Here is a 55,067-nt window from a genome sequence, read left to right on the forward strand (position 1 = left end):
GCTCGGGCATGCTTAACGGCTCTCCAGAGCGGATGAGTATGCCGCAAAGCCGATGCATTCCGAATCGTCCAGGCGCCGAATGGTCGTTGCGCAGATTAGAAGGCCGCCTTGCGGCGGCCTGTGTTGGCAGATTGTGTTGGTTTTTTGAGCGACGTCAGTTGGTGTAAACGGGGCCGACGCCAAGACCCCAGACGATCACGGTGAACGCCATGATCGCGACCAGCACCACCAGCCCAACGGCCAGTACGGAGCTTGAGAACAGGAAACCTTCGTCCGAGGGAATGTTCATGAAGGTCGGCAACCCGACATACAGCAGGTAGACGGTGTAGCAGATGGCGGCCGTGCCGACGATCATGCCGAGCCACATGTGCGGATACAGCGCCGCCAGGCCGCCGATGAACAGGGGCGTCGCGGTATAGGTGGCGAACGCGATGCAGCGCGCCAGGCTCGGGCTGGCGTCGTAGGTGCGGGCCATCCAGTGGACGAAGGCGCCCATGACCGCGACCCCGCCCAGCATCGCCAGGTACGACATGATGGTCATCCACAGCGCGCTTTCCATGGTCAGCATGACCGGTGCTCGATTGCCGATGACCCAACCGACCTGGGTGGTGCCGATAAACGCCGAAATCGCCGGAATCGCCGCGAGAATCAGCGTGTGGGTGAGGTACATGTGGCTGATGCTTTCCTCTTCGTCGCCACGTATTTCTCGCCATTCCTGATCGGGGTGGGTGAAGAGTCCCACGACATGATGAATCATAGTCAGTCACTCCTTTGTTATTGCCATCGCCCCCCAACGGAGCGCCTACGGGCCAGCGGCCAAGTAAGTAAAGGTCTGAATACGTGTGCGACCTTATGTCGCAGTATAGAAAGGACTGACTTGCAAAGGTCATGGGCGTTAGAGCAAATCGCGCTGTCGGCGCGGCTGGTAATCGCATTCGGCGATTTGATCGGTCGGCTGGCGCCCAGCGCTTCGCCCGCGCGCGGTTTTTGCGTAAAATGACCGGCTTTTCGTCACACACTGCGGATTTCAAGCGCCATGGGCACTCTTACGGTCAACCAGAACAAACTGCAGAAACGCTTGCGCCGCCAGGCCGGGGAAGCGGTCGCCGACTTCAACATGATCGAAGACGGCGACAAGGTCATGGTCTGCCTGTCCGGCGGCAAGGACAGCTACACCATGCTCGACGTGCTGATGCACCTGCAGAAGGTTGCACCGATCAAGTTCGACATCGTCGCCGTGAACATGGACCAGAAGCAGCCCGGGTTCCCCGAGCACGTATTGCCGGCCTACCTCGAGACACTGGGTGTGGAATACCACATCGTCGAGAAGGACACCTATTCGGTGGTCAAGGAACTGATACCGGAAGGCAAGACCACCTGTTCGCTGTGCTCGCGCCTGCGTCGCGGCACCCTGTACACCTTCGCCGACGAGATCGGCGCGACCAAGATGGCCCTGGGTCACCACCGGGACGACATCGTCGAGACCTTCTTCCTCAACATGTTCTACAACGGCTCGCTCAAGGCCATGCCGCCCAAGCTGCGGGCCGACGACGGGCGTAATGTGGTGATCCGTCCCCTGGCCTATTGCAGCGAGAAGGACATCCAGGCCTATTCCGACCTCAAGCAGTTCCCGATCATCCCGTGCAACCTCTGCGGCTCCCAGGAAAACCTGCAGCGCCAGGTGGTCAAGGAAATGCTCCAGGAATGGGAACGCAAGACCCCGGGCCGTACCGAAAGCATTTTCCGCGGCCTGCAGAACGTGGTGCCGTCGCAGCTGGCGGACCGCAACCTGTTCGACTTCACCAGCCTGAAGATCGATGAAACCGCGGCTTCGCGTTTCGTCAATGTGGTGAACCTCTGAGTCGTCTCGCGGCTCTGTATCGTGGAATCACGGCGCTCCTTCGAGCGCCGTTTCTTTATCGTCATTAGGAGAGGGCATGCGCGATTACAAGTGGCTGCACGAATACTGTCTGAACCGCTTCGGTTCGGCGGCCGAACTGGAAGCCCATTTGCCGGTGCCGAAAACCCCGGCGCAATTGCGCAAGATCAGCGATGACCGTTACCTCTCGACCCTGGCCCTGCGGGTATTCCGCGCCGGTTTGAAGCACAGCCTGGTGGACGCCAAATGGCCGGCCTTCGAAGAGGTGTTCTTTGGCTTCGACCCGGAAAAAGTGGTGCTGATGGGCGCCGAGCACCTTGAGCGACTGATGCAGGACACGCGGATCATTCGCCACCTGGGCAAGCTCAAGAGCGTGCCGCGCAACGCGCAGATGGTGCTCGACGTGGAAAAGGAGAAGGGCAGTTTCGGCGCCTTGATCGCCGACTGGCCGGTGACCGACATCGTCGGCCTGTGGAAGTACCTGGCCAAGCACGGTCACCAGTTGGGCGGCCTCTCGGCTCCGCGCTTTCTGCGGATGGTCGGCAAGGACACCTTCGTGCCGACCTATGACGTGGTGGCGGCGCTGAATGCGCAGCAGATCATCGACAAGGTGCCCCGCAGCCTCAAGGACCTGGCCACCGTGCAGGGCGCCTTCAACCAGTGGCACGCCGAAAGTGGCCGGCCGCTGTGCCAGATCTCGATGATGCTGGCGTATACGGTCAATCACTGATCGGGGCATGTTCCCTGGAGTACCGCGTCATCGTTCATCGCGAGCAAGCTTCGCTCCTACAGAAGTACTGGGTGCTCTGTAGGAGCGAGGCCTGCCCGCGATAGCGCGCCGTCAGGCGGCGCTGACCTGGCCTTCGCCCGCCAGCTTGCGGTTGAGCTGGAAGCGCCAGCGCACGTAGAGCAGGGCCGAGCAGAACACTGCCAGGCTGGCCAGCATCTCCAGGATGCCGAACAGCTGACGGTTCGGGTCGTAGGCAGCCAGCGCGCCCTTGATGAAATACAGGTTCACCACAAAGCACATCCAGGAATGCCCGCGGGCGCTGCCCACCAGCATGCCCGGCGCCATCAACAGCAGCGGCACCAGTTCGATCAGCAGGATCACCCAGGGCCGGGCGCCGTGCAGGTCGGCGACGAACAGGTAGTAGCCGCAGAGCAGGCCGACCAGGCCGAAAAAGCAGATCAGGCTCAGCACCCGGGTGATGCGTACGCGCGGCTCCAGCCATTCGATGGCCGGCAGGATCTTCGGCTTTTTAGCCACGGCTGCTCTCCAGTTGCAGGGCAGTCTTGGCCAGGCGCAGGCCCAGGGCGCGGCAGAGGGCGACCTCGTGCTCGTTCAGCGGGCTCTTGCCATCGGCGCCGGCATGGTGGCTGGCACCGTAAGGCGTGCCGCCGCCACGGGTTTCCAGCAGGGCCGACTCGCTGTAGGGCAGGCCGGTGATCAGCATGCCGTGGTGCAGCAGCGGCAGCATCATCGACAGCAGGGTGGTTTCCTGGCCGCCGTGCAGGCTGGCGGTGGAGGTGAACACCCCGGCCGGCTTGCCCACCAAGGCGCCGGTCAGCCACAGGTTGCTGGTGCCGTCGAGGAAGTACTTCAGCGGCGCGGCCATGTTGCCGAAACGGGTCGGGCTGCCCAGAGCCAGGCCGGAGCAGTGCTTCAGGTCGTCGAGGCTGGCGTACAGCGCGCCGTCTTCCGGGATGCTCGGGGCCACGGCCTCGCAGTCGGCGGATATCGCCGGCACGGTGCGCAGGCGCGCCTCCATGCCACCTTGTTCGATACCCCGGGCGATCTGCCGGGCCATCTCGTTGGTCGAGCCGTTGCGGCTGTAGTAGAGAACCAGGATGTACGGCGTACTCAAGGCAGGATCTCCAGCACGTTCTCCGGCGGCCGGCCGATGATGGCCTTGTCGCCGACTTCGAGAATCGGCCGTTCCATGAGTTTCGGGTGCGCGGCAATGGCGGCGATCAGCTGTGCTTCGCTCAGGCTGGCGTCGGCCAGGTTGAGGGTCTTGTACTCGTCTTCGCCGGTGCGCAGCAGCTGGCGGGCGCCGATCCCGAGCTTGCCCAGCAGGTTTTGCAGCTGGGCGGCATCGAGCGGGGTTTCCAGGTAGCGGACCACGGTTGGGGTCAGGCCGCGGGCTTCCAGCAGTTCCAGCGCACCGCGGGATTTCGAGCAGCGCGGGTTGTGATAAAGCGTCAGATCGGTCATGGGCGGGTCGCATCTTGCGTAAGGTGGCGGCTATTCTACCTGCGCGACGGGCAGTCCTGAACCTTGCGAGGCGATGGGTCGCACGAGAAAGCGGGTTTGACGGGTTTTTTTCAATACAAGGATCAAGGCATGGCAAGGCAACTGGCAGCGGCATTGGCGATCATCGGCACCTTGTTGCTGAGCGGCTGCGGTAACGATTACGGGGTCGATCAATATGGCCGGAAAGTCGCCGCCGAGCGCGTGGACAAGCAGTGGCTGGTGCTCAATTACTGGGCCGAATGGTGTGGGCCGTGCCGCACCGAGATTCCCGAGCTCAATGCATTGGCCGAAGGACTCAAGGGCCAGCCGGTGAGTGTGCTGGGGGTCAATTTCGATAACGTCCAGGGCGAAGAACTGAAGAGCGCCAGTGAAAAACTGGGGATCAAGTTCACCGTGCTGGCGCAGAACCCCGCGGAGATTTTCGACTTGCCACGCAGCGAAGGCTTGCCGGTGACCTACATCATCGATGACCAGGGCAAGGTGCGTGAGCAACTGATGGGCGAACAGACCGCGGCGGGCGTGATGGCGAAGCTGGAAGCCCTGCGCGGGCATTGATCTGTAGCCGCTGCCGCGGGCTGCGATCGGCCTGCAAGGCCGTTGCGATCTCGGGATCGCTGAAGGTCCTGCGGACCTTATCGCAGCCTGCGGCAGCGGCTACAAGAGGGGCGGTCAACCTTCCTCGAGCCACCAGCGCAACGGCTTGCCTTCGGCCGGCCAGAAGCGCACTTGCTCGATTGGGGAAATGTCCCAGCGCTGGACGGTTTCCAACGCTTGCAGGAAGCGTCGTTCCTGCTCCATCAGGGCTGGCGCGCACAGCTTGCGGGTGCTGCCGACCTTGCCGAAGCTGAGCTTGTCGCCGTCCAGGGTGTAGGGTGCGAACCAATGGTTGCAGCCACCGTTGCCGTAGGCGCGACCGTCTTCACCGAGGGTGATGGTCAGGTGGCTGTAGTCGATCAGCGGACGCTCGCCGATCCACTCCAGGATGTAGCTGCGATCCTGCTGCAGTTTCACCGGCTCCGCCGCGCAACCCAGCAGGCCGGCGCCGAACGCGGCGGTCAACGCCAGGCGTTTCATTGGGCGGCTCGCTGGCATTTCGGGCAGAGGTGTTTTTCCCCTTCGCTGATCCAGCCCAGCTCGGCGATCCGCGCGCTGGCCGCGGGCTTTTGCGCCTTGTTGCCCAGCTTGGCATCCACCGCGAACTCGAAGCTCAGCTCGGCCGCGCAGCTGTCGCAGTTGACCTGCCACTGATGGATCGCCAGCTCGCCGAATACCGGACCACGGGCCACGGCGACCCACTGGCCGACTGGGTTGATCAGGTGCCGCACGGTTTCCACCGTCAGGCGCATCGACAGGTCCTTGCTGCCCTTGAGGGTGACGATCAGCACGTCGTCGTTGCGGATGGAACCACCGTTGCCGGTGACCTGATAGCGGCCGGGCACCAGGGCGCGGCATTCGATCAGGGTGTGTTGCGGGTTCATCAGGCTGTAGCGGAAATCGTGTTCGACCATGGGTCCTCCAAATCTGGCGCGTATGCTAGCACGCACCCCGATATCTCAGGTTGCAGGCAGATGACCTTCGCTTACCGCCGGTCCGTCGGCTCAGCCTTCCACCTGGTTGCAGGGCGCGCCGGCGGCCCAGGCGGCGATGTTGTGCAAGGTGGTGTCGGCGATCGCCGCCAGGGCCTCGCGGGTGAGGAACGCCTGGTGGGCGGTGACAATCACGTTGGGGAAGGTCAGCAGCCGCGCCAGCACGTCGTCCTGTAGCGGCAGGTCGGAGCGGTCCTCGAAGAACAGCTGCGCCTCCTCTTCGTAGACATCCAGCCCCAGGTAGCCCAGCTGGCCGTTCTTCAGGGCCTCGATCAGCGCCGGGGTATCCACCAGGCCGCCGCGGCCGGTGTTGATCAGCATTGCGCCCGGTTGCATCCGGGCCAGGCTCTGGCGGTTGATCAGGTGTTTGCTGTCGGCGGTGAGCGGGCAGTGCAGGCTGACGATCTGCGCCTGGGCCAGCAGCTCCGGCAGGCTCAGGTAACGCGCGCCCAGGGCCTCGACTTGCGGGTTGGGGAAGGGATCGTGGGCCAGCAACTGGCAGCCGAAGCCGGCCATGATCCGGGCAAAGGTGGCGCCGATCTGCCCGGTGCCGACGATGCCGACGGTTTTTCCCACCAGGTCGAAGCCGGTCAGGCCGTGCAGGCTGAAGTCGCCTTCGCGGGTGCGGTTGTAGGCGCGGTGCAGGCGGCGGTTCAGCGCCAGGATCAGGGCCACGGCGTGCTCGGCCACGGCATGGGGAGAATAGGCCGGGACCCGGACCACGCTCAGGCCCAGGCGTTTGGCCGCGGCCAGGTCGACATGGTTGTAGCCGGCCGAGCGCAGCGCGATCAGGCGCGTGCCGCCGGCGGCCAGTTGCTCCAGCACCGGGGCGCTCAGGTCGTCGTTGATAAAAGCGCAGACCACCTCGTGGTGCTCCGCCAGGGCCGCGGTGTCCAGGCTCAGGCGCGCGGCCTGGAACTGTAGCTCGATGCCCGGCGGCTCGGCGCCGAGGAAGCTGTCGCGGTCATAGTTCTGGCTGCTGAAGAGAATCGTGCGCATGGCGTCGTCCTTGTGGGAGGTTGCCCCGAGCATGAACCTTCGGGGCAAACCTGTCGTTGCCCTGGGTCAGGCGTTGATGCGGGCCTCCGTGGCCAGGCGGTTGATGGCCCGTTCGAGTTCGTCGAGGGCGGCGAAGGCCTTGACGTCTTCCTGCTTGAGCAGGGTTTCGCTGCGCTGGCAGGCGGCGCGCAACTGCGGCACGCCACAGTAGCGGGTGGCCCCGTGCAGACGGTGGACCCGTTCGATCAGCGCATTGTGGTCGTTGGCGGCACGGGCGGCGCGAATCGCTTCACGATCGGCCTCCAGCGAGGCCAGGAGCATCGCCAGCATGTCGGCGGCCAGGTCCGCCTTGCCGGCGGCCAGGCGCAAACCTTCGTCGTGATCCAGCACTTGCAGCTCGAGGCCATTGCCGGACGGTTCGCCAGTGCGTTCCGGTCCCTGGTTGCGCAGGGCCAGACCGGTCCACTTCAGCACCACCTGAGCCAGTTGCCGCTCACTGATGGGCTTGGTCAGGTAGTCGTCCATGCCGCTTTGCAGCAGCGCGCGTTTTTCGTTGGCCATGGCGTGGGCGGTGAGGGCGATCACCGGCAGCGGCGTGCAGTTGCGTTCGCTCTCCCACTGGCGAATCGCCTCGGTGCTCTGGCGGCCGTCCATGCCGGGCATCTGCACGTCCATCATCACCAGGTCGAACGATTCGTTCTGCACCGCCTTGACCGCCGCATAGCCGCTGTCGACCGCGAGCACCTTGGCGCCCATGTCTTCGAGCAGGGTCTGCACCAGCAGCAGGTTGGCCGGGTTGTCATCGACACACAGCACCCGTGGCGGGCGACTGGCGATCGGTTCGCTCGGCTCGTTACGCACGACCTTGGGGTTGACCAGGTCGGCCAGGGCGCGCCGCAGTTTGCGGGTGCAGGCCGGTTTGGCCTGCAACTGGCTGTGAGGGTTGGGCACCGACAGATGGAAGAGCGTCTGTTCGGTGGTCGGGCACAGCACCAGTACTTTGCAGCCCAGGTGTTCGAGGTCCCAGATGTGCTGGTTGAGGCGTTCCGGCGGCATGTCATTGCTGGTGATGCCGAGCACCGCCAGATCGATCGCCTGTTCGGTCTGGTGCACTCCGGTCACGCCGTTGGTCAGGGCTTCCAGGGTATTGAACGGCGTCACTTCCAGGCCGCAGTCCTCGAGTTGATGCTGCAGGGCCTGGCGCGCCAGTTCATGGTTCTCCAGGACCGCGATCCGCCTGCCGAGCAGCGGCGGGGCGGGCAGGTCTTCGGCGTCGTCGCGGGTTTTCGGCAGGCGCAGGCTGATCCAGAACTCCGAACCTTCGCCGGGCGTGCTGTCGACGCCGATCTCGCCACCCATCTGTTCGATCAGGCGCTTGGAGATCACCAGCCCCAGGCCGGTACCGCCAGGCTGGCGCGACAACGAGTTGTCGGCCTGGCTGAAGGCCTGGAACAGGGCGCGCACGTCCTGGTTCGACAGGCCGATGCCGGTGTCCTGAATGCTGATGCGCAGTTGCACGCTGTCTTCGTGTTCTTCTTCGAGCATGGCGCGGGCGACGATGGTGCCTTCGCGGGTGAACTTGATGGCGTTGCTCACCAGGTTGGTGAGGATCTGCTTGAGGCGCAGCGGGTCGCCCACCAGCGACAGCGGGGTATCGCGATACACCAGGCTGACCAGTTCCAGCTGCTTGGCGTGGGCGGCCGGGGCGAGGATGGTCAGGGTGTCCTGCAACAGGTCGCGCAGGTTGAACGGAATACTGTCGAGCACCAGCTTGCCGGCTTCGATTTTCGAGAAGTCGAGAATTTCGTTGATGATTCCCAGCAGGCTGTCGGCGGACTTTTCGATGGTGCCCAGGTAATCCAGCTGGCGCGGGGTCAGTTCGCTTTTCTGCAACAGGTGGGTGAAACCGAGAATACCGTTGAGCGGCGTGCGGATTTCGTGACTCATGTTGGCCAGGAATTCCGACTTGATGCGGCTGGCCTCCAGGGCCTCCTTGCGCGCCAGATCCAGTTCGATGTTCTGGATCTCGATGGTTTCCAGGTTTTGCCGGACGTCCTCGGTGGCCTGGTCGATGCTGTGTTGCAATTCTTCCTGGGCGTTCTGCAGGGTGCCGGCCATGCGGTTGATGCCCGAGGCCAATTCGTCCAGCTCCTGGCTGCCGAGCAAGGGCAGGCGGGTTTCCAGGTTGCCGTCCTTGAGTTGGGTAACGGCATGTTTGATCTGGCTCAGCGGGTTGTTGATGGTGCGCCCCATGCGCAGCGCCAGCAGGCCGGTGCAGATCAGCCCGGCGATAATCAGCAGCAGGCTGGCGAACAGGCTGCGGTAGCCGCGCAACAGCATGCTGTTATGGGACAGCTCCAGCTCGACCCAGCCGAGCAGGCGGTCGGACTCGTCGGGAATCAGGTCGCCGGCCAGGTTGCGGTGGCGGCCGAACACCGGCAGCAGATAGCGGGTGGCGTCGCTGCCGGTGCGTTGCAGCATCTGGCTGCCGTTACCGGTCGGCGCCTGGTTGAGCATGCTCGGGCCGGCATGAGCCAGGGGCGTGCGGTCGGGCGCGAGGAAGGTCACCGCGCGCACGTCCTGCTGTTCCAGGGACTGGGTGGCGATGCGTTCCAGCAGGGCGGTGTTCTTGTGGGCCAGGGCCGGTGCCACCAGGGGCGCCAGTTGCTCGGCGATCATTTCGCCGCGTTGCAGAAGCTGGGTTTGCAGGTCCGACTGCTGCATCCAGGTGAAATAACCGCCCAGCACCAACGCCATCAGGCTGGTTGGCAGCAAGGTCAGTAACAGCACGCGGCCTTTGATCCCCAGTTTCTTAAGCACGCAACTCTCCTGCTACCACGCCGTTTTGAATGAACCCTGCGCACATCCGGTGCGCACCACCTGCGCAGTGTAGCCATTTGCTTTGCCGCAATCTTCGCAAAATTAACCGTCGAACCGCTCAGATGCCGCGGGTTAGCGAGCGCTTTGTCGACCGGTGTCGGTTGCCCGGCCGCGGACAATCTTGAATAATCGCCCAACTGAGAATTACTTGCAGAAGCTAATGAATCCCGTATCTGTCGGCCATCCCCGGATCCTGAGTATCGAAGACGACCTGGTGCTCGGTGCCTATGTGCACGAGCAATTGGGCCGTTGTGGGTTTGATGTCACCTGGTGCCAGAACGGCCAGGAAGGCCTGACGATGGCTCGCCAGCAACCTTTCGATGTGGTGCTGATGGACATCCTGCTGCCGGGGATGGACGGGCTGACGGTGCTCACCCATTTTCGCCAGAGCCATTCCACGCCGGTGCTGCTGATGTCGGCGCTGGGAGCCGAGGCCGATCGCATCAGCGGTTTTCGCTTGGGGGCCGACGATTATCTGCCCAAGCCCTTCAGCATGGCCGAGCTGCGGGTACGGATCGAAGCCATCCTGCGGCGCGTGGCCCTGGATCGCCGGCCGGCCCCGGCGCCGCTCAGGCAGGAAGCCCAGGGCCTGCGTTTCGACGACGAGCTGTGCGACGTGCATTACGGACAACAGTGGGCCGGGCTGACCCGCAGCGAATACCGCCTGCTGGAGACGCTCAACCGCAACGGCGACGAGGTCCTGAGCAAACCTTTCCTTTATCAGCATGTGCTGCAGCGCGGCTACGCGCCCCATGATCGCAGCCTGGACATGCACATCAGCCAGATCCGCCGCAAACTCAAGGCCGTCGGTTATGTCGCGCGGGAAGTGCGCACGGTCTGGGGCAAGGGCTATGTGCTGAGTGCCGTCGATGAAATGGCCTGAGCTGCCCGGCAGGTATTCGCTGTTCTGGAAGCTGGCCTGCCTATTGGTCGCGTTCTGCTTGCTGATGATCTGGCTGAGCTGGTCCTGGGGCCGCTACATGGAACAGAAGAACCTGTTCCTTTCCGACGAGGCCCGCGGCACGCTGACTGGCTACGCCGCCGAAGCCGAACGGGCCTGGAACCAGGGGCAGAGCGCCGGGGTCGATGCCTGGCTGCAGGGCATGGCCGAACGCGAGCGCCATTGGGTCGGGGTCATCGGCCGCGACCTGCAATCGCTGAGCAGCTATCCGCTGAGCGAAGCCGAGAGCCAGCACCTGACGTTCCTGCGCGGCCTGGATTGGCCGGTCAGCCGGCATACCCGTGGCTTGCCCTGGCTGAAGATTGCGTTTCCCAACGACCCGTCCGCCGGCAGCCTGGTGATCGAGTTGCCCCAGCGCTTCATGCCCGGGCGCTACCGGGTGTTCTGGCGGGTGCTGACCAATGGGGTGATTCCCGGCCTGTTCACCCTGCTGCTGTGTGTCGGGCTGTATCGACTGCTGGTGGTGCCGCTGAACCAGCTGCGCGAACAGGCCAACGCCTGGCGCGCCGATCAACTGAATGCACGGCTGTCGAGCCAGACCACCAGTCGCCAGGACGAGTTGGGCGAGCTGGGTCGGGCGTTCGACCAGATGTCCGAGCGCCTGCAGGGCACCGTGGCCTTGCAGCAACAATTGCTGCGCGATCTTTCCCATGAATTGCGCACGCCTTTGAGTCGCCTGCGGGTGGCCTGTGACGGCGAGCAGAGCCTGCCGGCACTGCGCGAGCGGCTGGCACGGGAGGTCGATGGCATGCAGCGGCTGGTGGACGACACCCTGCAACTGGCCTGGCTCGACACCGAGCGGGCGCCGCTGGCCGAGGAAGACATCCAGATCCAGGCCCTGTGGGAAATGCTCACGGAAAACGCCTGCTTCGAAAGCGCCTGGTCCGCCACGCAACTGCATTGTGCGCTGGACGCCTCGTGCTGGGTCCGGGGTAACCTCAATACCCTGGCCCAGGCCCTGGAAAATATCCTGCGCAATGCCATTCGTCATTCGCCCGCGGGCGGTCGTGTGCTGCTGGACGGCCAGCGCCAGGGCGAGCATTGGTTGCTGTGGCTGGAGGATGAAGGGCCTGGCGTGGCCGAAGCCGATCTGCAGCGGATCTTCGACCCCTTTACCCGCCTCGACGGCTCGCGCCCGGGCCATGGCGGTTTTGGCCTGGGGTTGAGTATTGCGCGCAACGCCGTGCAGCGTCAGGGCGGCCAGCTGTGGGCGGAAAATACCGGGCGTGGGCTGCGTTTGAACATGCGCCTGCGGGCTGCCGTTGTAATGGAAGCGCCTTCGCCCGAGGCTGAGTCGCTGCCTTATATCGTTAAGCCATAAGACCCTCACTTTGCGTGATATGGCCTGCGAACGTTTGCCGGTATGATAGTCGCCCCCGCAGTCCGGATTGCGAATACGCCATGACCTTGCAGTACCCCACCATCGCCGATTGCGTCGGCAACACCCCGCTGGTCCGTTTGCAGCGCCTGCCTGGCGTCACCAGCAACACCCTGCTGCTCAAGCTCGAGGGCAATAACCCGGCGGGTTCGGTCAAGGACCGCCCGGCGCTGTCGATGATCACTCGCGCCGAGCTGCGTGGGCAGATTCACCCCGGCGATACGCTGATCGAAGCGACCTCGGGCAACACCGGGATTGCCCTGGCCATGGCCGCGGCGATCAAGGGCTACAAGATGATCCTGATCATGCCCGACAACTCCAGTGCCGAGCGCAAGGCGGCGATGACCGCCTATGGCGCCGAACTGATCCTGGTCAGCCAGGAAGAGGGCATGGAAGGCGCGCGCGACCTGGCCGAAAAGATGCAGGCGGAAGGTCGTGGCAAGGTGCTCGACCAGTTCGCCAACGGTGACAACCCCGAGGCGCACTACACCGGCACCGGCCCGGAAATCTGGCGCCAGACCGAGGGCACCATCACCCATTTCGTCAGCTCCATGGGCACCACCGGCACCATCATGGGCACCTCGCGTTATCTGAAGGAGCAGAACCCGAACGTGCAGATCATCGGCCTGCAACCGATGGAAGGCTCGGCCATTCCCGGCATTCGCCGCTGGCCGCAGGAATACCTGCCGAAGATCTACCAGGCCAGTCGCGTGGATCGCATCGTCGACATGGCGCAAAGCGAAGCCGAGGACGTGACCCGGCGCCTGGCCCGCGAAGAAGGCATCTTCTGCGGCGTGTCCTCGGGCGGTGCGGTGGCGGCGATGTTGCGCCTGTCCCGCGAAGTCGAAAATGCGGTGATTGTTGCGATCATCTGTGACCGTGGCGACCGTTACCTGTCGACCGGCATCTTCGATGCGCCCAACTGATGGCTAAGCCAGTCAGAGGCCTGCGCTTCCAGCCTTCGGGCGGCAGCCGGGCTGTGCAGATACCCGTCGGGAAAAAACAGCGCCTGACCATCGAGCGCCTGGCCAACGATGGTCGCGGCATTGCCTTCCTGGAAGGACGTACCTGGTTCGTCGCTGGTGCATTGGCGGGCGAAGAGGTCGAGGCGCGGGTGTTGGGCGCCCACGGCAAAGTGGTGGAAGCCCGTACCGAGCGGGTGTTCAGCGCCAGCGATTTGCGGCGCCCGGCCCCATGCGCCCATGCCGGCCGTTGCGGTGGCTGCAGCGTGCAGCATCTGCCCCATGACGAACAGCTTGCCCTGAAACAGCGCATGCTCGCCGAGCAGCTGTCGCGGGTCGCCGGTGTCGAGCCAGAGGCATGGGCGGCGCCCTTGAGCGGTCCGGAGTTCGGCTACCGGCGCCGGGCGCGGGTCGCGGTGCGCTGGGACGCCAAGGCGAAAAAGCTCGAAGTGGGTTTTCGCGCCGCCGGCAGCCAGGACATCGTCGCCATCGACGAATGCCCGGTGCTGGTACAGCCCTTGCGACCGATCATGAGCCGCTTGCCGGCCATGCTGCAGCGCCTGAGCAAACCGCAGGCACTGGGGCATGTGGAGTTGTTCAGCGGTTCGGCGATTGCCGTGCTGCTGCGCCATATGGCGCCGTTGTCCGCGGCCGACCTGGAGATTCTCCAGGCGTTCTGCGCATTCCATGAGGCCCAGTTGTGGCTGCATGGCGAAGGCGAGCCGCAACCGGTGGACCCGGACCAGGCCCTGGGCTATCGCCTGGACCCCTGGAATCTGCAGCTGGCTTATCGGCCGGGAGACTTTGTCCAGGTCAACGCCGGGGTCAACGAGGCGATGGTGGCCCAGGCCCTGGAGTGGCTGGCGCCACAGGCCGACGAGCGCGTGCTGGACCTGTTTTGCGGCTTGGGCAACTTTGCCTTGCCGCTGGCGCAGAACGTTCGGGAAGTGGTGGCGGTCGAAGGGGTGGCGACCATGGTCGCGCGTGCCGCGCAGAATGCCGCTAGCAACAATTTGCATAACACCCGATTTTTTCAGGCCGATTTATCGCAGCCCCTGAGCGACGCCGAGTGGGCCCGCGAAGGCTTTTCTGCGGTACTCTTGGACCCACCTCGGGACGGGGCTTTCGAGGTGGTCCGCAAGCTGGCGAGCCTGGGCGCCAAGCGCCTGGTTTATGTGTCATGCAACCCGGCCACTCTGGCGCGTGACACAGTCGAACTGGTCAGGCAGGGCTACCGGTTAAAACGTGCCGGGATCCTCGATATGTTTCCTCAGACGGCACATGTCGAGGCCATGGCGTTATTTGAAGCGAGCTAGGATGGCTCGTCTAATCCGTTGGCCCGTCAGGCAGCACTCGCCGGCCCAGCGAGGAAATACTGGCAGTGAAGGTCAGCGATTTGACGCATTGAATGTGCGTCGTAGGGAAGGTAAAGCAAGATGGTACAGGTGAGAGCGCACCAGCCGATCAACACCGACGGCAGTATCAATCTCGAGGCGTGGCTCGATCATGCGGTCAGCGTCGACATGGCACTGGACCGTGAAGCCTTGAAAGAAGCCTGCGAGTTCGCTCGTGAGGCAGAGCAACAACACATCGCAGCGAAGAATCTCAGCGGCGAGGACATGTCGAGTTTCAGCACTGGCCTGGAGATCGCGGAGATCCTTGCCGACCTCAAGCTGGATCAGGATTCGCTGGTGGCCGCGGTGCTTTACCGTGGCGTCCGGGAAGGTCAGATCCCGCTGCCGGCCGTCAGCCAGCGCTTCGGCCCGGTGGTGGCCAAACTGATCGACGGCGTGCTACGCATGGCGGCGATCAGCGCCAGCCTCAGCCCCCGCCAATCCCTCGTGCTTGGCACCCAGGCCCAGGTGGAAAACCTGCGCAAGATGCTGGTGGCGATGGTCGATGACGTGCGCGTGGCACTGATCAAGCTGGCCGAGCGGACCTGCGCGATTCGCGCGGTGAAAAACGCCGACGACGAGAAGCGCAACCGGGTCGCCCGGGAAGTCTTCGACATCTATGCGCCGCTGGCGCATCGCCTCGGTATCGGCCATATCAAATGGGAGCTGGAGGACCTGTCCTTCCGCTACCTGGAGCCTGAGCAGTACAAGCAGATCGCCAAGTTGCTGCACGAGCGGCGCCTTGATCGCGAGCGTTTCATCTCCGACGTGATGAACCAGCTGCAGAACGAACTGCGGGCCACCGGCGTCGACGCCGACATCAGCGGCCGGGCCAAACACATCTATTCGATCTGGCGCAAAATGCAGCGCAAGGGCCTGGAGTTCAGCCAGATCTACGACGTGCGCGCGGTGCGCGTGCTGGTCCCGGAAATGCGCGACTGCTACACCGCGCTGGGGATCGTCCACACCCTGTGGCGGCACATTCCGAAAGAGTTCGACGACTACATCGCCAACCCCAAGGAGAACGGTTACCGCTCGCTGCATACGGCGGTCATCGGCCCTGAGGGCAAGGTGCTGGAAGTGCAGATCCGCACCCACGCGATGCACGAAGAGGCTGAGCTGGGGGTCTGCGCCCACTGGCGCTACAAGGGCACCGACGTCAAGTCCGGTTCCAACCACTACGAAGAGAAAATCTCCTGGTTGCGTCAGGTGCTCGAGTGGCATGAGGAACTGGGGGATATCGGCGGCCTGGCCGAGCAACTGCGGGTGGATATCGAGCCGGACCGGGTCTACATCTTCACCCCCGACGGCCACGCCATCGACTTGCCGAAAGGCGCGACCCCGCTGGACTTCGCCTACCGCGTGCACACCGAGATCGGTCACAACTGCCGGGGCGCGAAGATCAACGGGCGCATCGTGCCGCTCAACTACAGCCTGCAGACCGGCGAGCAGGTCGAGATCATCACCAGCAAGCACGGCACGCCGAGCCGCGACTGGCTGAACCCGAACCTGGGCTATGTCACCACCTCGCGGGCGCGGGCGAAGATTGTCCACTGGTTCAAGCTGCAGGCGCGGGATCAGAACGTGGCGGCGGGCAAGACCCTGCTCGAGCGCGAACTCAATCGCCTCGACCTGCCGCAGGTGGATTTCGACAAGCTGGCCGACAAGGCCAACATGAAAACCGCCGAGGACATGTTCGCGGCACTGGGCGCGGGCGACCTGCGCCTGGCGCAACTGGTCAACCTGGCTCAGCAGTTGGTGGAGCCGGAGCGCGGCAACGAACAGCTGGAACTGATCCCGCGCAAGGCCACCGGCTACAAGCCCGGCAAGCGCGGCGACATCCAGATCCAGGGCGTCGGCAACCTGCTGACCCAGATGGCCGGCTGCTGCCAGCCGCTGCCGGGGGATGCGATCGTCGGTTACATCACCCAGGGCCGCGGGGTGAGCATTCACCGTCAGGACTGTGCCTCGGTGCTGCAACTGGCCGGCCGCGAGCCGGAGCGGATCATCCAGGTCAGCTGGGGCCCGGTGCCGGTGCAGACCTACCCGGTGGACATCATCATTCGCGCCTACGACCGCTCCGGCCTGCTGCGTGATGTGTCCCAGGTGCTGCTCAACGAGCGGATCAACGTGCTGGCGGTCAACACCCGCTCGAACAAGGAGGACAACACCGCGCTGATGTCCCTGACCATCGAGATTCCGGGGCTGGACGCGTTGGGGCGGTTGCTGGGGCGTATTTCCCAGTTGCCGAACATCATCGAGACCCGCCGTAACCGTACCCCTTGAAGATGGCCCGATACTGCGGGAGCAAGCTGGCTTGCTTCTGCAGGGGGCGCTAACGAGAGTGACCGATGTACAGCCTTGAAGACCTGTTGCACCTGATGGCGCGGCTGCGGGACCCGCAGTACGGCTGCCCTTGGGATATCAAGCAGAGCTACGCCACCATCGTCCCCCACACCCTGGAAGAAGCCTACGAAGTGGCCGATGCCATCGAGCGGGGCGATTTCGAGCACTTGCAGGGCGAGTTGGGCGATCTGCTGTTCCAGGTGGTGTATTACAGCCAGCTGGCGCGGGAGGAGGGGCGTTTCGAGTTCGATGGCGTGGTCGACAGCATCACCCGCAAGCTGATCCGTCGCCATCCCCATGTATTCCCTACCGGGGACCTGTATGCGCCGCTGGATACCCCGCGGCTGGATGAAGAACAGGTCAAGCAGCGTTGGGAAGAGATCAAGGCCGAGGAGCGCGCCGAGAAGTCGGCAGAGCCTTTGCAGTTGTCCTTGCTCGACGATGTGCCCGCGGCGCTGCCGGCGCTGTCCCGTTCGGCCAAGTTGCAAAAGCGCGCGGCCCAGGTCGGTTTTGACTGGCCGGATGCCTTGCCGGTGGTGGACAAGATCCGCGAAGAGCTCGATGAAGTGCTCGAAGCCATGTCCGAGAATGACCCGCAGGCGATCGCCGACGAGGTGGGCGACCTGCTGTTCGCCGTGGTCAACCTGGCCCGCCATCTGAAGGTCGATCCGGAAACCACCCTGCGTGGCGCCAATGCCAAGTTCGAGCGGCGCTTTCGATTTATCGAGCAGGCATTGCGCGATACCCGCCGACCCATGGAAGATTGCACCCTCGAAGAGTTGGACGCCTTGTGGGGCGAAGCCAAACGTCAGGAAAAGAATTTGCCCAGCTGTGGCTGAGGCTGTTGCCTAAGTGAGTGAGCACCAATGAGCCTTTCCCTTCGCGACCAGTTGCTCAAAGCAGGGCTGGTCAACCAAAAGCAGGCCAAACAGGTCAGCAAAGAGAAACAGAAGCAGCAACGCCTGGCCCACAAAGGCCAGATCGAACTGGACGATAGCCAGCAGCGGGCGGCCCAGGAAGCCATGGCCGAGAAGGTCAAGCGCGACCAGGAACTCAATCGCCAGCAGCAGGAGAAGGCCGAGCAGAAGGCCCGTGTCGCGCAGATCAAGCAACTGATCGAAGTGTCGCGCCTGCCGAAGCTGACCACCGAGGACTACTACAACTTCGTCGACGACAAGAAGGTCAAGCGCCTGTCGGTGAACACCCTGATGCGCAACAAGCTGAGCAGCGGCTCGCTGGCCATCGTGCACCATGCCGGCGGTTATGAGGTCATCCCGCGTGAAGCCGCGCTGAAGATCCAGGAGCGCGATCCACGGCGCATCGTTCAGCTCAACACGCCGACCGAGGCGCCGGACGAGGACGATCCGTATGCGGCCTACCAGATCCCTGACGATCTGATGTGGTAAACCCGCAGAAACAACAAACCCCGCCATGAGCGGGGTTTGTTGTTTCTGAAGCGCCTGCCGATGCGTGGCGGCAGGCGCGGCAGTCATCGTGAGGTCAGGAGCTTTGCGGTGCGCGGTTCTGCTCCAGCTTCTCCAGTTCGGCCTTGTAATTATGGGCATCGGTCTCGGAATGAAACATTCCCACCAGCAAGTCTTGTTGATGCACGTCCCAGATCCGTACACCTGCGGCTACGCCTTCATGGGACATGTGTGAATCGTCGCGTTCAGTTACTTTTACAGTCATCTGCTAGCTCCAATCTCTATTGATCTGCAGCAAGGCGTGTGCAGGACTCCGTTATATATTTTGTTAGCTGGCTAAGTAAATTGCTTTCAAATGCAACAATCTTTTGCAGATTTCGAAACAGTCCCGCAGGCCGCGGAAACTGTGGCATTCGGTCGCAGGGTCCAGAGTCTTATGACAAAAGTTTCATGTTGGGCGGCTGTCGTACTGGGTGTTTTTGCCCGGCGAGAGAGCCTGCCGGGTCGCCAGGAGGGCTGTTCTTGAGCGGCTAAAGGAAACACCAGGCGAAAAAAAGCCCCGCATTGGCGGGGCTTTTTCATTGTCGTGCGGCTTAGCTGCCTTTGACGGTCTTGCCGTTGACGGTGCCGTTCAGGAGCATGATGTTGTACTCCTTGCCGTCGGTTTCGACCTGTTGCAGGCGAACCAGCAGGTAATCCCAATCCTTGGCGAACCACATGACGGTGATGCGTTTGCTTTGTGTCGGGTCGCGCACGCGCTCGACCTTGATCGCGTCGATCTGGCCGGCCTTGGTGTCGACTTTTTCCGAGCCCAGGACACGGAAGTCGTAGGTATCGACTTCGCCATCATCGACGACCTGGTAGCTCATGCTTTTCTTGCCGGCGGCTACATCGTGCTGCAGAGCGAGCTGGTAGGTGGATTTGTCGACCATGCCGCGATTGAGCGGGATCTTGACCGCGTCACCACGATCGGTGCCGGTGACCATCTTGGCATTCCAGTCGAAGTCCAGGTCGGCCTTCTTGGCCTTGCCGAGGCCGCCGCGCTCGAAGTGATAGGACTGCGGCAGCAGGGTGTCCTTGTCGAGCGTCAGGGTGCTTTCTTCAGTCAGGCTGGCGATCATCATCGAAGCCTTGAAGCTCAGCTTCCAGGTGCCGTCGCCTTTCTTTTCCAGGCTGCGTTCGGCGGTACCGCTCATCGGCAGCTGTTTCCAGTCGGCGGTATAGCTGGCGGAGAAGGGTTGAAGGTCCGCAGCCTGCGCGAAGGGCAGGGCGAGCAGAGCACAAGCGAAGAGCAGGGCGCGACGCATAAAATCTCCTAATTACGAATCAAGTGGCCACTGGCGGCCAGTAACTGACCATCCAGTAAAGCACCCTGTTCGCCGAGTGTGAGTCGACCTTCGGCAAACCAGCGTACGGCCATCGGGTAAATCCGGTGTTCCTGGACGTGGACCCGCTGCGCCAGGCTTTGCGGCGAGTCGTGCAACTCTACCGGGATCACTGCCTGTACGACCAGTGGTCCGCCATCGAGTTCCTCTGTCACAAAGTGCACGCTGCAGCCGTGCTCGGTGTCTCCGGCCTCCAGCGCTCGCTGATGAGTGTGTAACCCTTTGTATTTGGGTAGCAGCGAAGGGTGGATATTGAGCAGGCGACCCTGATAGTGCCGCACGAAATCCGCGCTGAGAATGCGCATGAATCCGGCAAGCACCACGAGTTTGGGCTGGAAGGCGTCGATCAGTTCGATCAGCGCGGCATCGAAGGCCTCGCGGCCTTCGAATGCCTTGTGATCGAGGGCGCGGGTATCGATACCCGCGTCCTGGGCGCGTTGCAGGCCGTAGGCGTCGGCGCGGTTGGAAATCACCGCGCGGATGCGTACCGGGCTGTCATCGGCCAGTGTACTGTCGATCAGGGCCTGCAAGTTGCTGCCGGTACCGGACAACAGCACCACTACATCACAGGTGGCTGGCATCGGCTCTTGCATCAATGTGCCTTGAGGTTTTTCAGCTCGACCTGGGCAGCGCCCTCGGCGGCGCTAGCGATCTGACCAATGACCCAAGGTTGTTCGCCGGCTTCGCGCAGGACGTTCAGGGCACTTTCAACGTGCTCCTGAGCCACGCAGATCACCATGCCCACGCCGCAGTTCAGCACGCGGTGCATTTCGTGTTCGTCGACGTTGCCTTTCTCTTGCAGCCAGTCGAATACCGCCGGGCGCTGCCAGCTGGCCACGTCGACCACGGCCTGGGCGCCTTTTGGCAGAACGCGCGGGATGTTGTCCAGCAGGCCGCCGCCGGTGATGTGGGCCATGGCCTTGACCGCGCCAGTGTCCTTGATCAGCTTGAGCAGTGGCTTGACGTAGATGCGGGTCGGGGCCATCAGCAGTTCGGTCAGCGGCTTGCCGTCGAGCTGGACGGTTTCGATGTCGGCACCGGAGACTTCGATGATCTTGCGGATCAGCGAGTAGCCGTTGGAGTGCGGGCCGGACGATGGCAGGGCGAGCAGGGCGTCGCCGGTGGCAACCTTGGAACCGTCGATGATTTCGGCTTTTTCCACCACGCCGACGCAGAAGCCGGCCAGGTCGTAGTCTTCACCTTCGTACATGCCGGGCATTTCAGCGGTTTCACCGCCGACCAGGGAGCAGCCAGCCAGTTCGCAGCCAGCGCCGATACCGGTAACCACGGTGGCGGCAACGTCGACGTTCAGCTTGCCGGTGGCGTAGTAGTCGAGGAAGAACAGCGGCTCGGCACCGCAGACCACCAGGTCGTTGACGCACATGGCGACCAGGTCCTGGCCGATGCTGTCGTGTTTGTTCAGGTTCAGTGCCAGGCGCAGCTTGGTGCCCACGCCGTCGGTACCGGAGACCAGTACTGGCTGTTTGTAGCCGGCCGGGATTTCGCAGAGGGCGCCGAAACCGCCCAGGCCGCCCATGACTTCCGGGCGCGCAGTGCGCTTGGCGACGCTCTTGATGCGTTCGACCAATGCTTCACCGGCGTCGATGTCTACACCGGCGTCTTTGTAGCTCAGGGAGGGTTGCTTGCTCATGATCCAGGCCTTTAGGGGGGATTCAGGGGGTATCGACCGAGTCCAGGGAGGCCAGTGAAACAGTCGCGGCGGCAATGCCGCGCAATCATTTCAGCGACCCCGGCTGTTGCCGGTCTGCGAAGGCGCGCGATTTTATCAGGCTTGAGGTGTAGCGGCCATCCTCGGGCCGACGGGCAGGGCATATCCGCTTAAAAAAAACCGCAATTACGCGTGTCGATCGCGCCGCTCGGGGCTGTATAAGGTATAGCCTTGTACCCGCTATCGTTATGACAGCACGAAAACTTCCATCGACCGGGTGAATGTTTGCCCAGGCTTTGTGGTCACAGCCTTGGTCAATCCTGTTCATGCGGTCTGTTCCAGCCGCCTTTTGTCGTCGGGAATCCTCCATGCGTTTGGGTAAATTTCTTTTTGTGGGCTGTTTGTCATTGGTCAGCCTGGCGAGTCATGCCGAAACCCTCAATAACCTGTATCAGGTCCGCGAACCGGTCAGCAGCCAGGCCCCTGGCGAGCGCGACCAGGCCACCCAGCGGGCCCTGGAAACCCTGGTATTGCGCCTGACCGGCGATAGCAAGGCCCTGCAGAACCCGGGACTGGCGGCCATCCGCAAGGACCCGCAGCAGATCATCAGCCAGTACGGCTACGACGCCGGTCCTCCCGAAAGCCTGCAGGTCGACTTCGATCCGGCCAGCACCGACCGGGCGTTGCGCCAGGCTGGCCTGTCGTTGTGGGGCAGCAATCGCCCGTCGATTCTCGGCTGGTGGCTGACCGACTCCAGTGAAGGTTCCAGCCTGGTGGGCGATGGCCAGGCCAGCGCCACGCCGTTGCGCCGTGCGGCCCTGCATCGTGGCCTGCCGCTGCGTTTGCCGCTGGGTGACCTGAATGAGCAGATTGTCGCCACGGCGCCGAATCTCGAAGGTTCCGATCCGGCGCCATTGCGCGCCGCGTCGGAGCGTTACGGCGCGGACGCCCTGCTGGCGGTGCATGCCAATGAAGAGGGCGGTCAGTGGCAGGCCAAATGGCGCCTGTGGCTGGGTGACCAGAAGGAACAGGGCAGCGTCCAGGGAGCTGATGTGCCGGCCTTGGCCGATGCCGTGCTGTTGGCGGTCAGCCAGCGCCTGGCCCCGCGTTTCGCGGTCAAGCCGGGCGCCTCCAGCGAGCAGTTGCTGGAAGTGCAGGGCATGAACCTGGAGCGCTATGCGGCGTTGGGCCGTTTGCTCGAGCCCTTCGGTGGGCGTTTGCAGAGCGTCGATGGCGATCGTTCGGTGTACCGGGTCAGCGGCAGCGCCGAGCAGTTGCGTGCGCAGTTGAATCTGGCTCGGTTGCAGGAAGTCCCGGCGGGCGCTGTGCCTGTCCAGCCGACTGTCGAAGGCGCGACACCTGCGCCTGCGCCGGCCGCGCAGCTGCGGTTTCGCTGGTAGGTTTTCTTTCTTTATATAGAAGCAATGGAGTGGTTCATGGCTGATACGCGTCGATGGGTCTGGTTGGGTGGGTTGGTCCTGCTCTGTGGATTTGTGTACCTGTTGCATCCGATCCTGACGCCGTTCCTGGTGGCCTTGCTGTTGGCCTATCTGTTCGATCCGCTGGTGGACCGCCTGGAAAAGCTTGGGTTGTCGCGCACCTGGGGCGTGGTGGCGGTATTTGCCCTGTTCACCCTGATTGTCATGGCGTTGCTACTGGTGCTGGTGCCTATGCTCGCCAAGCAGCTGCTGCGCCTGTACGAACTGGCGCCGCAGATGCTCGATTGGCTGCAGCACACGGCAATGCCCTGGGCGCAGTCCAAGCTGGGTTTGTCCGATGGTTTCTGGAAGTTCGACAAGGTCAAGGCGGCGATCAGCGAGCACATGGGGCAGACCACCGATATCGTCGGCGTGGTCCTGAGCCAGGCAACGGCCTCCAGCCTGGCGCTGATTGGCTGGCTGGCCAACCTGGTGCTGATTCCGGTGGTCAGCTTTTACCTGCTGCGCGACTGGGACTTGATGATGGCGAAGATCCGCAGCCTGTTGCCCCGTGATCGCGAGGAACGTGTGGTGGCGCTGGCGGGGGAATGCCATGAAGTGCTGGGGGCGTTCGTCCGTGGTCAGCTGCTGGTGATGGTGGCCCTGGGGATGATCTATGCGGCCGGCCTGATGCTGGTCGGGCTGGAACTGGGGCTGTTGATCGGTCTGATTGCCGGCCTGGCGGCCATCGTGCCGTACATGGGTTTTGTCATTGGTATCGGTGCGGCGCTGATTGCCGGGTTGTTCCAGTTCGGCGGCGACCTGTACCCGATGATCGGCATCGTGGCCGTGTTCATGGTCGGCCAGGCCCTGGAGGGCATGGTGCTGACCCCCTTGCTGGTGGGCGACCGGATCGGCCTGCACCCGGTGGCGGTGATCTTCGCGATTCTCGCCGGTGGCGAGCTGTTCGGTTTCACCGGCATCCTGCTGGCCTTGCCGGTGGCGGCGGTGATTATGGTGCTGGTGCGCCATGTGCACGACTTGTACAAGGATTCGGACATCTATAGCGGTGTAGAGGAGTCCGAGCTGTAACGTCCACTGTTAACGCTTTCGGGGCGCCTGCGTTTCCGGCGGGTGCCATCGAGAGTGTTTACAGCTGTCACATCCACCGTCAAAGAAACCCCCGTGATTTCATCAGGCTAACGCAAACCTTTGATTTTGCTTGTGGTCTGCTACATTGTGCGCCCGGCGTCACGGGTATAAACTTTGCAAACTTTACACAGAGGCCACTAACGGTTCGTTTGGAACTGTTCAGTCAGCATGAAACCGATTCAGCTGCCCCTAGGTGTGCGTCTGCGTGATGACGCCACCTTCATCAACTACTACCCAGGCGCCAATGCCGCTGCACTCGGCTATGTCGAGCGGCTTTGCGAAGCCGACGCCGGCTGGACCGAAAGCCTGATCTACCTCTGGGGCAAGGATGGGGTAGGGCGTACGCACTTGCTGCAGGCGGCCTGCCTGCGGTTCGAGCAGTTGGGAGAGCCAGCGGTCTATTTGCCCCTGGCGGAATTGCTGGATCGCGGCATCGAAATCCTCGACAACCTGGAACAGTACGAACTGGTCTGCCTGGACGACTTGCAAGCGGTGGCGGGCAAGGCTGACTGGGAAGAGGCGCTGTTTCATCTGTTCAACCGCTTGCGTGACAGCGGTCGGCGCCTCTTGATCGCGGCTTCGACCTCCCCCCGGGAGCTGCCGGTGAAGCTGGCGGACCTCAAATCCCGCCTGACCCTGGCGCTGATCTTCCAGATGCGCCCGCTCTCCGATGAAGACAAATTGCGTGCATTGCAGTTGCGCGCCTCGCGTCGCGGGCTGCACCTGACCGACGAAGTCGGGCACTTTATCCTGACGCGCGGTACCCGCAGCATGAGCGCCTTGTTCGAGCTGCTGGAGCGCCTCGATCAGGCGTCCTTGCAGGCTCAGCGCAAGCTGACCATTCCCTTTCTCAAAGAAACCCTGGGCTGGTAAAACCGTGGGCGGTAGTGGCTTTTTGGCATATTTCAGGCGCCAGAAACCCGCATCCGGAAGTGGTTCCAGAGGCGCGTGCGTTTAAAATGGGCTTAAGGCCTTAGATGTTGAGTAGAAACCGATAAGTCACATTTCAATCGATTGAATTTGCAAATTAGAGCGATAGAAGGCATAGTCGCGGCTTCTTTATAACTTTAAGCCACGGTCGTGCCCATGCTGAAGCGCTTCGCACCCCTCGTGCCTCTTGCACTCGTTACCCTGTTGTTTGGTTGCGCCACCCACTCTCCGGTGAGCCAGCAAGAGCAGCAACAGGTTCAAAACTCTTCAAAAGCCCAGTCTTCCGCTATTTTCCAGGAAGAGCTGGCAACCGAAAAAGAACTCGCCGAGTTTGCTGACAACAAGCCTTACCAGTTGCCAGTGCTGGCTGACAGTATTCTCGAACGTGGCATGTCCCTGATCGGTACCCGTTACCGTTTCGGTGGTACCTCCGAAGCCGGTTTCGATTGCAGCGGTTTCATCGGCTACCTGTTCCGTGAAGAAGCCGGCATGAATCTGCCGCGCTCCACCCGTGAAATGATCAACGTTGATGCTCCGCTGGTTGCGCGTAACAAGCTGCAGCCGGGCGATCTGTTGTTCTTTGCCACCAATGGTCGCCGCGGTCGCGTAAGCCACGCTGGCATCTACCTGGGCGATGACCAGTTCATCCACTCCAGCAGCCGCCGCAGCGGTGGCGTGCGGGTGGACAGCCTGGGCGACAGCTACTGGAGCAAGACCTTCATCGAAGCCAAGCGCGCCCTCGCCATGGCGCCGACTGTGGTCACCGCACGCAAGTAAGCTGACTTTTTGTAAGGTGAAGTTAAAGTCTTACTTGAAGTTTGGCGCGTAGACGCTAGAATCCTGATCTATTGTTGAAAACTAACCGCGTAAGCCCTGCTTACGCGGTTTTGTTTTCGGCCTCACGGCAGAGAAAGCCGCATCCAGATCAGGATTGTTCTGCATATGTCGACGTCGGCCCGCCTTGCATTGATCGTTCTCGCCGCGCTGCTCAGCGCGTGCGCCAGTCGTACCCCGCCACCCGCGCCTGTGGTACGTGCCCCCGTATTCAACACTCCCCAGACCTTCTCGCCGGCTGCCGAAGATGTGCTGTTTCGTGCGTTGGGCCTGGTGGGCACGCCTTATCGCTGGGGCGGCAACACGCCGGACTCCGGTTTCGATTGCAGTGGCCTGATCGGCTATGTCTATCGCGACGCCGCCGGTATCTCGCTGCCGCGCTCGACCCGCGAAATGATCGGCATGCGGGCACCGAATGTCGGCAAGAATGCCTTGCAGACCGGCGACCTGATATTTTTTGCCACCAATGGCGGTTCCCAGGTCAGCCACGCGGGCATCTATGTCGGCGAAGGCCGCTTCGTCCATGCGCCGGCCACCGGTGGCACGGTGAAGCTGGACAGTCTGTCCAAGGCCTATTGGCAAAAAGCCTACCTGAGCGCCAAGCGCGTGCTGCAGCCAGAGCATCTGGCGCACAACCCTTAGGTCCTATCTTTGTGTCGAGGTTGCCATGACCGCTCGTACCCTCAACCTCGACGACGCCCTCTATCACTACCTGCTCGACGTTTCCCTGCGCGAAACGCCGCTGCTGCGCCGTCTGCGTGACGAAACCCAGGCGCTGCCCATGGCGCGCTGGCAGGTGGCACCCGAGCAGGGGCAGTTCCTGGCGTTGCTGATCAAGCTGATCGGTGCCCGGCGTGTGCTGGAAGTGGGGACCTTCACCGGCTACAGCGCCTTGTCCATGGCCGCGGCCTTGCCGGAGGATGGTCAACTGATCTGCTGTGACATCCCGGGCGACTACAACGCCACCGCGCGCCGCTACTGGCAGGAAGCAGGTGTCGCCGGACGGATCGAGTTACGCCTGGCACCGGCCCTGGAGACCTTAGCCAGGATCGAGCAGGAGGAGGGCGAGGGTGGTTTCGACCTGGTCTTCATCGACGCCGACAAGGCCAATTACCCGGCTTATCTGGAAAGTGCCCTGCGCCTGCTGCGCGTGGGCGGGCTGGCGGTGTTCGATAACACGCTGTGGAGCGGTCGGGTGTTGGAGGAAAATCCCCAGAGCGAAGACACCCGGGCCATCCAGGCACTCAATCGCGCCTTGAAGGATGACCCGCGTGTCGACCTGTCGCTGCTGCCCCTAGGGGACGGCTTGACCCTGTGCCGCAAGCGTTGAACCTATTGCGCCTTGGCTGCTGACACGCGCCAGACTTTGTTGCCGACATCATCGGCCACCAACAGATCCCCTTGTTTGTCGATCACTACGCCGACCGGGCGACCCATGGCTTTCTCGTCGGCGTTGAGGAAACCGGTCAGCACGTCCACCGGTTGGCCTACCGGCTTGCCGTTGGCGAAGGGTACGAAGATCACTTTGTAGCCGCTGTGGGGCTTGCGGTTCCACGAGCCGTGCTGGCCGATGAACACGCCTTGGGTGAACGGCGCCAGCAGCTTGCTGCCTTCGGCGAAGGTCAGGCCCAGGGAGGCGGTATGCGGGCCGACGGCATAATCCGGGGCGATGGCCTTGGCCACCAGGTCCGGGTTCTGCGGAGTGACTCGCACGTCCACATGCTGGCCGTAATAGCTGAATGGCCAGCCATAGAAGGCGCCGTCCTTGACCGAGGTGATGTAGTCCGGCACCAGGTCGCTGCCGATCTCGTCGCGCTCGTTGACCGCGGTCCACAACTGGCCACTTTGCGGCTCCCAGGCCATGCCGTTGGGGTTGCGCAGGCCAGAGGCGAAAATCCGTTGCTTGCCGGTGGCGCGGTCGACTTCCCAGATGGCGGCACGGCCTTTTTCCTGGTCCATGCCGTTTTCGCCGACGTTGCTGTTGGAACCGACCGTGACGTACAGCTTGCTGCCGTCTTTGCTGGCAATCACGTTTTTGGTCCAGTGGTGGTTCAGCTTGCCGCCAGGCAGGTCCACCACTTTGGTCGGCTGGGCGCTGATCCTGGTGTCGCCGTCCTTGTAGGGGAAGCGCAGCAGGCGATCGGTATCGGCGACGTACAGGTCGTTGCCCACCAGGGTCATGCCGAACGGCGAGTTGAGGTTTTCCAGGAATGCCGTGCGGGTTTCCGCCACGCCATCGTGATCCTTGTCCCGCAGCAGGGTAATGCGGTTCGGGCTGGGCACGCCGGCCCCGGCGCGGCTCATGATCTTGCTGGCTATCCAGCCACGAATACCTTTGCTGTCATCGGGGGAGGGCGGGGCGTTGGTCTCCGCCACCAGTACGTCGCCGTTGGGCAGTACGTACAACCAGCGCGGATGGTCCAGGCCTTCGGCGAATGCAGCGACCTGGGTGCCGGCGGCGGCCACCGGTGTGGCGCCTTGCGGCCAGCCGATCGCGGGCGCGATGTTTACGGTCGGGAACAGGGTCTTGTTCGGTTCGGGCAGTTTCGGCGAGGGGCCGGTGCCGTCGGAGACCTGGAGGGTGGAGGTTTCGCCACAGGCACCAAGGCCTGCGGCGACGGCGATAAGGATTGCGTATCGAGGCTTGAACATGCTGATTTCCCTATGTATGCACGACGTCGGTGTAGTCATAGAGAAGCACAGGTCAGCGATGGTTCAACCCGTTCAGCGCGCTTCCTTGAACAGCACGGCAACGCCGGGGTGATAGTTGCCGGCTTCATTGCGCAATTTGCGGTACGCGTAGGGGAAGTACCAGGCCACGGCGCAGCAATGTTCCTTTTGCAGGTCGTCAACTATGTCCTGCAGTTCTTCCGGGGTGGCGCTGTGCTGGGTTTTCTGGGGCGTGATGAACAGGCAGCCGAGCTTCAGGTCGCTGGGGTAGCTGGCTTTTTTCGCGTCGCTGGCGGCATCCAGCAACGGTTGGGTCAGGTGCAGGCTGTTGACCCGGGGCCAGCGCTGGGTGGTCTGGATATAGACGCGTTCCTCCTGCGTGGCGATGTACAGGTCGGTGCGGCCATTGCGGTCGCCGTCCTCGAGCTGTTTTTTGCTCGGTGCGTGTTCCAGGGTGACCATCTCCGCCATCCAGGCTGCCGCCGAGAGCATTCCCAGGTTGGCTTTTTCGTCGAACCAGTACGGGCTTTCGTTATCGCCGCGCACGGCGTTGTAGCGGTCGATGCAATCGAACCAGCGTTCCAGGGCAGGGCGCAGGAATTCCAGTTTCGGATTGCTGATGATCATGCCTTGCATCGGACTTTTCCTATTATTGTTGAGATGTTGGAGTTTTTTAACGCGATTATGGCTATTTGATATCGCTGCGCTGAGTGTGGCACAAGATTGGCGTCATTTTTCCGATATGCAGCATTCGCCGATCTGCGGGGCTTTAATTGACGCTCCACCCCCAACCCTCTAACCTTCGCGACTTGTTTCAGGTGCTCTGTGGCCACAGGTCGACAGAGTGAAACAGGGAAGCCGGTGAGTACGCGTGCCGAAGGCGCACGCACGACAATTCCGGCGCTGCCCCCGCAACGGTAAGTGAGTCAAGACTGCGCCTGATGCCACTGTGTCGACTGTCGACATGGGAAGGCGCGCAGTTGGGCATCCCAGCCACTCACAAGCCCGGAGACCGGCCTGATCCATCCAACGGCATCACGGTGGGCGATGCCAGGCTTGCGCCGTCTATTCCTATTCCTGCCCCCCGTTATCCAGCCCCAACGGAGAGCTGCCCCATGACTGAATCCCCCGATCGTGACGAACGCCATCTGGCGCGCATGTTGCGCAAAAAAGCCGTGATCGATGAACGCATTGCCAACTCGCCAAACGAGTGCGGCTTGCTGCTGGTGCTGACCGGCAACGGCAAAGGCAAAAGCAGCTCGGCCTTCGGCATGCTCGCGCGGGCCATGGGCCATGGCATGCAATGCGGCGTGGTGCAGTTCATCAAGGGCCGCAACAGCACTGGCGAGGAATTGTTCTTCCGGCGTTTCCCGGAGCAGGTGCGTTTCCATGTCATGGGCGAAGGTTTCACCTGGGAAACCCAGGACCGCCAGCGCGACATTGCCGCGGCCGAAGCGGCCTGGGCGGTTTCCCGCGAACTGCTGAGCGATCCGACGATTGGCCTGGTGGTGCTCGATGAGCTGAACATCGCCCTCAAGCACGGCTATCTGGACCTGGATCAGGTGCTCAGCGACCTGCAGGCGCGGCCGCCGATGCAGCATGTGGTGGTCACCGGACGTGGCGCCAAGCCAGAGATGATCGAGCTGGCCGACACCGTCACCGAAATGGGCATGGTCAAGCATGCGTTCCAGGCCGGGATCAAAGCGCAAAAAGGCGTCGAACTGTGAGTGATGCCCGTCATTGCCCGGCGGTATTGATTGCCGCGCCGGCTTCCGGTCAGGGCAAGACCACCGTGACCGCCGCGCTCGCCCGCCTGCATCGCAATCAGGGGCGCAAGGTACGCGTGTTCAAGTGCGGCCCGGACTTTCTCGACCCGATGATCCTCGAGCGCGCCAGCGGTGCGCCGGTGTATCAACTGGACATGTGGATGGTCGGCGAGCAGGAAAGCCGCCGCCTGTTGTGGGAGGCCGCCGGCGAGGCGGACCTGATCCTGATTGAAGGCGTGATGGGGCTGTTCGACGGCACGCCGTCCAGCGCCGATCTGGCGCGGCATTTCGGGGTGTCGGTGCTCGCGGTGATCGATGGCACGGCCATGGCCCAGACCTTCGGCGCCCTGGCGCTGGGGCTAGCGCGTTATCAGCCGGATTTACCGTTCGCCGGCGTGCTGGCCAACCGCGTCGGCACCCTGCGGCATGCGCAGTTGCTCGAAGGCAGCCTGACCGAAGGCCTGCGCTGGTACGGCGCGCTGTCCCGGGAGACCGGCATCGAACTGCCCAGCCGCCATCTGGGGTTGGTGCAGGCCAGTGAACTCAACGATCTGGATCTGCGTCTCGACGCCGCGGCCGCCGCCCTGGCGGACAGCTGCGAAGTGGCCTTGCCGCCCGCGGTGGTGTTCACCGCTCCTCAGACAGTTGCCGTTGAGCCGCTGTTGGCCGGCGTGCGCATTGCCGTGGCCCGCGACGAAGCCTTTGCCTTTACCTATGGCGCGAGCCTGGATCTGCTGCGGGCCATGGGCGCCGAGCTGGTCTTTTTCTCGCCGATCCATGACGCGGTACTGCCTGAGGCAGACAGCCTGTACCTGCCGGGCGGTTACCCGGAGTTGCATCACCGGGCGCTGGCGGCGAATAGCTCGATGCTCAGGGCGATCCGCGCGCATCACGCCGCCGGCAAACCCTTGCTCGCCGAGTGTGGCGGCATGTTGTATCTGCTGGACTCCCTGACCGACGTTGACGGCGAGCGCGCCGAACTGCTGGGCCTGTTGCCCGGCGACGCGGTGATGCAAAAGCGCCTGGCGGCCCTGGCCTTGCAGGCGGTGGAGTTGCCGGAAGGCTCGTTGCGCGGGCATACCTACCACCATTCGTTGACCAGCACCGAGCTTGCGCCGATCGCCCGGGGCCTGAGCCCGAATGGCGGGCGCGGCGCGGAAGCGGTTTACCGCGAAGGGCGGATGACCGCCTCTTATGTGCATTTCTATTTTCCGTCCAACCCCGAAGCGGTGGCAGCCCTGCTGGCGCCGGCAGGAGCGAGCGTGCTCGCGCGGCGCCCATGAGCGACAACGCCTTTTCCGCGGCCGAACGCGACGCGGTCTATCGCGCGATCGCCGAGCGTCGTGACATGCGCCACTTCGTCGGTGGCACGGTCGAGCCGCAGGTCTTGCGTCGCCTGCTGGAGGCGGCGCACCAGGCGCCCAGCGTCGGCCTGATGCAGCCCTGGCGGTTTATCCGTATCAGTGACCGGTCGTTGCGCGGGCAAATCCAGCAACTGGTGGAAGAGGAGCGGGTACGCACCGCCGAGGCCCTGGGCGAACGTTCCGATGAGTTCATGAAGCTCAAGGTCGAAGGCATCAACGACTGCGCCGAGGTCCTGGTGGCAGCGCTGATGGACGACCGTGAACGACATATTTTCGGCCGGCGCACCCTGCCGGAAATGGACCTGGCCTCGCTCTCCTGCGCGATTCAGAACCTGTGGCTGGCGGCCCGGGCCGAAGGGCTGGGCATGGGCTGGGTGTCGTTGTTCGAGCCCGCTGCCTTGGCCCAGTTGCTGGGCCTGCCGGCCGGGGCCAAGCCACTGGCGGTGCTGTGCCTGGGCCCGGTGGGCGAGTTTTACCCGGCGCCGATGCTGGTGCTCGAAGGCTGGGCGCGGGAGCGTCCGCTGAGTGAATTGCTGTATGAAAATTACTGGGGAGTGAGTCAATGAGTGTGGCGTTGCTGAGTGTCGCCGGGGTGGCGCTGGATGCGTTGCTGGGCGAACCCAAGCGCTGGCATCCGCTGGTGGCGTTCGGCCGTTTTGCCGATCGCATCGAGCAACGCTTCAACTCCGGCGGTCGCGGCTGGCGCAGTCATGGCGTCACCGCCTGGGTCATCGCGGTGCTGCCGCTGACCCTGCTGGCAACCCTGTTTTCCTGGCTGCCCTACATCGGCTGGTTGTTCGAGATCCTGGCGCTGTATTGCGCCCTTGGCCTGCGCAGCCTCGGCGAGCATGTCGAGCCGGTGGCCCAGGCTTTGCGCAGCGACGACCTGGACCAGGCGCGGCAGCGGGTCGGTTATCTGGTGAGCCGGCAGACCAGCGAGCTGGATGCCACCGAAGTCGCCCGCGCCGCCACCGAGTCGGTGCTGGAAAACGGCAGCGACGCGGTGTTCGCCGCCTTGTTCTGGTTTGCCGTGGCCGGTGCGCCGGGCGTGGTGCTCTATCGCCTGAGCAATACCCTGGATGCGATGTGGGGCTATCGTAATGAGCGCTTCGAGCGTTTCGGCTGGGCGGCGGCGAAGATCGACGACCTGCTCAACTACATTCCGGCCCGCCTGGTAGCCCTGACTTACGCGTTGCTGGGCAAGACCCGCCTGGCGCTGAAATGCTGGCGCCGCCAGGGGCCGACCTGGGACAGCCCGAACGCCGGGCCGGTGATGGCGGCCGGGGCCGGGGCCCTGGGGGTCGAGCTGGGCGGCGCGGCGATCTATCACGGCGAGCTGCACCGGCGCCCGCAGCTGGGCGAGGGCGTGGCGGCCGATGCCTCGTCCATCGATCGCGGCTGGCAACTGGTGCAGCGCGGGGTCTGGTTATGGCTGCTGATTCTCTGCGTGGGAGCTGAGTTCTATGCTTGAGCACGGTGGCCGCCTGCGCAAGGCGGCCGAGCAATACGGCATCGCCGAGGCCGACTGGCTGGACCTGTCCAGCGGCCTGGCACCCTGGCCATGGCCGATTCCCGAGATCGGGATGCGGGCCTGGGCGCGCCTGCCGGAAACCGACGATGGCCTGGAGCAGGCGGCCCGCGACTACTACGGCGCGGCCCATGTGTTGCCGGTGCCCGGTTCCCAGGCGGCGATCCAGCTGCTCCCGCGTTTGCGCCGCGCCGGCAAGGTCGGCGTGCTGTCGCCCTGTTATGCCGAGCACGCCGAAGCCTGGCGCCGCAGCGGCTACATCGTGCGGGAAGTGCTGGAGCAGGAAGTGGACTTTTTCCTCGACAGCCTGGACGTGCTGGTGGTGGTCAACCCGAACAACCCCACGGGCTTGAGCCTGACCCCGGAGCGCCTGCTGGACTGGCATGCGCGCCTGGCGCAGCGCGGTGGCTGGCTGGTGGTCGACGAAGCCTTCATGGACAACACTCCCCAGCTGAGCCTGGCGGCCCAGGCCGATCAGGTGGGGTTGATCGTCCTGCGTTCCTTCGGCAAGTTCTTCGGCCTGGCCGGTGTGCGCCTGGGCTTCGTCCTGGCCGAGCGCAAGCTGCTCAAGCTGCTGGCCGAGCAGGTCGGTCCCTGGGCCGTCAGCGGACCGACCCGGGTACTGGGCCAGGTGTGCCTGCGCGACAGCCAAGGCCATGAGCGGCAACGAGTGCGCAGCGAAGCGGCGAGCCTGCGCCTGGCGCAGTTGCTCGAGCGCCACGGTCTGAAACCCCAGGGTGGCTGTGCGCTGTTCCAGTGGCTAATCACCGATTGCGCCGAGCTGTTGCATGAGTTCATGGCGCGCCGGGGCATCCTGCTGCGGCTGTTCACCCACAACAGCAGCCTGCGTTTTGGCCTGCCGGCCGACGAAGCCGATTGGTCGCGTCTCGAACAGGCCTTCGTCGCCTACGCCAAGGAACATCCATGACCACCCTGATGGTGCAGGGCACCACTTCCGACGCCGGTAAAAGCACCCTGGTGACGGCGCTCTGCCGCTGGCTGACGCGCCAGGGCGTCAGCGTCGTGCCCTTCAAACCGCAGAACATGGCCCTCAACAGCGCGGTGACCGCCGACGGTGGCGAGATCGGCCGGGCCCAGGCAGTACAGGCCCAGGCCGCGCACCTGGAGCCGCACACCGACATGAACCCGGTGCTGCTCAAGCCCAACAGCGACACCGGGGCCCAGGTGATCATTCACGGCCGTGCGGTGACTACCATGAACGCGGTGGCCTATCACGACTACAAGGCCATCGCCATGCAGGCGGTGCTGGCCTCTCACCAACGCCTGAGTGCGGCCTATCCGGTGGTGATGGTGGAGGGCGCAGGCTCGCCGGCGGAGATCAACTTGCGGGCCGGCGACATTGCCAACATGGGCTTTGCCGAAGCGGTGGACTGCCCGGTGGTGCTGATCGCCGATATCAACCGTGGCGGGGTTTTCGCCCATCTGGTGGGCACCCTGGAGCTGTTGTCGCCGAGCGAGCAGGCGCGGGTCAAAGGTTTCATCATCAACCGTTTCCGCGGCGATATCGCCCTGCTGCAACCGGGCCTCGACTGGCTCGAAGCGCGTACCGGCAAGCCGGTGATCGGCGTGTTGCCCTATGTGCTGGACCTGCATCTGGAAGCCGAAGACGGTATCGACCAGCGTCAGGCCGACAAGGTCGAGCAGGTGCTGAAAGTACGGGTGCCGGTTTTGCCGCGCATCAGCAATCACACCGACTTCGACCCGCTGCGCCTGCACCCCCAGGTGGACCTGCAATTCATCGGTCCCGGCCAGGCGATTCCGTCGGCCGACCTGATCATCCTGCCCGGCTCGAAAAGCGTGCGCAGCGACCTGGCGTACCTGCGCGCCCAGGGTTGGGACACGGCCATCGCCCGGCACCTGCGCTACGGCGGCAAGCTGCTGGGCATCTGCGGCGGTTTGCAGATGCTCGGCGAGCAGCTGCACGATCCCCTGGGGCTGGAAGGCGCGCCGGGGTCCAGCGCGGGTTTGGGGTTGTTGGCGTTCGAGACGGTGCTGGAACAAGAGAAGCAGCTGCGTAATGTGCGTGGACGTCTGGCGCTGGAGGAGGCCGAGGTCAGCGGTTATGAGATCCATGCCGGCGTCACGACGGGGCCAGCGCTGGAACTGGCCGCCGTGACCCTGGACGACGGTCGCTGCGACGGCGCGCGCAGCGACGACGGGCAGATTCTCGGCACCTACCTGCACGGTTTGTTCGAGGCGCCGGCGGCCTGCAGTGCGCTGCTGCGCTGGGCGGGTTTGCGCGAGGTGCAGGTGGTCGACTACCACGCCCTGCGCGAGCGTGACATCGAGCGCCTGGCCGATCTGGTGGAGCGGCACCTGGACACCGAGCACCTGCGCCAGCTTTGCGGGCTTTAGAGCGTCGGCGCCGGCATTGCCGCGCCGCTGTGGCTGTACCTCAATTCAAGGGTTTCCAAGCATGTTGCAACTGATCCTCGGCGGTGCCCGTTCCGGCAAGAGTCGCCTGGCGGAAAAGCTCGCCGGCACGAGCGGCCTGGCCGTGACCTATATCGCCACCAGCCAGGCGTTGGACGGCGAAATGAATCAGCGCATCGCCCATCACCGCGAACGGCGTCCGGCCCAATGGGCATTGATCGAGGAGCCGTTGGAGTTGGCGCGGGTGCTGCGCGAAGCCGCGAGCGCCGAGCGCTGCCTGCTGGTGGATTGCCTGACCTTGTGGCTGACCAATCTGTTGCTGCTGGAGGATGCCCAGCGGCTCGCCAGTGAGCGCGAAGCTCTGCTGGAGTGCCTGGCGTCGCTGCCGGGCGAAATCATTTTTGTCAGCAACGAGACCGGAATGGGTGTCGTGCCGCTGGGCGAATTGACTCGCCGTTATGTCGATGAAGCCGGTTGGCTGCATCAAGCCCTGGCCGAGCGTTGTCAGCGGGTAGTGCTGACGGTGGCCGGCCTGCCCCTGACTCTGAAAGGAACTGCGTTATGAATGACTTCTGGTGGCTGCGGCCGTGCAAGGCGCTCGACACTCAAGCCCTGGAGGCGGCGCGGTCGCGTCAGCAGCAATTGACCAAGCCCGCGGGTTCGCTGGGGCAACTGGAGCGGGTCGCGGTACAGCTGGCCGGCTTGCAGGGGCGGGTCAAGCCTGGCCTGGAGCAACTGTGGATCGCGATTTTCGCCGGCGACCACGGGGTGGTGGCCGAGGGCGTTTCGGCTTATCCGCAGGCCGTCACCGGGCAGATGCTGCACAACTTCGTCAGCGGCGGCGCGGCCATCAGCGTGTTGGCGCGGCAGTTGCGGGCACGCCTGGAAGTGGTCGACCTCGGCACGGTGACGCCCGGCTTGAACCTGCCTGGCGTGCGGCATTTGAACCTGGGGGCGGGTACCCGGAGCTTCGTCGAGGGGCCGGCCATGACCCAGGCCCAGGGCGAGCAGGCTCTGCAGGCCGGACGTGACAGTGTGCTGCGGGCCGTCGAGCAGGGCAGCGAACTGTTTATCGGCGGCGAGATGGGTATCGGCAACACCACCGCGGCCAGCGCCGTAGCCTGCGCCTTGCTGGACATTCCGGTGGCGCACCTCGTGGGGCCGGGCACCGGCCTGGATGCGGCGGGTGTCAGCCACAAGGCGCAGGTGATCGAGCGCGCCTTGAGTCTGCATGCCGCCCAGCGTGGCGATGCCTTGCAGACCTTGTTCAACCTTGGCGGTTTTGAAATCGCCGCGCTCGTTGGGGCGTACCTGGCCTGTGCCCATGAAGGCATCACAGTGTTGGTCGATGGTTTCATTTGCAGCGTGGCGGCGCTGGTGGCGGTGCGGCTGAACCCCGAGTGCCGCCCGTGGTTGCTGTTCGGCCACCGTGGGGCCGAGCCGGGGCATCGGCATATCCTGCAAACCCTCGAGGCCGAGCCTTTGCTGGACCTCGGCCTGCGCCTGGGCGAGGGCAGCGGCGCGGCGCTGGCGGTGCCGTTGCTGCGCCTGGCCTGCGACCTGCACGGGCAGATGGCGACTTTCGCCGAAGCGGCCGTGGCGGATCGTCCGGCATGACCTTGCGCCTGGACCTGCTGCGCCACGGCGAAACCGAGCTCGGTGGTGGCCTGCGCGGCAGCCTCGACGATGCCCTGACCGATGCCGGATGGCAGCAGATGCGTGCTGCTGTCGCAGGCCGGGGGCCCTGGGATCGGCTGGTGAGTTCGCCCTTGCAACGCTGCGCGCGTTTTGCCGAGGAACTGGGGGCGCGCCTGGCGCTACCGGTGACCTTGGACCCGGGTCTGCAGGAGCTGCATTTCGGTGCCTGGGAAGGGCAGAGCGCGGCGGCGCTGATGGCGACCGATGCCGAGGCGCTGGGGCGGTTCTGGACCGATCCCTATGCCTTTACCCCGCCGCAGGGCGAGCCGGTGCTGGCGTTTTCCGCGCGGGTGCTGGGGGCGGTCGAACGTCTGCATCAGCGTTATGCCGGCGAGCGGGTGCTGCTGGTCAGCCATGGCGGGGTGATGCGCTTGTTGCTGGCCCGGGCCCGAGGTTTGCCGCGCGAGCAGTTGCTGAATGTCGAGGTCGCTCACGGTGCCTTGTTCGCTCTGACTGTCGAGGCTGGCCTGGTATTGAGCGAAGGAGTCTGAGCGTGTTGCCATTCTGGATCGCCCTGCAATTTCTCAGCAGTTTTCCGGTGCGTTTGCCGGGCATGCCGTCGCCCGAGGAAATGGGCCGGTCGTTGCTGTTCTACCCGTTGATTGGCCTGCTGTTCGGGCTGCTGCTGTGGGGGCTGAACCAGTTGTTGATGGGCGCGCCGCTGTTGCTGCATGGGGCGTTGTTGCTGACGGTCTGGGTGCTGCTCAGCGGTGCCTTGCATCTGGATGGGCTGGCCGACAGCGCGGACGCCTGGCTGGGCGGCTTCGGCGATCGCGAGCGCACACTGAAGATCATGAAGGACCCGCGCAGCGGGCCGATTGCGGTGGTCACCCTGGGGCTGGTGTTGCTGCTCAAGTTCGCCGCGCTGGTGGCGTTGATCGAGCAGCAGGCCGGTGTTGCCTTGCTGCTGGCGCCGCTGATCGGTCGTGGCGCCTTGCTGGGATTGTTCCTCTGCACGCCTTATGTGCGCCCTGGTGGCCTTGGGCAGGCGCTGGCGAATCATCTGCCACGTCTGGCCGGCAAGTGGGTGTTGGTGCTTGCCGCGCTGGCCTGTGTCGTGCTCGGTGGTTGGGGCGCGGTGTTGGCGTTGCTGCTGGCGGGCCTGGTGTTTGCTGGCTTGCGTCAGTTGATGCTGCGTCGCCTGGGCGGCACCACCGGGGACACGGCGGGCGCCCTGCTGGAGCTGCTGGAGGTGACAGTCCTGGTAGGGTTGGCGCTGTTCTAGAAAGGCGGAGCGCGGGTTTTATTCGCGCCCTGAACTATGCAAATTTCTTGCATTCCGTTAATCGCGGGTATATACACGCACCATGCTTCCTTCTCAATGTCTGTGCACCAACCTGCGGCGCGCCGCCCGTGGCGTCAGCAGGTTCTACGACGGCGCTCTCGACGGCTTCGGGATCAACGTTGCCCAGTATTCCCTGCTGAGCAACCTGCAGCGCCTGGACCAACCGAGCATTTCCAGCCTGGCCGAGGCCATGGGCCTGGACCGCAGCACCCTGGGCCGTAACCTGCGGGTGCTGGAAGGCGAGGGCCTGGTCCGGCTGTCCGAAGGCGAGGATCAACGCAATCGCATCGTCCAACTGACCGATGAGGGCCAGCAGCGACTGCTGGCGGCCTTGCCAGCCTGGGAAGCGGCGCAACAGCGCTTGATCGACCGTCTGGGTGCAGAAAAACGCGAAACCTTGCTGGCCTTGCTGAACGAACTGGCGTGAAGGCCTTTCGTTCGATGATAAGCGGGTATATACCCGTAAATGGAGAATAAAATGACTTCGATGTGGCGTACCAGCGGTTGGGTTCTTCTCGGGAGTGCGCTGATCCTGGCCTTGTCCCTGGGGATAAGACATGGCTTCGGGCTGTTTCTGCCGCCCATGAGCGCGGAATTCGGCTGGGGGCGCGAGGTGTTTGCCTTTGCCATTGCCCTGCAGAACCTCATCTGGGGCCTGGCCCAGCCCTTCACTGGGGCCCTGGCCGACCGCTTCGGTGCGGCCAAGGTGGTGCTGGTCGGCGGTGTGCTGTACGCCGTGGGCCTGTTGTTCATGGGGTTGGCCGATTCGCCGCTGTCACTGTCGTTGAGTGCTGGGTTGCTGATCGGTATCGGGCTTTCGGGGACCTCGTTTTCAGTGATTCTCGGCGTGGTGGGGCGCGCGCTGCCGGCGGAGAAACGCAGCATGGGCATGGGGGTCGCCAGTGCGGCCGGTTCGTTCGGTCAGTTCGCCATGCTGCCGGGCACCCTGGGCTTGATCGGCTGGCTCGGCTGGTCGTCGGCACTGTTGGTGCTGGGGTTGCTGGTGGCATTGATCGTGCCGCTGGTGAGCATGCTCAAGGACAAACCGCTGCCCAGCCTGGGCCATGAACAGAGCCTCTCCGAGGCCTTGCGTGAGGCCTGCTCTCACTCCGGGTTCTGGCTGCTGGCGTTCGGCTTTTTTGTCTGCGGTTTCCAGGTGGTATTCATCGGCGTGCATTTGCCGGCCTACCTGGTGGACCAGCACTTGCCGGCCACGGTGGGCACCACCGTGCTGGCGCTGATCGGCCTGTTCAATATCTTCGGTACCTACACCGCCGGCTGGCTGGGCGGGCGCATGTCCAAGCCGCGCTTGTTGACCGGCCTGTACCTGTTGCGCGCGGTGGTCATCGGCCTGTTCCTCTGGCTGCCGGTGACGCAGCTCAGCGCGTATCTGTTCGGCATGGCCATGGGCTTCCTGTGGCTGTCGACGGTGCCGCTGACCAATGGCACGGTGGCCACCTTGTTCGGGGTGCGCAACCTGTCCATGCTGGGCGGCATCGTGTTTCTGTTTCACCAGTTGGGCTCGTTCCTCGGCGGCTGGCTCGGCGGGGTGGTCTACGATCGAACCGGGAGTTATGACTTGATCTGGCAGGTGGCGATTCTCCTCAGTCTACTGGCCGCGGCCCTGAACTGGCCGGTGCGCGAGCGTCCGGTTGCCCGTCTGCAGGCAAGCGCGGCATGAGCCGGACAGGCTTGCGCTGGGTCAGTCTGGTGGCTGTCGTCGCGCTGTTGGCGGTGGCCTGGTGGGGCTGGCACCAGGGTGGGCTGGCGCTGATGCAGTTGGGCATGGGCGTCTGCTAGGAAGCGCTTGCTAGGGCGTCCGCCGGGCGAGTAGCTTCACCCTCTGACGGTACTTTCAAGGAGTTGAATATGTTGGCGCGCTGGCTTGCTGTTCCAGCTGTACTCATGGTGTTTGCCGGTTCGGCCTGGGCGGGCGAATGCCCGTCGCTGTTGCAGGGCTCGCTGCCCAAGCTGCGCGCCAAGGAATCCATCGACCTGTGCCAACGCTTTGCCGGCAAGCCGCTGGTGGTGGTCAATACCGCGAGTTTTTGCGGCTTCGCCCCACAGTTCAAGGGGCTCGAGGCGTTGTACCAGCGTTACAAGGATCAGGGGCTGGAGCTGGTAGGCGTGCCGTCCAATGACTTCAAGCAGGAGTCCAAGGATGGCGCGGAGACGGCCAAGGTCTGTTATGCGAACTACGGCGTTACCTTCACCATGACCGAGCCGCAGCAGGTCCGAGGCCCGGACGCGGTGCACCTGTTCAAGGTCCTGGCCGAGCAGAGCAGCGCGCCGAAGTGGAATTTCTACAAGTATGTGGTCGATCGCCAGGGCAAGGTGATCGCCAATTTCTCCAGCCTGACCAAACCGGACAGTCCTGAATTGATCGAGGCGGTGGAGCAGGCGCTGGCATCCAAGCCTTGAGTGTTATCCGCGGCCAATAAAAAAGCCCCGGCATTCTTGGATGCGGGGGCTTTTTCGTTCAGGCCGTCAGGCTTTAGAAGCGGTAGGTTGCACCCACGCCGAAGCCGTTCGCGCTGTTTTCGTACTCGGCGCTGTAAGACTGGCCGAGCTGCTGGTTCCTGTTGTTGACCTTGACTTTCTCTTCCTTGAGGTAGGAGTAAGCCACGTCGATGGTCAGGTCTTCAGTTGGGCTCCAGCCGGCGCCGAGGCTGAAGATGGTTCGGTCGCCGGTAGGAATGCGTGGCGAGCGGTTGGTGTTGTTGGCTGGCGACTGGTCGAAGGTCAGGCCGGTACGCAGCACCCACTGTTTGTTCAGCTGGTAGGAGGTACCGATGGCATAGGCCCAGGTGTCGTGCCAGTTCTGTTCTTCCTTGATGGAACTGAGGGCGCCCGGGGCCAGGAGACCGCCGGCGCTGGCGGTTACGCCTTCGTTTTGCACGGTGATGTCTTTCAGGCGGCTCCAGCGGGTCCAGGTCGCACCGGCGTAGAGTTTCCAGGCATCGTTGAGGTCCTGGGTCACCGACAGGTCGGCCGACTCAGGGGTGGTGATGTCCAGCGAGGCGTCGTAGCGAGCACCGCGCAGCAGGGCGCCCGGAGTACCGGCGCCTGGGCTGACTTCGGTGTGGCCTTCCAGCTTGTACTTGACCTTCGAGTGATAAGTCAGGCCCACGCGAGTGGTATCGGTCGCCTGGACCAGCACACCGATGTTGTAGCCATAGCCGATATCGTCACCCTTGATCTGGACATTGCCATCGTTAGGCGACAGTGGCGTGGTCAGCGCGGATTCCAGGGTGCCGGAGATACGGTTGATGGTCGGGCCGAAACCGATCGACACCTTGTCGTTGAAGGCATAGCTGACGGTTGGCTGGAAGGTGACGATTTTAACTTCGCTTTTGCTGCCGAAGTTACGGCCCTGGAAGCCGCTTTCATAGTCGGTGATCAGACCGAACGGGGCGTAGACACCCAGGCCGAAGGCCCACTGGTCATCGATTGGCTTGACGTAGTAGGCCATTGGGACGGCGGTGAACGGCACCATATCGCCTTTGTTGGTCCCTCTCTGGCTACCGCTGGCGTCGTTGATATCGGTGGACGCGTCAATGGCCGCGAGACCGCCAGTGACTTGCTGGCGTTTCAGGCGCGACATACCGGCAGGGTTACCAAAAACTGTGCTTGCATCGTCGGCAGCAGAGGATCGACCGGCGAAACCAGTACCCATGCCGCTGATGCTTTGTTCGTTCAGGGCAAAGCCACTTGCGAAAAGTTGGGTAGATGCCATGGCAACGGCAAGGCTAAGACTGGTTTTGAGTATTACTTTTTTCATTATTAGAACTCCTGGTGATCACCGGAGCGAAAATTACCAACATTTCCTCCTCAACGCTATAGGCTGTATGGCTTGAGATAGAGCGGTTTTGTAGGACAATCCTACCAAAATTGCGCTTGTTTGCGCGAACTTGCAAAAAGTCCGATCAGCAGGCGACCTGATTCAGTGGCGCAACACAGGTCTGCCAGGCATCGGCGAAGTCCCGCAGACGTCCTTGTGGTTGGAAGATCTGTTTCCAGATACGAGCCATGCCGACCAGGTCATCGGCCTCGGGGAGCAGGGTGTTCTGCTCTTCTACCAGCAGCCAGGCGATGGCGGTGGCGTAACGCAGGTTGACGGTCAGTTCCAGATGCGGCCCGCTGAGGAATGCATGCTGGCTGGCCAGGCCGCGAACCAGGCTGGCGCGTTCCGGGTCCAGGGCCAGATAGTGGTCCCAGAGTGCCTGGTGACGGGGTTCGGCGATGCGGTAGAGGCCGTGGCCTCTGCGGTCGTGCAGGGCGGAGCCGAGGGCGGATTGACTGGCGGCGATGCCTAGCAGCAATGATTCTGCGGTGCGACTGTGGTTGCCCAGATAGATCAGGGTCGGGCGGATCACGTAGCGGCACAGTTCGCTGGCGGCAATACCCATAAAGCCCTCGAAGCGTGAAGTGGCCGGCGAGGCCTGATGGGGGAGCTTGGCAGCGGTGGATCGGTCAGGCTCGCCGGAAGCGGATCATGCCGCTTGAGTTGAAGTGTAGTGTCATATCGTTGCTGTAAAGGTCTGTTTTTAAAATATTTCCGGCTTCCTGTTATAACCGTTATATCGGATGGTGCTTTAGCCGAAGACGGGCAAATCGAAATAACAGGTAATAAAAAGCCCCGCTATTCAGGCGGGGCTTCGGGTTTCAGCGCTCTGGCGTCTCAGGCGGTGAGGGCCTGACGGGTGCGCTCGATCACCGCTTGCAGCGGCTCGGCGCTGGAATACTGATCGGGGTACAGGCGTTCGCTGTGACGAGCGATACCGTGTTCGTTGACCAGGGTGAAGCTGAAGCAGCCTTTGCGAGCGGCTATGATCAGGCAGTTCATTGGAGCAAAAGCGTTGGTGAGGGTGCGAATGGCATCCTGAGTCTGGATTTGAGTAGACATAGTTATTGGGTGTTCCTACAAATGACACGGTTAAGAACCGTGCAACGTTAAAACGTTCCAGTAACGCCGACCACCATTGGTCGAACGAAGAACCCGACTGGAACAAAGCAGCCAGTTGGAAGCGCTTTATCAAGTGCGCGCTAGGGCTGGCAGGTAGGTACTTAGGAGGGCAGGCAATCACAGCAGGGGTTAAGGTTCTGGGCCCCAGGTGAAGATCCTGATCAATTTGCAGGTTGGTTCGGTCAGAGTAAAAAGGGCTTTGCGACATCCTTTGCAATGTGTTCAAAGGCAGTGTCGGCGAAAGCTTTACCTGGAAACCAGCGAGGTGGTCGATCCCGTGTAGTCGGTAGAAACTTCTCTTCAGGGAAGCTGAACCGGGGGACTTGTTCGACCAGAATTGACTTTCAGCTTGGTACTAACGCTGTGGATGATAACGGATTGATGTAGCTGGTGCAAGTGTGTTAGGCAAAATGGTTATGAGTGTCACAGGGGACGGGGTCGTGAACGAGGCAGGTCGGGCTTTCCACCGTAGTTGAGCAGAAAGTTGTTACTGGAGCTTTGGTCTTCGCTGCTGTTCTCCCATGAACGGGCGAAAAAGGTGCATCGATATAACCGGATCAAGGTTACTTGTGCACAATAGTTGCGCGGCCTGTCACCGGCCTGTCACCTCACCTGCCGGGCCCTCCAATGCCTGCGATGAAAATTTAAGTCAATGAAAAACATCGTTTTTTTTTACTGGTGAAAAAATCGTCAGTTTGACTGCGGGCCCCGTCCCATGCGGCTTTCGGAGACTTGTAGGGCGGTTGTCCACTGAGTTATCCACAGCTTCTGTGGATTGTCCCAAGCGCTTGCTCTAGCACGGGCGTGCCGAGTTTTTTCGACTTTACGCGTGTGAAAAAAGGAGTAGAGTGGCGCGCCTTCCGATCTGCCCTACAGTGCTTTATGAAGTTTCTCTCAGTGTCACCTTCTGTTACCTCTGCCTCTTCCAGTGTTACCGAGCCCAAGCGTTTTTCGTTACGTGTGGCCATGTGGCTGCTCGACAGCCCGCGCCTGGGTGATAACCGGAACGTCAAGCACTTTGCCGGGCGTTTGCTCAAGCAGCCTGCCCGGGAAGGGGTGGTAGCCGCACAGAGTCGTCTTGGCCAGCTAATGTGCCGCGAATGCGGCAACGCCCGCGATCGGCGGATTGGTCATGACCTGCTGCGCCAGGCGGCACGGGCTGGCGATCGCCGCGCCCAGCTGGAGCTTGGCCAGATCGAAGACTGAGCTGTCCAAGCCTCGGTCCCTTGGTTAACCTTCAAGCTTTATTTCACTGTCTGGAGTGGCTATGGCTATGGACTTGACCAGCGTACTGCTCGGTCTGGCAGGCGCGGCATTGCCCTTGGTGGCGCTCGCCTGGCAACTGCAACGCCGTCTGAGCTCCCGCCAAACCGAACTGTCCCTGCTGGAGGAACGCCTGGCCACCGCGTTGCTGGCACAGGATGGCTTGAACGCCCAACTGGATGCCTGCCGCGACGAGATCAGCGACCTGGGCCAGGCCAATGCCGTGAAGCAGGCCGATCTGGCGGCGGTGCGCCGGGAAGTCGAGTTGTTGCAGATCGAGCGCGACAACGCCCGTGATGCCGCCCACGCCTGGAACCTTGAACGGGCCAATAAGGAAGCCGAGCTGCGGCGCCTGGATGCCCAGGCCGCATCATTGAATGCAGAGTTGCGCGAGCAGCAGGAAAGCCACCAGCAACGCCTGAGCGACCTGCAAGGCTCGCGGGACGAGCTGCGGGCGCAGTTCGCCGAGCTGGCGGGCAAGATCTTCGACGAGCGTGAGCAGCGTTTTGCCGAGAATAGCCAGCAGCGTCTCGGACAATTGCTCGACCCGCTCAAGGAGCGCATCCAGTCCTTCGAGAAGCGGGTCGAAGAGAGTTATCAGGCCGAAGCGCGCGAGCGTTTCTCCCTCGGCAAGGAGCTCGAGCGCCTGCAACAGCTGAACCTGCGCTTGAGCGACGAGGCGACCAACCTGACCCGCGCGCTCAAGGGCCAGAAAACCCAGGGCAACTGGGGCGAACTGATTCTCGAGCGGGTACTGGAGCATGCCGGCCTGGAGAAGGGCCGTGAGTACCAGACCCAGGTCAGCCTCAAAGGGCCCGACGGCGAGCGTTTCCAGCCCGACGTGCTGATCATGTTGCCCGGCGACAAGCAGGTGGTGGTGGACTCCAAGGTCAGCCTGACCGCCTACCAGCAGTTTGTCGCGGCGGACGATGAAGTGATCGGCCAGGCGGCGCTGAAGCAGCACGTACTGTCCTTGCGCAATCACGTCAAAGGCCTGGCCGGCAAGGACTACAAGCGTCTGGAAGGTTTGCACAGCCTAGATTTCGTGTTGCTCTTCGTACCCATCGAGGCGGCTTTTTCCGCCGCCTTGCAGGCCGAGCCCAACCTGTTCCAGGAAGCCTTCGACCGCAATATCGTGATCGTCAGCCCGACCACCTTGCTGGCTACCCTGCGAGTGATCGACAGCCTGTGGAAGCAGGAGCGGCAGAGCCAGAACGCCCGGGAAATCGCCGAACGCGCCGGTTGGCTGTACGACAAGTTCGTGTTGTTCATTCAGGATCTGGATGAAGTCGGCAATCGCCTGCAGCAGTTGGACAAGGCCTACAGTGCCGCGCGCAACAAGCTGACCGAGGGGCGTGGCAACCTGGTCAGCCGCAGCGAGCAACTGCGGCTGCTCGGGGCGCGTGCCAGCAAGAGCCTGCCGGCGGACCTGCTGGAGCGGGCAATGACCGATGCCGACGGCGCGTTGCTCGAACTGCCGGATTGACCCGGGGGCGGAAGGTCAGAGCGGCAGATGCCGGCTCAACAGCGCCCGCAACGCCGCGGGCTTCACCGGCTTGGCCAGGTAGTCCAGCCCAGCGGCGTGCACCTCGGCGACCATCTCGGGGCGCCCGTCGGCGCTGATCACCACGCCTGGCACCGGGTCACCCAACTGGGTACGCAGCCAGGCTATGACCTCGGTGCCGGTTTCGCCATCGTCCAGGTGATAGTCCACCAATGCCAGTTGCGGGCGCACGCCATCATTGAGCAGCGCCGCGCATTCTTCGCGGTTACGCGCGGTCCAGACCTGGCAGCCCCAGCGGCTGAGCAGGCTGTTCATGCCGATCAGGATGCTGTCTTCGTTATCGACACACAGTACCTGGGCGCCGGACAGCAGATGGCCGTTGAGTTCGGCCACCTGCCTCGGTGCGCTGACGGCCGCCTTGGCCAAAGGCACGCTGACACTGAAGACGCTGCCCTTGCCCGGCCAGGAGCGTACTTGCAGGCCGTGACCGAGCACGCGACACAGCCCGTCGGCGATCGCCAATCCGAGGCCCAGGCCTTTTTCGGCGCGGGTCTGGTGGCTGTCGAGGCGTTTGAATTCTTCGAAGATCACTTGCTGCTTATCCAGAGGAATCCCCGGTCCACGGTCCCAGACTTCCAGGCACAGCTGGTTGCCGCGGCGGCGTACGCCCAGCAGCACAGGCCCTTTGGCGTAACGGAAGGCATTGGTCAGGAAGTTCTGCAGAACCCGGCGCAGTAGCTTGATGTCGCTGTCGACCCGGAGACGGCTGCCGCGCAGGCGGAATTTCAGGCCTTGCTCCTGGGCCAGCACCTTGAATTCGGCCCCCAGGGTATCGAACAGTTCGTTGAGCACGAACGGCTTGCGCTCCGGATTGATCTTGCCGTTTTCCAGGCGGGAGATGTCCAGCAGGTCGCTGATCAGGTCTTCGGCAGAGCGCAGGGAGCTGTCCAGGTGCTGGACCAATTGCTGGGCTTCGGCGGACAAACCGTCGTCCTGGTGGGAGAGGGCGGCGGAGAACAGCCGGGCGGCATTCAGTGGTTGCATCAGGTCGTGACTGACCGCCGCCAGGAAACGGGTCTTGGACTGGTTGGCGGCCTCGGCGGTGCCCTTGGCCTCGGTCAGCGCGGCGTTCAGTTGCGACAGCTCGTGGGTTCGCTCGGCGACCCGCTGCTCCAGGCCTTCGTTGGCTTCGGTGAGGGCCTGTTCGGCTTCGCGGAACGGGGTGATGTCGGTGAAGCTCATGACAAAGCCGCCGCCGGGCATCGGGTTGCCGATCAACTCGATCACCCGGCCATTGGGGAACAGCCGTTCGGAGGTGTGGGCGCGGCCTTGACGCATCCAGTGCAGGCGGCGGGCGACATGCACTTCGGCCTCGCCCGGCCCGCACAGGCCTCGTTCGGCGTTATGGCGGATGATGTCGGCGATCGGCCGGCCGACGCTGATCAGCCCGTCCGGGTAGTTGAACAGCTCCAGGTAGCGACGGTTCCAGGCCACCAGTCTGAGGGACTGGTCGACCACGCTGATGCCCTGGCTGATGTTCTCGATCGCCCCTTGCAGCAAGGCCCGGTTGAATTGCAGCACTTCCGAGGCTTCGTCGGCGATGCGCACCACGTCTTCGAGCTGCATCTCCCGCCCTTCGATGGCGGCCTTGACCACCGCGCGGGTGGACGATGCGCCGAGCACGCCGGCCAGCAGGCGTTCGGTGTGGGCGATCCATTCGCCGTCGGCGTTCTGGTTGGGGTTGAAGCCTTTGCCCTGGCGGTAGGCAAAGCGGATGAAGCTCTGGCGGGCCCGTTCTTCCCCGACAAAACGCGCGGCGAGCTTGAGCAGGTCGTCGATCTGCACCGAGAGCATCGATCGAGAGCTGGGGCGGCCGCTGATTTCCTGGCCGATGAAGCGCCCGGCCTGCCAGTGCTCCGAAACCCGGGTACGCGACAGCACCGAGACCCAGGCGAACAGGGTGAAATTGCCGGCCAGCGACAGCACCACACCTTGGGTCAAGGGTGTGATCGGCAGGTTCAGCGGGTTGCCGTGCAGCCAGGCCAGGCCCGGGAAGCTGCTCAGCGACCAGCCCAGGCTGTGGGCGGCGATCGGCAGGACCAGGGTGTAGAACCACAGGAAAGTACCGGCCGCCAATCCGGCGAACACGCCGCGGCGGTTGGCCTGCTTCCAGTACAGCGCGCCGAGCATGGCCGGGGCCAGTTGGGTCACCGCGGCAAAGGCGATCTGGCCGATGGTCGCCAGGCTCGCGGTGGAGCCCAGCAGGCGGTAGCTGACATAAGCCAGCAGCAGGATGACCACGATGCTGACCCGGCGCACCGAGAGCATCCAGTGGCGGAACACTTCGAAGGGCCGTTCGGCACTCTGCCGACGCAGCAGCCAGGGCAGCAGCATGTCGTTGGAGACCATGGTCGACAGGGCCACGCTGGCGACGATCACCATGCCGGTGGCGGCCGACGCGCCGCCGATGAAGGCCAGCACGGCCAGGGCCGGATGGGCCTGGGCCAGGGGCAGGCTGATGACGAACGAGTCCGGCATCACTGAGCTGGGCAGCAGCATCTGCCCGGCCAGGGCGATTGGCACCACGAACAGCGCGGCCAGGGCCAGGTAGGCGGGAAACACCCACTTGGCCAGGCGCAGGTCCTGGGGTTCGATGTTCTCCACCACGGTGACGTGGAACTGCCGCGGCAGGCAGATGATCGCCATCATGGCGACGCCGGTCTGCACCACCATCGACGGCCAGTTGATGGTTTCTTCCCAGTACTGCTCCAGGCGCGGGGCGAGCATGGCCTGGCTGAACAGGTCGTCGAAACCGTCGTACAGGCCATAGGTGACAAAGGCGCCGACCGCGAGAAAGGCCAGCAGCTTGACCAGGGATTCGAAGGCAATCGCCAGCACCATGCCGCGGTGGTGCTCGGTGGCGTCGAGGTTGCGGGTACCGAAGACGATGGTGAACAGCGCCAGGATCAGCGACACGATCAGTGCCGTGTCCTGGGCGCGGGTGCCCATGGTGTCGGCCCCCGCGCCGATCAGCAGGTCCACGCCAAGCACGATGCCCTTGAGCTGCAGGGCAATATAAGGAAGTACGCCGACCAGGCAGATCAGAGCCACCACCACCGCCAGGGTCTGGGACTTGCCGTAGCGTGCGGCGATGAAGTCGGCGATGGAGGTGATGTTTTCCTGCTTGCTGATCATCACCATCTTTTGCAGGACCCAGGGCGCGAGCACCAGCAGCAGGATCGGCCCCAGGTAGATCGGCAAGAACGACCAGAGTTGCTCGGCGGCCTGGCCGACGGCGCCGAAGAAGGTCCAGCTGGTGCAATACACCGCCAGCGACAGGCTGTACACCCAGGCGCGCACTCGCGGCGGCAAGGGCGCGCTGCGACGGTCACCGTAAAAGGCGATGGCGAACATGATGGCCATATAGGCCAGGGCGACGATGGCGATCAGCCCGCTGGACAGCGACATGGAAACTCCGAACAGAAAGGCGCGCCGGGCGCTTCAGCCCGGTCAGACAGTCTCGCACGATGTTCGGGGTTCGTCAGTGTCGACCAAGGTATTGGCGCGGCCAGGTGTCGCAGGGGGAAGAGGGCTGTCCGTCAGGTTTTATCGCGGAAGGCGCGCCTATGGAAGGTGGCTCGGAATCGGTTGGCGCGAGAGCGGCCTCAAGGCCGCAGCGCGATGTCGATCAGTTCATGCAGTTCCTGCACTTCAAGCGGTTGCGCGGCGAACAGGATGCGGAACACCGTTGGCGCCACCAGCATGTTCAACAGCCGGTCGATGCTGGGCAGGGCTGTTTCGCTGTGCCGGTGACGGTCGAGGATGATCTGCAATTGCCCGCTGAGAATGCTCACGCAATAGCCGGGCGTGCTGCTGCATTGCACGTCGCGCATCATGTTGCGCCCGGGTTCGGAGCTCATTTCGTCGAGGTACTGTTCGGCCCAGGCCCGCAGGTCGCCGCGTAGGCTGCCGGTAGCGGCCGGTTCGCTGTCCGGGCGCATGCGTTCCAGGGCGACATCCGCCAGCAGTGCCGACAGGTCGCCCCAGCGCCGGTAGATGGTCGAGGGCGTGACGCCGGCGCGGGTGGCGATTTGCGGCACGGTCAGGGTCGAGCGCTCCTGTTCTTCAAGGAGTTCCCTGACTGCCGAGTGGATGGATTGCTGTACCCGGGCACTGCGCCCGCCCGGGCGTAAACCTTCTTTAATAGCCATGGATCGAACCTTAACACAAAGAATTTGCTTTAAGAGCGAGGCGGTAGCACACTCCGCAAAAGCAAAAAATTAGCTTTAATGGAGCGTGCCCATGTCCAGTAGTGTCGACTCTTCACGGTCAAACCGTTCCAGACTGTTGTTTCTGGCGATTACCTTACTCAGTTTTCTCGCCGCTTCCAGTGTGCCGACGCCGATGTATCACCTGTATCAGGAGGCGCTGCAGTTCTCGTCGGCGACCTTGACCCTGATCTTCGGCGTTTACGCCATGAGTCTGCTGGCGGCGCTGCTGACCGTGGGCTCGCTTTCGGATTATCTGGGACGCAAGCCGGTGATCTTCGTGGCGCTGCTGCTGGACATACTGGCGATGCTGCTGTTCATCCAGGCCGACAGCGTGGCCTGGCTGATTGCTGCCCGGGTGATGCAGGGCTTCGCCACCGGCATGGCCACCAGTGTGCTGGGGGCGGCGCTGCTGGATACCGACCGTCAGCAGGGGCCGTTGGTCAACAGCGTGGCGCCCTTGCTGGGCATGGCGTGCGGGGCGATGGGCAGCGGCTTGCTGGTGGAATATGCGCCGTTGCCGCTGCAACTGGCCTACTGGTTGCTGCTGGTGCTGTTTGTCGCCCAGGCGCTGTGCGTCTGGCGCCTGCCGGAGACGGTCACTGCCCAGCCCGGTGTCTGGGCTTCCCTGCGGCCCTCGCTGCATGTACCGCCCCAGGCGCGGCGGGCGCTGTGGTTGGCGTTACCGGTGGATGTGGCGGTGTGGGCCGTGGGCGGGTTCTTTCTGTCATTGGCGCCATCGCTGGTGCGCACCGCGACAGGCTCTACCTCGAACCTGATCGGCGGCGGCCTGGTGGCGGTGCTGACCCTGAGCGGTGCCCTGATGATTGTTTCCCTGCGCCATCGTCCGGCCGACAAGGTTCTGCGGTTGGGCGCGAGCCTGTTGGCCGTCGGCATCAGCCTGATCCTCATCGCCGTGCACACCGCCAGCCTGCCGCTGTTCTTCCTCGGCACCCTGGTCACGGGCGGAGGTTTTGGCTCCGGGTTCCTCGGTGCTCTGCGCAGTGTGATGCCGCTGGCCTTGCCCCATGAGCGGGCGGGGTTGATGTCGGCGTTTTATGTCCTGAGTTATCTGGCGTTCTGCCTGCCGTCCCTGCTGGCGGGAAACCTGACGCGCAGCTTCGGCCTGATCGCGACCACCGATGGTTATGGCGCGGTGTTGATCCTGTTGTCCCTGGGCGCTTTGCTGGGGTTGCTGCGTCAGCGAACCGCCAAGGCCTGTGTCGCGCAAGAGAGTTGAGCGCGACGCGGGTGCCGGTGGTTGAGACGCAGGCAATGTCCTAGCTCTTATATTTATAGAATAGATAACAGATAGAGAAATTACCCGTTATATAGATATTCGATCCGGTTCTACCATGGGCTCCACCTCATCGGAGGACAGGAGATCACACCATGACATGCCCCAATACCCTCAGAACCGGACGGCCGTTGAGCCAGCTGCAGCATCCTCGCGAAGCCATCCGCCATTTCACCCCCAACTGGTTCGCCGCCACCATGGGCACCGGCGTGCTGGCCCTGGCGCTGGCCCAGTTGCCGCTGCGGATCCCGGGCCTGCACCTGTTGGCCGAGGGGCTGTGGCTGTTCACCATCGGGCTGTTCGTAGTGTTCAGCGTCGCGTATGCGGCACGCTGGGTAATGTTCTTCGACGAAGCCCGGCGGATTTTCGGGCATTCCACGGTCTCGATGTTCTTCGGCACCATCCCCATGGGCCTGGCCACCATCATCAACGGTTTTCTGCTGTTCGGCGTACCGCGCTGGGGTGACGGCGTGGTGCAGCTGGCCGAGCTGCTGTGGTGGCTGGATGTGGCGCTGTCGCTGGCTTGCGGGGTATTGATTCCCTACATGATGTTCACCCGCCAGGAGCACCGTATCGACCAGATGACCGCGGTCTGGCTGTTGCCGGTAGTCGCGGCCGAAGTCGCCGCCGCCAGTGGCGGGCTGCTGGCGCCGCACCTGGTGGACGCGCATTCGCAACTGGTGATGCTGGTGACCAGTTATGTGCTCTGGGCCTTCTCGCTGCCGGTAGCTTTCAGCATCCTAACCATTCTCCTGCTGCGCATGGCCTTGCATAAGCTGCCTCACGAAAGCATGGCTGCCTCGAGCTGGCTGGCCCTGGGGCCGATCGGCACGGGGGCCCTGGGCATGTTGCTGCTGGGCGCGGACGCTCCGGCAATCTTCGCCGCCAACGGCATGGCCGCAGTGGGCGAAATCGCCGAAGGCCTGGGCCTGGTGGCCGGTATCACCCTGTGGGGTTTCGGCCTGTGGTGGATGCTGACGGCGCTGCTGATCACCCTGCGTTACCTGCGCGACGGCATTCCATTCAACCTCGGCTGGTGGGGGTTCACCTTCCCGCTGGGGGTCTATGCCCTGACCACCTTGAAACTGGCCAGCACCCTGAACCTGACGTTTTTCGCGGTGTTCGGCAGCCTGTTGGTCCTGGCGCTGGCACTGATGTGGCTGGTGGTGGGCAAGCGCACGCTGCAGGGCGCTTATCGTGGCGAGTTGTTCGTTTCGCCTTGCATCGCAGGATTAGCGAAATAATCCGCGAACTTTAGGTAAGGTTGTGGCCTGGATCGAAGATCGATAATCCAATAACAGCATCCAAGCCACTCAGGGACATGGAAGATGAGTCACCCCTCACAGTTCACCTTGCTTCGTACGCGGCGTTTCCTGCCATTCTTCATTACTCAGTCCCTCGGTGCGTTCAACGACAACATCTTCAAGCAGTCGCTGATCCTCGCCATTCTCTACAAGCTGGCCATCGAGGGAGACCGCTCGATCTGGGTCAACCTCTGCGCCTTGCTGTTTATCCTGCCGTTCTTCCTGTTCTCGGCGCTGGCCGGGCAATTCGGCGAGAAGTTCGCCAAGGACGCGTTGATCCGCCTGATCAAGCTCGGCGAGATTGTGATCATGGCCGTGGGGGCGGTGGGATTTGTCTTTGATCACCTGTCGCTGATGCTGCTGGCGCTGTTCGCCATGGGCACCCACTCGGCGCTGTTCGGCCCGGTCAAATATTCGATCCTGCCCCAGGCGCTACGGGAGGAAGAGCTGGTGGGGGGCAACGGCCTGGTGGAAATGGGCACTTTCCTGGCGATTCTTGCCGGGACCATAGGCGCCGGGATCATGATGTCCTCGGCCCATTACGCACCGATTGTCTCGACGGCGATCATTGCCGTCGCCGTGCTCGGTTACCTCGCCAGCCGGGGCATCCCCCGGGCCGCGGCGGCCACCCCGGACATGCGCCTGAACTGGAATATCTTCAGCCAGTCCTGGGCCACCCTGCGCCTGGGCCTGGGGCAGACGCCGGCTGTGTCGCGCTCGATCGTCGGCAACTCGTGGTTCTGGTTTGTCGGGGCGATCTACCTGACGCAGATTCCGGCCTACGCCAAGGAGTGGATGCACGGCGACGAGACAGTGGTCACGCTGATCCTCACGGTGTTCTCGGTGGGCATCGCCGCCGGTTCCATGCTGTGCGAGAAGCTTTCGGGACATAAGGTCGAGATCGGCCTGGTGCCTTTTGGCTCGTTCGGCCTGACGGTGTTCGGCCTGCTGCTGTGGTGGCATTCCGGCGGGATTGCGCCAAGCGAGGCGGGGTACAGCTGGCTCGAGGTCCTCGGTTATGGCCATGCCTGGTGGGTGCTGATCGATATTCTCGGCCTGGGCATCTTCGGTGGTTTCTACATCGTGCCGCTGTATGCACTGATTCAGTCGCGGACCCCGGAGAACGAGCGGGCGCGGGTGATTGCCGCGAACAACATTCTCAACGCGCTGTTCATGGTGGTGTCGGCGATCGTCTCGATCGTCTTGCTGAGCCTGGCCAAGCTGTCGATCCCGCAGCTGTTCCTGGTGGTGTCGCTGCTGAACATCGCGGTCAACGCCTACATCTTCAAGATCGTCCCCGAGTTCAGCATGCGTTTCATGATCTGGCTGCTCAGCCATTCCATGTACCGGGTCGAGCACCGCAACCTGGAGGCGATCCCGGACGAAGGCGCGGCGTTGCTGGTGTGCAATCACGTGTCCTTCGTCGATGCCTTGCTGATCGGCGGCGCGGTACGGCGGCCGATTCGTTTCGTGATGTATTACAAGATCTACAACCTGCCGCTGCTCAACTTCATCTTCCGTACCGCCGGGACCATTCCGATTGCCGGGCGCAACGAGGACATCCAGATCTACGAAAGGGCGTTCACCCAGATTGCCCGCTACCTCAAGGATGGCGAGCTGGTGTGCATCTTCCCGGAAGGCAAGCTGACCGCCGATGGCGAGATCAATGAGTTCAAGGGCGGGCTGACGCGGATTCTCGAAGAGACGCCGGTGCCGGTGATTCCGCTGGCGTTGCGGGGGCTGTGGGGCAGCTTTTTCAGCCGCGATCCGAGCAAGGGACTGTTCCGCCGCCTGTGGTCGCGAGTGACCCTGGTGGCGGGTTCGGCCGTGACCGCCGACAGTGCCGAACCGGCCCGTTTGCAAACCCTGGTGGGTGAGCTGCGCGGTAGCCTGCGCTGATACCTGTAGCCGCTGCCGCAGGCTGCGCTCGCCCACAACGTGGGCGCAGGATTTTAAGATCGCTGAAGGCCTTTGGCCTTATCGCAGCCTGCGGCAGCGGCTACAGGGGGCTCATCAGGTCGCGCTGACCTTCAAGCCGATCAGCCCGGTAATTATCAGCGCCACGCTGGCCAGGCGGAACAGCGCCATGGACTCACCGAACAGAATGATCCCGGCGATCACCGTGCCAACCGCGCCGACCCCGGTCCAGATGGCATAGGCAGTGCCCAGCGGCAGTTCCTTCATGGCCAGCCCCAGCAGGCCGAGGCTGACCGCCATGGCGGCGATGGTCAGGGCGGTAGGGAGAGGGCGACTGAAACCGTCGGTGTACTTGAGGCCGACGGCCCAGCCCACTTCAAACAGGCCGGCGA

56 protein-coding genes and 1 riboswitch (2 of these 57 only partly in view) are annotated in these 55,067 nt (G+C 63.3%); of the genes, 35 read left to right on the forward strand and 21 right to left on the reverse strand.

The annotated features are described in order from the left end of the window. A protein-coding gene (locus CRO75_RS07135) for a SprT family zinc-dependent metalloprotease (RefSeq protein WP_097134851.1) crosses the window boundary here: on the reverse strand, positions 1–10 show its start. It extends 482 nt beyond the left edge of the window; the window shows 10 of its 492 coding nt (coding positions 1–10); it begins with the start codon at positions 8–10; its stop codon lies off the left edge, out of view. A gap of 144 nt (positions 11–154) precedes the next feature. Beyond that, positions 155–757 (reverse strand): Yip1 family protein, encoded by a 603-nt coding sequence (locus CRO75_RS07140; RefSeq protein WP_007931790.1) that lies wholly within the window; start codon positions 755–757, stop codon positions 155–157. 279 nt (positions 758–1,036) lie between these two features. Between CRO75_RS07140 and ttcA the strand changes: the two genes are divergently transcribed. Both ttcA and CRO75_RS07150 read left to right on the forward strand, forming a co-directional pair. Continuing rightward, the gene (gene ttcA / locus CRO75_RS07145; protein ID WP_007931792.1) at positions 1,037–1,861 is read left to right on the forward strand and encodes a tRNA 2-thiocytidine(32) synthetase TtcA; all 825 of its coding nucleotides are present in this window, start codon (positions 1,037–1,039) and stop codon (positions 1,859–1,861) included. A 76-nt stretch (positions 1,862–1,937) separates the two neighbouring features. After that, positions 1,938–2,609, forward strand: coding sequence for a DNA-3-methyladenine glycosylase I (locus CRO75_RS07150; protein ID WP_097134852.1), 672 nt, complete (start codon positions 1,938–1,940; stop codon positions 2,607–2,609). A gap of 111 nt (positions 2,610–2,720) precedes the next feature. On the opposite strand, the gene CRO75_RS07155 is transcribed toward CRO75_RS07150, so the two are convergent. Genes CRO75_RS07155 through arsC form a run of 3 tightly spaced genes read right to left on the reverse strand, consistent with a single transcriptional unit; the run spans position 2,721 to position 4,094 of the window. Then, on the reverse strand, positions 2,721–3,146 hold the full coding sequence (locus CRO75_RS07155) for a DUF2069 domain-containing protein (RefSeq protein ID WP_053262269.1): 426 nt from the start codon (positions 3,144–3,146) through the stop codon (positions 2,721–2,723). Continuing rightward, the gene (gene wrbA / locus CRO75_RS07160; protein WP_007931797.1) at positions 3,139–3,744 is read right to left on the reverse strand and encodes an NAD(P)H:quinone oxidoreductase; all 606 of its coding nucleotides are present in this window, start codon (positions 3,742–3,744) and stop codon (positions 3,139–3,141) included. The genes CRO75_RS07155 and wrbA overlap by 8 nt, the downstream gene beginning before the upstream one ends. Further along, complete coding sequence (gene arsC, locus CRO75_RS07165) at positions 3,741–4,094, reverse strand: arsenate reductase (glutaredoxin) (RefSeq protein WP_085531912.1); 354 nt, start codon at positions 4,092–4,094, stop codon at positions 3,741–3,743. The genes wrbA and arsC overlap by 4 nt, the downstream gene beginning before the upstream one ends. A 129-nt stretch (positions 4,095–4,223) precedes the next feature. Between arsC and CRO75_RS07170 the strand changes: the two genes are divergently transcribed. Beyond that, positions 4,224–4,688 (forward strand): TlpA disulfide reductase family protein, encoded by a 465-nt coding sequence (locus CRO75_RS07170; RefSeq protein WP_007931800.1) that lies wholly within the window; start codon positions 4,224–4,226, stop codon positions 4,686–4,688. Positions 4,689–4,802: 114 nt separating this feature from the next. Here CRO75_RS07170 and CRO75_RS07175 read toward each other — a convergent pair whose 3' ends face one another. The 4 genes from CRO75_RS07175 to CRO75_RS07190 all read right to left on the reverse strand — a co-directional run bounded on the left by CRO75_RS07175 (position 4,803) and on the right by CRO75_RS07190 (position 9,538). Next, positions 4,803–5,207: an META domain-containing protein gene (locus tag CRO75_RS07175; protein ID WP_007927741.1), complete on the reverse strand. Its 405-nt coding sequence runs from the start codon at positions 5,205–5,207 to the stop codon at positions 4,803–4,805. Further along, entirely contained in the window at positions 5,204–5,641 is a 438-nt protein-coding gene (locus CRO75_RS07180; RefSeq protein WP_085531910.1) for a hypothetical protein, read from the reverse strand. Before CRO75_RS07180 ends, CRO75_RS07175 begins: the two co-directional genes overlap by 4 nt. Positions 5,642–5,731: 90 nt before the next feature. After that, complete coding sequence (locus CRO75_RS07185) at positions 5,732–6,718, reverse strand: 2-hydroxyacid dehydrogenase (RefSeq protein WP_097134853.1); 987 nt, start codon at positions 6,716–6,718, stop codon at positions 5,732–5,734. Between the two features lie 66 nt (positions 6,719–6,784). After that, entirely contained in the window at positions 6,785–9,538 is a 2,754-nt protein-coding gene (locus CRO75_RS07190) for a response regulator (protein ID WP_053262266.1), read from the reverse strand. Between the two features lie 220 nt (positions 9,539–9,758). On the opposite strand from CRO75_RS07190, the gene CRO75_RS07195 reads away from it, so the two are divergent. From CRO75_RS07195 to CRO75_RS07225, 7 genes are all read left to right on the forward strand, one after another. Further along, positions 9,759–10,481: a response regulator transcription factor gene (locus tag CRO75_RS07195; RefSeq protein WP_092417454.1), complete on the forward strand. Its 723-nt coding sequence runs from the start codon at positions 9,759–9,761 to the stop codon at positions 10,479–10,481. Further along, positions 10,468–11,880, forward strand: coding sequence for a sensor histidine kinase (locus tag CRO75_RS07200; protein ID WP_097134854.1), 1,413 nt, complete (start codon positions 10,468–10,470; stop codon positions 11,878–11,880). Before CRO75_RS07195 ends, CRO75_RS07200 begins: the two co-directional genes overlap by 14 nt. Before the next feature lie 80 nt (positions 11,881–11,960). Then, on the forward strand, positions 11,961–12,863 hold the full coding sequence (gene cysM / locus CRO75_RS07205; RefSeq protein WP_009045119.1) for a cysteine synthase CysM: 903 nt from the start codon (positions 11,961–11,963) through the stop codon (positions 12,861–12,863). Then, positions 12,863–14,215 (forward strand): 23S rRNA (uracil(1939)-C(5))-methyltransferase RlmD, encoded by a 1,353-nt coding sequence (rlmD, locus tag CRO75_RS07210; RefSeq protein WP_097134855.1) that lies wholly within the window; start codon positions 12,863–12,865, stop codon positions 14,213–14,215. The genes cysM and rlmD overlap by 1 nt, the downstream gene beginning before the upstream one ends. A gap of 120 nt (positions 14,216–14,335) precedes the next feature. Beyond that, positions 14,336–16,579 (forward strand): GTP diphosphokinase, encoded by a 2,244-nt coding sequence (gene relA, locus CRO75_RS07215; protein WP_007927768.1) that lies wholly within the window; start codon positions 14,336–14,338, stop codon positions 16,577–16,579. A 65-nt stretch (positions 16,580–16,644) separates the two neighbouring features. Then, complete coding sequence (gene mazG, locus CRO75_RS07220) at positions 16,645–17,478, forward strand: nucleoside triphosphate pyrophosphohydrolase (protein ID WP_009050273.1); 834 nt, start codon at positions 16,645–16,647, stop codon at positions 17,476–17,478. A 27-nt stretch (positions 17,479–17,505) separates the two neighbouring features. Next, complete coding sequence (locus tag CRO75_RS07225; RefSeq protein ID WP_097134856.1) at positions 17,506–18,045, forward strand: DUF2058 domain-containing protein; 540 nt, start codon at positions 17,506–17,508, stop codon at positions 18,043–18,045. Between the two features lie 94 nt (positions 18,046–18,139). On the opposite strand, the gene CRO75_RS07230 is transcribed toward CRO75_RS07225, so the two are convergent. From CRO75_RS07230 to purM, 4 genes are all read right to left on the reverse strand, one after another. Beyond that, positions 18,140–18,328, reverse strand: a complete 189-nt coding sequence (locus CRO75_RS07230; protein WP_037004938.1) for a hypothetical protein — start codon at positions 18,326–18,328, stop codon at positions 18,140–18,142. A gap of 328 nt (positions 18,329–18,656) precedes the next feature. Further along, complete coding sequence (locus tag CRO75_RS07235) at positions 18,657–19,370, reverse strand: DUF3108 domain-containing protein (RefSeq protein ID WP_007927772.1); 714 nt, start codon at positions 19,368–19,370, stop codon at positions 18,657–18,659. Between the two features lie 8 nt (positions 19,371–19,378). Beyond that, a complete protein-coding gene (purN, locus tag CRO75_RS07240) occupies positions 19,379–20,029 on the reverse strand; it encodes a phosphoribosylglycinamide formyltransferase (protein ID WP_097134898.1) in 651 nt (216 codons plus the stop codon). A gap of 11 nt (positions 20,030–20,040) precedes the next feature. Continuing rightward, positions 20,041–21,099 (reverse strand): phosphoribosylformylglycinamidine cyclo-ligase, encoded by a 1,059-nt coding sequence (purM, locus tag CRO75_RS07245; protein WP_007927774.1) that lies wholly within the window; start codon positions 21,097–21,099, stop codon positions 20,041–20,043. A 386-nt stretch (positions 21,100–21,485) separates the two neighbouring features. On the opposite strand from purM, the gene CRO75_RS07250 reads away from it, so the two are divergent. The 6 genes from CRO75_RS07250 to CRO75_RS07275 all read left to right on the forward strand — a co-directional run bounded on the left by CRO75_RS07250 (position 21,486) and on the right by CRO75_RS07275 (position 26,781). After that, complete coding sequence (locus tag CRO75_RS07250; protein WP_097134857.1) at positions 21,486–22,517, forward strand: DUF2066 domain-containing protein; 1,032 nt, start codon at positions 21,486–21,488, stop codon at positions 22,515–22,517. 36 nt (positions 22,518–22,553) lie between these two features. Next, a complete protein-coding gene (locus tag CRO75_RS07255) occupies positions 22,554–23,627 on the forward strand; it encodes an AI-2E family transporter (protein WP_007927776.1) in 1,074 nt (357 codons plus the stop codon). A gap of 228 nt (positions 23,628–23,855) precedes the next feature. Beyond that, positions 23,856–24,560 carry a DnaA regulatory inactivator Hda gene (gene hda, locus CRO75_RS07260; protein ID WP_007898944.1) on the forward strand — a complete coding sequence of 235 codons (705 nt, stop codon included), beginning with the start codon at positions 23,856–23,858 and terminating at the stop codon, positions 24,558–24,560. Between the two features lie 213 nt (positions 24,561–24,773). Beyond that, positions 24,774–25,394 carry an NlpC/P60 family protein gene (locus tag CRO75_RS07265; RefSeq protein ID WP_009045110.1) on the forward strand — a complete coding sequence of 207 codons (621 nt, stop codon included), beginning with the start codon at positions 24,774–24,776 and terminating at the stop codon, positions 25,392–25,394. Positions 25,395–25,559: 165 nt separating this feature from the next. Continuing rightward, positions 25,560–26,093, forward strand: coding sequence for a C40 family peptidase (locus CRO75_RS07270; protein WP_007927778.1), 534 nt, complete (start codon positions 25,560–25,562; stop codon positions 26,091–26,093). Positions 26,094–26,118: 25 nt separating this feature from the next. Then, the gene (locus CRO75_RS07275; protein ID WP_007927780.1) at positions 26,119–26,781 is read left to right on the forward strand and encodes a class I SAM-dependent methyltransferase; all 663 of its coding nucleotides are present in this window, start codon (positions 26,119–26,121) and stop codon (positions 26,779–26,781) included. A 2-nt stretch (positions 26,782–26,783) separates the two neighbouring features. Here the strand turns inward: CRO75_RS07275 and CRO75_RS07280 are convergent, their stop codons facing one another. Next, on the reverse strand, positions 26,784–28,103 hold the full coding sequence (locus CRO75_RS07280) for a sorbosone dehydrogenase family protein (protein ID WP_097134858.1): 1,320 nt from the start codon (positions 28,101–28,103) through the stop codon (positions 26,784–26,786). Between the two features lie 72 nt (positions 28,104–28,175). Beyond that, positions 28,176–28,757: a hypothetical protein gene (locus CRO75_RS07285; RefSeq protein WP_097134859.1), complete on the reverse strand. Its 582-nt coding sequence runs from the start codon at positions 28,755–28,757 to the stop codon at positions 28,176–28,178. A gap of 163 nt (positions 28,758–28,920) precedes the next feature. Beyond that, a riboswitch (cobalamin riboswitch) is annotated at positions 28,921–29,157 on the forward strand. A 79-nt stretch (positions 29,158–29,236) separates the two neighbouring features. Between CRO75_RS07285 and cobO the strand changes: the two genes are divergently transcribed. From cobO to CRO75_RS07350, 14 genes are all read left to right on the forward strand, one after another. After that, entirely contained in the window at positions 29,237–29,848 is a 612-nt protein-coding gene (gene cobO / locus CRO75_RS07290; protein ID WP_007927786.1) for a cob(I)yrinic acid a,c-diamide adenosyltransferase, read from the forward strand. Next, positions 29,845–31,170, forward strand: coding sequence for a cobyrinate a,c-diamide synthase (locus CRO75_RS07295; protein WP_097134860.1), 1,326 nt, complete (start codon positions 29,845–29,847; stop codon positions 31,168–31,170). Before cobO ends, CRO75_RS07295 begins: the two co-directional genes overlap by 4 nt. After that, positions 31,167–31,817: a 5,6-dimethylbenzimidazole synthase gene (gene bluB, locus CRO75_RS07300; protein ID WP_009045103.1), complete on the forward strand. Its 651-nt coding sequence runs from the start codon at positions 31,167–31,169 to the stop codon at positions 31,815–31,817. The genes CRO75_RS07295 and bluB overlap by 4 nt, the downstream gene beginning before the upstream one ends. Further along, the gene (gene cbiB / locus CRO75_RS07305) at positions 31,814–32,722 is read left to right on the forward strand and encodes an adenosylcobinamide-phosphate synthase CbiB (protein WP_097134861.1); all 909 of its coding nucleotides are present in this window, start codon (positions 31,814–31,816) and stop codon (positions 32,720–32,722) included. The genes bluB and cbiB overlap by 4 nt, the downstream gene beginning before the upstream one ends. Further along, on the forward strand, positions 32,715–33,707 hold the full coding sequence (cobD, locus tag CRO75_RS07310; RefSeq protein WP_009045101.1) for a threonine-phosphate decarboxylase CobD: 993 nt from the start codon (positions 32,715–32,717) through the stop codon (positions 33,705–33,707). The genes cbiB and cobD overlap by 8 nt, the downstream gene beginning before the upstream one ends. Beyond that, positions 33,704–35,155, forward strand: coding sequence for a cobyric acid synthase (locus tag CRO75_RS07315; RefSeq protein WP_097134862.1), 1,452 nt, complete (start codon positions 33,704–33,706; stop codon positions 35,153–35,155). The genes cobD and CRO75_RS07315 overlap by 4 nt, the downstream gene beginning before the upstream one ends. A 61-nt stretch (positions 35,156–35,216) precedes the next feature. Further along, positions 35,217–35,738 (forward strand): bifunctional adenosylcobinamide kinase/adenosylcobinamide-phosphate guanylyltransferase, encoded by a 522-nt coding sequence (gene cobU / locus CRO75_RS07320; RefSeq protein WP_097134863.1) that lies wholly within the window; start codon positions 35,217–35,219, stop codon positions 35,736–35,738. After that, positions 35,735–36,790 (forward strand): nicotinate-nucleotide--dimethylbenzimidazole phosphoribosyltransferase, encoded by a 1,056-nt coding sequence (gene cobT / locus CRO75_RS07325; RefSeq protein WP_097134864.1) that lies wholly within the window; start codon positions 35,735–35,737, stop codon positions 36,788–36,790. The genes cobU and cobT overlap by 4 nt, the downstream gene beginning before the upstream one ends. Then, the gene (gene cobC, locus CRO75_RS07330) at positions 36,787–37,362 is read left to right on the forward strand and encodes an alpha-ribazole phosphatase family protein (RefSeq protein WP_097134865.1); all 576 of its coding nucleotides are present in this window, start codon (positions 36,787–36,789) and stop codon (positions 37,360–37,362) included. The genes cobT and cobC overlap by 4 nt, the downstream gene beginning before the upstream one ends. A 2-nt stretch (positions 37,363–37,364) precedes the next feature. Further along, entirely contained in the window at positions 37,365–38,096 is a 732-nt protein-coding gene (locus CRO75_RS07335) for an adenosylcobinamide-GDP ribazoletransferase (protein ID WP_097134866.1), read from the forward strand. Positions 38,097–38,178: 82 nt separating this feature from the next. After that, positions 38,179–38,583, forward strand: a complete 405-nt coding sequence (locus CRO75_RS07340) for a MarR family transcriptional regulator (protein WP_007927803.1) — start codon at positions 38,179–38,181, stop codon at positions 38,581–38,583. Positions 38,584–38,643: 60 nt separating this feature from the next. Next, positions 38,644–39,837 (forward strand): MFS transporter, encoded by a 1,194-nt coding sequence (locus tag CRO75_RS07345; RefSeq protein WP_175510578.1) that lies wholly within the window; start codon positions 38,644–38,646, stop codon positions 39,835–39,837. Next, the gene (locus CRO75_RS33515) at positions 39,834–39,956 is read left to right on the forward strand and encodes a hypothetical protein (protein ID WP_256596197.1); all 123 of its coding nucleotides are present in this window, start codon (positions 39,834–39,836) and stop codon (positions 39,954–39,956) included. The genes CRO75_RS07345 and CRO75_RS33515 overlap by 4 nt, the downstream gene beginning before the upstream one ends. Positions 39,957–40,025: 69 nt before the next feature. Further along, the gene (locus CRO75_RS07350) at positions 40,026–40,577 is read left to right on the forward strand and encodes a glutathione peroxidase (RefSeq protein WP_009045093.1); all 552 of its coding nucleotides are present in this window, start codon (positions 40,026–40,028) and stop codon (positions 40,575–40,577) included. Positions 40,578–40,650: 73 nt separating this feature from the next. Here CRO75_RS07350 and CRO75_RS07355 read toward each other — a convergent pair whose 3' ends face one another. From CRO75_RS07355 to CRO75_RS07365, 3 genes are all read right to left on the reverse strand, one after another. Then, entirely contained in the window at positions 40,651–41,937 is a 1,287-nt protein-coding gene (locus CRO75_RS07355; protein ID WP_062824992.1) for an outer membrane protein transport protein, read from the reverse strand. Between the two features lie 145 nt (positions 41,938–42,082). Beyond that, complete coding sequence (locus tag CRO75_RS07360; protein WP_097134867.1) at positions 42,083–42,565, reverse strand: hypothetical protein; 483 nt, start codon at positions 42,563–42,565, stop codon at positions 42,083–42,085. 272 nt (positions 42,566–42,837) lie between these two features. Next, on the reverse strand, positions 42,838–43,062 hold the full coding sequence (locus tag CRO75_RS07365) for a hypothetical protein (protein ID WP_097134868.1): 225 nt from the start codon (positions 43,060–43,062) through the stop codon (positions 42,838–42,840). A 942-nt stretch (positions 43,063–44,004) separates the two neighbouring features. On the opposite strand from CRO75_RS07365, the gene CRO75_RS07375 reads away from it, so the two are divergent. Together CRO75_RS07375 and rmuC are read left to right on the forward strand one after the other, a co-directional pair. Further along, positions 44,005–44,328, forward strand: a complete 324-nt coding sequence (locus CRO75_RS07375) for a hypothetical protein (protein ID WP_097134869.1) — start codon at positions 44,005–44,007, stop codon at positions 44,326–44,328. Between the two features lie 175 nt (positions 44,329–44,503). Further along, a complete protein-coding gene (gene rmuC, locus CRO75_RS07380) occupies positions 44,504–45,871 on the forward strand; it encodes a DNA recombination protein RmuC (protein ID WP_162096439.1) in 1,368 nt (455 codons plus the stop codon). 15 nt (positions 45,872–45,886) lie between these two features. Here rmuC and CRO75_RS07385 read toward each other — a convergent pair whose 3' ends face one another. Then, positions 45,887–49,357 carry a PAS domain-containing hybrid sensor histidine kinase/response regulator gene (locus tag CRO75_RS07385; protein ID WP_097134870.1) on the reverse strand — a complete coding sequence of 1,157 codons (3,471 nt, stop codon included), beginning with the start codon at positions 49,355–49,357 and terminating at the stop codon, positions 45,887–45,889. Between the two features lie 197 nt (positions 49,358–49,554). Further along, the gene (locus CRO75_RS07390) at positions 49,555–50,100 is read right to left on the reverse strand and encodes a TetR/AcrR family transcriptional regulator (RefSeq protein WP_097134871.1); all 546 of its coding nucleotides are present in this window, start codon (positions 50,098–50,100) and stop codon (positions 49,555–49,557) included. A gap of 91 nt (positions 50,101–50,191) precedes the next feature. Between CRO75_RS07390 and CRO75_RS07395 the strand changes: the two genes are divergently transcribed. The 3 genes from CRO75_RS07395 (at position 50,192) to CRO75_RS07405 (ending at position 54,657) form a co-directional block, all read left to right on the forward strand. Then, on the forward strand, positions 50,192–51,397 hold the full coding sequence (locus CRO75_RS07395; RefSeq protein WP_097134872.1) for an MFS transporter: 1,206 nt from the start codon (positions 50,192–50,194) through the stop codon (positions 51,395–51,397). A 152-nt stretch (positions 51,398–51,549) separates the two neighbouring features. Next, positions 51,550–52,698, forward strand: coding sequence for a TDT family transporter (locus CRO75_RS07400; protein ID WP_097134873.1), 1,149 nt, complete (start codon positions 51,550–51,552; stop codon positions 52,696–52,698). Between the two features lie 84 nt (positions 52,699–52,782). Beyond that, positions 52,783–54,657 (forward strand): MFS transporter, encoded by a 1,875-nt coding sequence (locus CRO75_RS07405; RefSeq protein WP_097134874.1) that lies wholly within the window; start codon positions 52,783–52,785, stop codon positions 54,655–54,657. 114 nt (positions 54,658–54,771) lie between these two features. On the opposite strand, the gene sugE is transcribed toward CRO75_RS07405, so the two are convergent. Then, positions 54,772–55,067: the 3' portion of a quaternary ammonium compound efflux SMR transporter SugE gene (gene sugE / locus CRO75_RS07410; protein ID WP_097134875.1), read on the reverse strand. 22 nt of this gene lie beyond the right edge of the window; 296 of the gene's 318 nt are visible here — the last part of the coding sequence; its start codon lies off the right edge, out of view; the stop codon is at positions 54,772–54,774.

The organism is Pseudomonas sp. LAMO17WK12:I10 (assembly GCF_900215185.1).
Classification (GTDB): domain Bacteria; phylum Pseudomonadota; class Gammaproteobacteria; order Pseudomonadales; family Pseudomonadaceae; genus Aquipseudomonas; species Aquipseudomonas chlororaphis.

Excerpts from the sequence above, each read along its gene's own strand:
- cobD (WP_009045101.1), top strand. The coding sequence starts at position 32,715 with ATGCTTGAGCACGGTGGCCGCCTGCGCAAGGCGGCCGAGCAATACGGC.
- ttcA (WP_007931792.1), top strand. The coding sequence starts at position 1,037 with ATGGGCACTCTTACGGTCAACCAGAACAAACTGCAGAAACGCTTGCGC.
- CRO75_RS07255 (WP_007927776.1), top strand. The coding sequence starts at position 22,554 with ATGGCTGATACGCGTCGATGGGTCTGGTTGGGTGGGTTGGTCCTGCTC.
- rlmD (WP_097134855.1), top strand. The coding sequence starts at position 12,863 with ATGGCTAAGCCAGTCAGAGGCCTGCGCTTCCAGCCTTCGGGCGGCAGC.
- CRO75_RS07230 (WP_037004938.1), bottom strand. The coding sequence starts at position 18,328 with ATGACTGTAAAAGTAACTGAACGCGACGATTCACACATGTCCCATGAA.
- CRO75_RS07395 (WP_097134872.1), top strand. The coding sequence starts at position 50,192 with ATGTCCAGTAGTGTCGACTCTTCACGGTCAAACCGTTCCAGACTGTTG.
- cobC (WP_097134865.1), top strand. The coding sequence starts at position 36,787 with ATGACCTTGCGCCTGGACCTGCTGCGCCACGGCGAAACCGAGCTCGGT.
- CRO75_RS07390 (WP_097134871.1), bottom strand. The coding sequence starts at position 50,100 with ATGGCTATTAAAGAAGGTTTACGCCCGGGCGGGCGCAGTGCCCGGGTA.
- CRO75_RS07250 (WP_097134857.1), top strand. The coding sequence starts at position 21,486 with ATGCGTTTGGGTAAATTTCTTTTTGTGGGCTGTTTGTCATTGGTCAGC.
- CRO75_RS07405 (WP_097134874.1), top strand. The coding sequence starts at position 52,783 with ATGAGTCACCCCTCACAGTTCACCTTGCTTCGTACGCGGCGTTTCCTG.
- CRO75_RS07345 (WP_175510578.1), top strand. The coding sequence starts at position 38,644 with ATGTGGCGTACCAGCGGTTGGGTTCTTCTCGGGAGTGCGCTGATCCTG.
- cobO (WP_007927786.1), top strand. The coding sequence starts at position 29,237 with ATGACTGAATCCCCCGATCGTGACGAACGCCATCTGGCGCGCATGTTG.
- CRO75_RS07315 (WP_097134862.1), top strand. The coding sequence starts at position 33,704 with ATGACCACCCTGATGGTGCAGGGCACCACTTCCGACGCCGGTAAAAGC.
- CRO75_RS07355 (WP_062824992.1), bottom strand. The coding sequence starts at position 41,937 with ATGAAAAAAGTAATACTCAAAACCAGTCTTAGCCTTGCCGTTGCCATG.
- CRO75_RS07385 (WP_097134870.1), bottom strand. The coding sequence starts at position 49,357 with ATGTCGCTGTCCAGCGGGCTGATCGCCATCGTCGCCCTGGCCTATATG.
- relA (WP_007927768.1), top strand. The coding sequence starts at position 14,336 with ATGGTACAGGTGAGAGCGCACCAGCCGATCAACACCGACGGCAGTATC.
- hda (WP_007898944.1), top strand. The coding sequence starts at position 23,856 with ATGAAACCGATTCAGCTGCCCCTAGGTGTGCGTCTGCGTGATGACGCC.
- CRO75_RS07200 (WP_097134854.1), top strand. The coding sequence starts at position 10,468 with ATGAAATGGCCTGAGCTGCCCGGCAGGTATTCGCTGTTCTGGAAGCTG.
- cobT (WP_097134864.1), top strand. The coding sequence starts at position 35,735 with ATGAATGACTTCTGGTGGCTGCGGCCGTGCAAGGCGCTCGACACTCAA.
- CRO75_RS07225 (WP_097134856.1), top strand. The coding sequence starts at position 17,506 with ATGAGCCTTTCCCTTCGCGACCAGTTGCTCAAAGCAGGGCTGGTCAAC.
- CRO75_RS07270 (WP_007927778.1), top strand. The coding sequence starts at position 25,560 with ATGTCGACGTCGGCCCGCCTTGCATTGATCGTTCTCGCCGCGCTGCTC.
- CRO75_RS07275 (WP_007927780.1), top strand. The coding sequence starts at position 26,119 with ATGACCGCTCGTACCCTCAACCTCGACGACGCCCTCTATCACTACCTG.
- CRO75_RS07375 (WP_097134869.1), top strand. The coding sequence starts at position 44,005 with ATGAAGTTTCTCTCAGTGTCACCTTCTGTTACCTCTGCCTCTTCCAGT.
- cobU (WP_097134863.1), top strand. The coding sequence starts at position 35,217 with ATGTTGCAACTGATCCTCGGCGGTGCCCGTTCCGGCAAGAGTCGCCTG.
- purM (WP_007927774.1), bottom strand. The coding sequence starts at position 21,099 with ATGAGCAAGCAACCCTCCCTGAGCTACAAAGACGCCGGTGTAGACATC.
- CRO75_RS07185 (WP_097134853.1), bottom strand. The coding sequence starts at position 6,718 with ATGCGCACGATTCTCTTCAGCAGCCAGAACTATGACCGCGACAGCTTC.
- CRO75_RS07140 (WP_007931790.1), bottom strand. The coding sequence starts at position 757 with ATGATTCATCATGTCGTGGGACTCTTCACCCACCCCGATCAGGAATGG.
- CRO75_RS07350 (WP_009045093.1), top strand. The coding sequence starts at position 40,026 with ATGTTGGCGCGCTGGCTTGCTGTTCCAGCTGTACTCATGGTGTTTGCC.
- CRO75_RS07340 (WP_007927803.1), top strand. The coding sequence starts at position 38,179 with ATGCTTCCTTCTCAATGTCTGTGCACCAACCTGCGGCGCGCCGCCCGT.
- arsC (WP_085531912.1), bottom strand. The coding sequence starts at position 4,094 with ATGACCGATCTGACGCTTTATCACAACCCGCGCTGCTCGAAATCCCGC.
- CRO75_RS33515 (WP_256596197.1), top strand. The coding sequence starts at position 39,834 with ATGAGCCGGACAGGCTTGCGCTGGGTCAGTCTGGTGGCTGTCGTCGCG.
- CRO75_RS07195 (WP_092417454.1), top strand. The coding sequence starts at position 9,759 with ATGAATCCCGTATCTGTCGGCCATCCCCGGATCCTGAGTATCGAAGAC.
- CRO75_RS07280 (WP_097134858.1), bottom strand. The coding sequence starts at position 28,103 with ATGTTCAAGCCTCGATACGCAATCCTTATCGCCGTCGCCGCAGGCCTT.
- CRO75_RS07180 (WP_085531910.1), bottom strand. The coding sequence starts at position 5,641 with ATGGTCGAACACGATTTCCGCTACAGCCTGATGAACCCGCAACACACC.
- CRO75_RS07400 (WP_097134873.1), top strand. The coding sequence starts at position 51,550 with ATGACATGCCCCAATACCCTCAGAACCGGACGGCCGTTGAGCCAGCTG.
- CRO75_RS07265 (WP_009045110.1), top strand. The coding sequence starts at position 24,774 with ATGCTGAAGCGCTTCGCACCCCTCGTGCCTCTTGCACTCGTTACCCTG.
- CRO75_RS07150 (WP_097134852.1), top strand. The coding sequence starts at position 1,938 with ATGCGCGATTACAAGTGGCTGCACGAATACTGTCTGAACCGCTTCGGT.
- CRO75_RS07175 (WP_007927741.1), bottom strand. The coding sequence starts at position 5,207 with ATGAAACGCCTGGCGTTGACCGCCGCGTTCGGCGCCGGCCTGCTGGGT.
- CRO75_RS07360 (WP_097134867.1), bottom strand. The coding sequence starts at position 42,565 with ATGGGTATTGCCGCCAGCGAACTGTGCCGCTACGTGATCCGCCCGACC.
- CRO75_RS07170 (WP_007931800.1), top strand. The coding sequence starts at position 4,224 with ATGGCAAGGCAACTGGCAGCGGCATTGGCGATCATCGGCACCTTGTTG.
- CRO75_RS07285 (WP_097134859.1), bottom strand. The coding sequence starts at position 28,757 with ATGCAAGGCATGATCATCAGCAATCCGAAACTGGAATTCCTGCGCCCT.
- cbiB (WP_097134861.1), top strand. The coding sequence starts at position 31,814 with ATGAGTGTGGCGTTGCTGAGTGTCGCCGGGGTGGCGCTGGATGCGTTG.
- bluB (WP_009045103.1), top strand. The coding sequence starts at position 31,167 with ATGAGCGACAACGCCTTTTCCGCGGCCGAACGCGACGCGGTCTATCGC.
- purN (WP_097134898.1), bottom strand. The coding sequence starts at position 20,029 with ATGCCAGCCACCTGTGATGTAGTGGTGCTGTTGTCCGGTACCGGCAGC.
- CRO75_RS07235 (WP_007927772.1), bottom strand. The coding sequence starts at position 19,370 with ATGCGTCGCGCCCTGCTCTTCGCTTGTGCTCTGCTCGCCCTGCCCTTC.
- CRO75_RS07365 (WP_097134868.1), bottom strand. The coding sequence starts at position 43,062 with ATGTCTACTCAAATCCAGACTCAGGATGCCATTCGCACCCTCACCAAC.
- cysM (WP_009045119.1), top strand. The coding sequence starts at position 11,961 with ATGACCTTGCAGTACCCCACCATCGCCGATTGCGTCGGCAACACCCCG.
- mazG (WP_009050273.1), top strand. The coding sequence starts at position 16,645 with ATGTACAGCCTTGAAGACCTGTTGCACCTGATGGCGCGGCTGCGGGAC.